General features: G+C 60.1%; 59 protein-coding genes (2 of these 59 cut by a window edge). 12 read left to right on the plus strand and 47 right to left on the minus strand.

All coding sequences use genetic code 11. The annotated features are described in order from the left end of the window. On the plus strand, positions 1–70 hold the 3' end of the coding sequence (gene dnaJ, locus AC07TV_RS12160; RefSeq protein WP_494648620.1) for a molecular chaperone DnaJ. Its footprint begins 1058 nt before the window's first position; the window shows 70 of its 1128 coding nt (coding positions 1059–1128); the start codon falls outside the window, past its left edge; its stop codon occupies positions 68–70. Between the two features lie 280 nt (positions 71–350). Continuing rightward, on the plus strand, positions 351–1490 hold the full coding sequence (locus tag AC07TV_RS12165) for an ABC transporter substrate-binding protein (protein ID WP_494648621.1): 1140 nt from the start codon (positions 351–353) through the stop codon (positions 1488–1490). Between the two features lie 71 nt (positions 1491–1561). On the opposite strand, the gene cysS is transcribed toward AC07TV_RS12165, so the two are convergent. Continuing rightward, positions 1562–2932 (minus strand): cysteine--tRNA ligase, encoded by a 1371-nt coding sequence (cysS, locus tag AC07TV_RS12170; RefSeq protein ID WP_494648622.1) that lies wholly within the window; start codon positions 2930–2932, stop codon positions 1562–1564. 104 nt (positions 2933–3036) lie between these two features. On the opposite strand from cysS, the gene AC07TV_RS12175 reads away from it, so the two are divergent. Genes AC07TV_RS12175 through AC07TV_RS12205 form a run of 7 tightly spaced genes read left to right on the plus strand, consistent with a single transcriptional unit; the run spans position 3037 to position 9752 of the window. Continuing rightward, on the plus strand, positions 3037–4179 hold the full coding sequence (locus AC07TV_RS12175) for a nuclear transport factor 2 family protein (RefSeq protein ID WP_494648623.1): 1143 nt from the start codon (positions 3037–3039) through the stop codon (positions 4177–4179). Next, positions 4176–5471 carry a L,D-transpeptidase family protein gene (locus tag AC07TV_RS12180; protein WP_494648624.1) on the plus strand — a complete coding sequence of 432 codons (1296 nt, stop codon included), beginning with the start codon at positions 4176–4178 and terminating at the stop codon, positions 5469–5471. Before AC07TV_RS12175 ends, AC07TV_RS12180 begins: the two co-directional genes overlap by 4 nt. After that, positions 5471–6043 carry a peptidylprolyl isomerase gene (locus AC07TV_RS12185; protein WP_494648739.1) on the plus strand — a complete coding sequence of 191 codons (573 nt, stop codon included), beginning with the start codon at positions 5471–5473 and terminating at the stop codon, positions 6041–6043. The genes AC07TV_RS12180 and AC07TV_RS12185 overlap by 1 nt, the downstream gene beginning before the upstream one ends. A 9-nt stretch (positions 6044–6052) precedes the next feature. After that, the gene (locus AC07TV_RS12190; protein WP_226404141.1) at positions 6053–6550 is read left to right on the plus strand and encodes a peptidylprolyl isomerase; all 498 of its coding nucleotides are present in this window, start codon (positions 6053–6055) and stop codon (positions 6548–6550) included. Then, the gene (locus tag AC07TV_RS12195) at positions 6547–7266 is read left to right on the plus strand and encodes a UDP-2,3-diacylglucosamine diphosphatase (protein ID WP_494648625.1); all 720 of its coding nucleotides are present in this window, start codon (positions 6547–6549) and stop codon (positions 7264–7266) included. Before AC07TV_RS12190 ends, AC07TV_RS12195 begins: the two co-directional genes overlap by 4 nt. A gap of 34 nt (positions 7267–7300) precedes the next feature. Further along, a complete protein-coding gene (gene recQ, locus AC07TV_RS12200) occupies positions 7301–9118 on the plus strand; it encodes a DNA helicase RecQ (RefSeq protein ID WP_494648626.1) in 1818 nt (605 codons plus the stop codon). Between the two features lies 1 nt (position 9119). Then, positions 9120–9752 (plus strand): DUF2238 domain-containing protein, encoded by a 633-nt coding sequence (locus AC07TV_RS12205; RefSeq protein WP_494648627.1) that lies wholly within the window; start codon positions 9120–9122, stop codon positions 9750–9752. Between the two features lie 33 nt (positions 9753–9785). Here AC07TV_RS12205 and AC07TV_RS12210 read toward each other — a convergent pair whose 3' ends face one another. From AC07TV_RS12210 to AC07TV_RS12410, 41 genes are all read right to left on the minus strand, one after another. After that, positions 9786–10472: a DUF3334 family protein gene (locus tag AC07TV_RS12210; protein WP_494648628.1), complete on the minus strand. Its 687-nt coding sequence runs from the start codon at positions 10470–10472 to the stop codon at positions 9786–9788. Between the two features lie 73 nt (positions 10473–10545). Further along, the gene (locus AC07TV_RS12215; RefSeq protein WP_494648629.1) at positions 10546–10704 is read right to left on the minus strand and encodes a hypothetical protein; all 159 of its coding nucleotides are present in this window, start codon (positions 10702–10704) and stop codon (positions 10546–10548) included. Positions 10705–10778: 74 nt separating this feature from the next. Beyond that, on the minus strand, positions 10779–11873 hold the full coding sequence (locus AC07TV_RS12220; RefSeq protein ID WP_494648630.1) for a tetratricopeptide repeat protein: 1095 nt from the start codon (positions 11871–11873) through the stop codon (positions 10779–10781). A gap of 1 nt (position 11874) precedes the next feature. After that, positions 11875–12702, minus strand: coding sequence for an ExeA family protein (locus tag AC07TV_RS12225; protein ID WP_494648631.1), 828 nt, complete (start codon positions 12700–12702; stop codon positions 11875–11877). Between the two features lie 22 nt (positions 12703–12724). Beyond that, entirely contained in the window at positions 12725–14461 is a 1737-nt protein-coding gene (gene mshL / locus AC07TV_RS12230) for a pilus (MSHA type) biogenesis protein MshL (protein ID WP_494648632.1), read from the minus strand. Further along, a complete protein-coding gene (locus AC07TV_RS12235; protein ID WP_494648634.1) occupies positions 14458–14853 on the minus strand; it encodes a hypothetical protein in 396 nt (131 codons plus the stop codon). The genes mshL and AC07TV_RS12235 overlap by 4 nt, the downstream gene beginning before the upstream one ends. Next, on the minus strand, positions 14838–15524 hold the full coding sequence (locus AC07TV_RS12240; RefSeq protein WP_494648635.1) for a hypothetical protein: 687 nt from the start codon (positions 15522–15524) through the stop codon (positions 14838–14840). Before AC07TV_RS12240 ends, AC07TV_RS12235 begins: the two co-directional genes overlap by 16 nt. Then, positions 15521–16180, minus strand: a complete 660-nt coding sequence (locus tag AC07TV_RS12245) for a hypothetical protein (RefSeq protein ID WP_494648636.1) — start codon at positions 16178–16180, stop codon at positions 15521–15523. Before AC07TV_RS12245 ends, AC07TV_RS12240 begins: the two co-directional genes overlap by 4 nt. Continuing rightward, on the minus strand, positions 16177–17103 hold the full coding sequence (locus tag AC07TV_RS12250) for a hypothetical protein (protein ID WP_494648637.1): 927 nt from the start codon (positions 17101–17103) through the stop codon (positions 16177–16179). The genes AC07TV_RS12245 and AC07TV_RS12250 overlap by 4 nt, the downstream gene beginning before the upstream one ends. 68 nt (positions 17104–17171) lie before the next feature. Continuing rightward, entirely contained in the window at positions 17172–21230 is a 4059-nt protein-coding gene (locus tag AC07TV_RS12255) for a hypothetical protein (RefSeq protein ID WP_494648638.1), read from the minus strand. Between the two features lie 156 nt (positions 21231–21386). Then, entirely contained in the window at positions 21387–21875 is a 489-nt protein-coding gene (locus tag AC07TV_RS12260) for a hypothetical protein (RefSeq protein WP_494648639.1), read from the minus strand. Next, the gene (locus AC07TV_RS12265; protein WP_494648640.1) at positions 21872–22693 is read right to left on the minus strand and encodes a prepilin-type N-terminal cleavage/methylation domain-containing protein; all 822 of its coding nucleotides are present in this window, start codon (positions 22691–22693) and stop codon (positions 21872–21874) included. The genes AC07TV_RS12260 and AC07TV_RS12265 overlap by 4 nt, the downstream gene beginning before the upstream one ends. Continuing rightward, positions 22677–23237, minus strand: a complete 561-nt coding sequence (locus AC07TV_RS12270; protein WP_494648641.1) for a type IV pilus modification PilV family protein — start codon at positions 23235–23237, stop codon at positions 22677–22679. The genes AC07TV_RS12265 and AC07TV_RS12270 overlap by 17 nt, the downstream gene beginning before the upstream one ends. Continuing rightward, positions 23227–23694 (minus strand): pilus assembly FimT family protein, encoded by a 468-nt coding sequence (locus AC07TV_RS12275; protein ID WP_494648642.1) that lies wholly within the window; start codon positions 23692–23694, stop codon positions 23227–23229. Before AC07TV_RS12275 ends, AC07TV_RS12270 begins: the two co-directional genes overlap by 11 nt. A gap of 124 nt (positions 23695–23818) precedes the next feature. Continuing rightward, the gene (locus tag AC07TV_RS12280) at positions 23819–24220 is read right to left on the minus strand and encodes a pilin (RefSeq protein ID WP_494648643.1); all 402 of its coding nucleotides are present in this window, start codon (positions 24218–24220) and stop codon (positions 23819–23821) included. A gap of 24 nt (positions 24221–24244) precedes the next feature. Next, complete coding sequence (locus tag AC07TV_RS12285) at positions 24245–24811, minus strand: prepilin-type N-terminal cleavage/methylation domain-containing protein (protein ID WP_494648644.1); 567 nt, start codon at positions 24809–24811, stop codon at positions 24245–24247. 60 nt (positions 24812–24871) lie between these two features. Further along, entirely contained in the window at positions 24872–25300 is a 429-nt protein-coding gene (locus AC07TV_RS12290) for a type II secretion system protein (RefSeq protein ID WP_494648645.1), read from the minus strand. 7 nt (positions 25301–25307) lie between these two features. Next, complete coding sequence (locus AC07TV_RS12295) at positions 25308–26534, minus strand: type II secretion system F family protein (RefSeq protein ID WP_494648646.1); 1227 nt, start codon at positions 26532–26534, stop codon at positions 25308–25310. Between the two features lie 6 nt (positions 26535–26540). Then, a complete protein-coding gene (locus AC07TV_RS12300) occupies positions 26541–28250 on the minus strand; it encodes a GspE/PulE family protein (protein ID WP_494648647.1) in 1710 nt (569 codons plus the stop codon). 126 nt (positions 28251–28376) lie between these two features. Further along, entirely contained in the window at positions 28377–29654 is a 1278-nt protein-coding gene (locus tag AC07TV_RS12305) for a DEAD/DEAH box helicase (RefSeq protein WP_494648648.1), read from the minus strand. 186 nt (positions 29655–29840) lie between these two features. Next, a complete protein-coding gene (locus AC07TV_RS12310; RefSeq protein ID WP_494648649.1) occupies positions 29841–31022 on the minus strand; it encodes an O-succinylhomoserine sulfhydrylase in 1182 nt (393 codons plus the stop codon). 2 nt (positions 31023–31024) lie between these two features. Further along, a complete protein-coding gene (gene purF, locus AC07TV_RS12315) occupies positions 31025–32566 on the minus strand; it encodes an amidophosphoribosyltransferase (protein ID WP_494648650.1) in 1542 nt (513 codons plus the stop codon). Between the two features lie 12 nt (positions 32567–32578). Next, positions 32579–33070, minus strand: a complete 492-nt coding sequence (locus AC07TV_RS12320) for a CvpA family protein (RefSeq protein WP_494648651.1) — start codon at positions 33068–33070, stop codon at positions 32579–32581. Then, a complete protein-coding gene (locus AC07TV_RS12325) occupies positions 33067–33798 on the minus strand; it encodes an SPOR domain-containing protein (protein ID WP_494648652.1) in 732 nt (243 codons plus the stop codon). Before AC07TV_RS12325 ends, AC07TV_RS12320 begins: the two co-directional genes overlap by 4 nt. Before the next feature lie 2 nt (positions 33799–33800). Beyond that, positions 33801–35111: a bifunctional tetrahydrofolate synthase/dihydrofolate synthase gene (gene folC, locus AC07TV_RS12330; protein ID WP_494648653.1), complete on the minus strand. Its 1311-nt coding sequence runs from the start codon at positions 35109–35111 to the stop codon at positions 33801–33803. A 100-nt stretch (positions 35112–35211) separates the two neighbouring features. After that, the gene (gene accD, locus AC07TV_RS12335) at positions 35212–36081 is read right to left on the minus strand and encodes an acetyl-CoA carboxylase, carboxyltransferase subunit beta (RefSeq protein WP_226404115.1); all 870 of its coding nucleotides are present in this window, start codon (positions 36079–36081) and stop codon (positions 35212–35214) included. After that, positions 36078–36884 (minus strand): tryptophan synthase subunit alpha, encoded by an 807-nt coding sequence (trpA, locus tag AC07TV_RS12340; RefSeq protein ID WP_494648654.1) that lies wholly within the window; start codon positions 36882–36884, stop codon positions 36078–36080. The genes accD and trpA overlap by 4 nt, the downstream gene beginning before the upstream one ends. Next, positions 36884–38083: a tryptophan synthase subunit beta gene (gene trpB / locus AC07TV_RS12345; RefSeq protein WP_494648655.1), complete on the minus strand. Its 1200-nt coding sequence runs from the start codon at positions 38081–38083 to the stop codon at positions 36884–36886. The genes trpA and trpB overlap by 1 nt, the downstream gene beginning before the upstream one ends. Continuing rightward, complete coding sequence (locus AC07TV_RS12350) at positions 38070–38696, minus strand: phosphoribosylanthranilate isomerase (protein WP_494648656.1); 627 nt, start codon at positions 38694–38696, stop codon at positions 38070–38072. Before AC07TV_RS12350 ends, trpB begins: the two co-directional genes overlap by 14 nt. Before the next feature lie 81 nt (positions 38697–38777). After that, positions 38778–39566, minus strand: a complete 789-nt coding sequence (truA, locus tag AC07TV_RS12355; protein WP_494648657.1) for a tRNA pseudouridine(38-40) synthase TruA — start codon at positions 39564–39566, stop codon at positions 38778–38780. Beyond that, positions 39563–40156, minus strand: a complete 594-nt coding sequence (locus AC07TV_RS12360) for a hypothetical protein (RefSeq protein WP_494648658.1) — start codon at positions 40154–40156, stop codon at positions 39563–39565. The genes truA and AC07TV_RS12360 overlap by 4 nt, the downstream gene beginning before the upstream one ends. Positions 40157–40219: 63 nt before the next feature. After that, positions 40220–43390 (minus strand): motility hub landmark protein FimV, encoded by a 3171-nt coding sequence (locus AC07TV_RS12365; RefSeq protein ID WP_494648659.1) that lies wholly within the window; start codon positions 43388–43390, stop codon positions 40220–40222. A 160-nt stretch (positions 43391–43550) separates the two neighbouring features. After that, the gene (gene asd, locus AC07TV_RS12370) at positions 43551–44684 is read right to left on the minus strand and encodes an aspartate-semialdehyde dehydrogenase (protein WP_494648660.1); all 1134 of its coding nucleotides are present in this window, start codon (positions 44682–44684) and stop codon (positions 43551–43553) included. 27 nt (positions 44685–44711) lie between these two features. Then, the gene (gene leuB, locus AC07TV_RS12375) at positions 44712–45764 is read right to left on the minus strand and encodes a 3-isopropylmalate dehydrogenase (RefSeq protein WP_494648661.1); all 1053 of its coding nucleotides are present in this window, start codon (positions 45762–45764) and stop codon (positions 44712–44714) included. 12 nt (positions 45765–45776) lie between these two features. Then, a complete protein-coding gene (leuD, locus tag AC07TV_RS12380) occupies positions 45777–46415 on the minus strand; it encodes a 3-isopropylmalate dehydratase small subunit (RefSeq protein ID WP_494648662.1) in 639 nt (212 codons plus the stop codon). Beyond that, positions 46415–46630 carry an entericidin EcnAB gene (locus tag AC07TV_RS12385; protein ID WP_494648663.1) on the minus strand — a complete coding sequence of 72 codons (216 nt, stop codon included), beginning with the start codon at positions 46628–46630 and terminating at the stop codon, positions 46415–46417. Before AC07TV_RS12385 ends, leuD begins: the two co-directional genes overlap by 1 nt. A 15-nt stretch (positions 46631–46645) precedes the next feature. Then, positions 46646–48052 (minus strand): 3-isopropylmalate dehydratase large subunit, encoded by a 1407-nt coding sequence (gene leuC / locus AC07TV_RS12390; RefSeq protein WP_494648664.1) that lies wholly within the window; start codon positions 48050–48052, stop codon positions 46646–46648. Between the two features lie 30 nt (positions 48053–48082). Continuing rightward, positions 48083–49270: an MFS transporter gene (locus AC07TV_RS12395; RefSeq protein WP_494648665.1), complete on the minus strand. Its 1188-nt coding sequence runs from the start codon at positions 49268–49270 to the stop codon at positions 48083–48085. A 41-nt stretch (positions 49271–49311) separates the two neighbouring features. Beyond that, positions 49312–49578 (minus strand): HP1242/YdcH family protein, encoded by a 267-nt coding sequence (locus AC07TV_RS12400; RefSeq protein WP_494648666.1) that lies wholly within the window; start codon positions 49576–49578, stop codon positions 49312–49314. A 53-nt stretch (positions 49579–49631) separates the two neighbouring features. Next, a complete protein-coding gene (aroC, locus tag AC07TV_RS12405; RefSeq protein ID WP_494648667.1) occupies positions 49632–50732 on the minus strand; it encodes a chorismate synthase in 1101 nt (366 codons plus the stop codon). Between the two features lie 246 nt (positions 50733–50978). After that, positions 50979–51428 carry a CBS domain-containing protein gene (locus AC07TV_RS12410; RefSeq protein WP_494648668.1) on the minus strand — a complete coding sequence of 150 codons (450 nt, stop codon included), beginning with the start codon at positions 51426–51428 and terminating at the stop codon, positions 50979–50981. Between the two features lie 273 nt (positions 51429–51701). On the opposite strand from AC07TV_RS12410, the gene AC07TV_RS12415 reads away from it, so the two are divergent. Then, positions 51702–52007, plus strand: a complete 306-nt coding sequence (locus tag AC07TV_RS12415; RefSeq protein ID WP_226405690.1) for a helix-turn-helix domain-containing protein — start codon at positions 51702–51704, stop codon at positions 52005–52007. 39 nt (positions 52008–52046) lie between these two features. Here the strand turns inward: AC07TV_RS12415 and AC07TV_RS12420 are convergent, their stop codons facing one another. Further along, complete coding sequence (locus AC07TV_RS12420) at positions 52047–52883, minus strand: radical SAM protein (RefSeq protein WP_494648669.1); 837 nt, start codon at positions 52881–52883, stop codon at positions 52047–52049. A 44-nt stretch (positions 52884–52927) separates the two neighbouring features. Between AC07TV_RS12420 and queD the strand changes: the two genes are divergently transcribed. Further along, positions 52928–53380 carry a 6-carboxytetrahydropterin synthase QueD gene (gene queD / locus AC07TV_RS12425; RefSeq protein WP_494648670.1) on the plus strand — a complete coding sequence of 151 codons (453 nt, stop codon included), beginning with the start codon at positions 52928–52930 and terminating at the stop codon, positions 53378–53380. A 121-nt stretch (positions 53381–53501) separates the two neighbouring features. Beyond that, the gene (locus tag AC07TV_RS12430) at positions 53502–54650 is read left to right on the plus strand and encodes a patatin-like phospholipase family protein (RefSeq protein ID WP_494648671.1); all 1149 of its coding nucleotides are present in this window, start codon (positions 53502–53504) and stop codon (positions 54648–54650) included. 16 nt (positions 54651–54666) lie between these two features. On the opposite strand, the gene AC07TV_RS12435 is transcribed toward AC07TV_RS12430, so the two are convergent. The 4 genes from AC07TV_RS12435 to AC07TV_RS12450 all read right to left on the minus strand — a co-directional run. After that, positions 54667–55146: a nitrous oxide reductase accessory protein NosL gene (locus AC07TV_RS12435; RefSeq protein ID WP_494648672.1), complete on the minus strand. Its 480-nt coding sequence runs from the start codon at positions 55144–55146 to the stop codon at positions 54667–54669. Further along, the gene (locus tag AC07TV_RS12440; RefSeq protein ID WP_494648673.1) at positions 55146–55751 is read right to left on the minus strand and encodes a nitrous oxide reductase accessory protein NosL; all 606 of its coding nucleotides are present in this window, start codon (positions 55749–55751) and stop codon (positions 55146–55148) included. The genes AC07TV_RS12435 and AC07TV_RS12440 overlap by 1 nt, the downstream gene beginning before the upstream one ends. Positions 55752–55832: 81 nt before the next feature. After that, entirely contained in the window at positions 55833–56534 is a 702-nt protein-coding gene (locus AC07TV_RS12445; RefSeq protein WP_494648674.1) for a sulfite exporter TauE/SafE family protein, read from the minus strand. Positions 56535–56582: 48 nt separating this feature from the next. Further along, positions 56583–57013 carry the 3' end of a heavy metal translocating P-type ATPase gene (locus AC07TV_RS12450; RefSeq protein ID WP_494648675.1) on the minus strand. 2002 nt of this gene lie beyond the right edge of the window, so the window shows 431 of its 2433 coding nt (coding positions 2003–2433); its start codon lies beyond the right edge, outside the window; the stop codon is at positions 56583–56585.

Below are 57013 nucleotides of genomic sequence, written 5' to 3' on the forward strand. Positions count from 1 at the left end.
CAACAGCGGCAAACACAATCCACGCTCCAAGTCGTGGATGGATAAAGTTAAGGACTTTTTTGCTGAGTAACGCCTTAACTTTGCAGCGCAGGCTGACCTGCCTTGCAGGTTAAGGCACGAAGTGCCGGTCGAAGCTACAAGGTCAAGGATTTCTTCGCCGAATAACGCCAGACAGTGCACCACAGCCCCGGTGTTCCCGAATTTTCGGGACCCCGGGGCTGTTTCATTTTTGGCCTTTTTTCCCGGTTGACCGTGGCATCGAACAAATTGCCGAAAGTCCAGCCAACCCTGTTCCCGGTAATATCCCCGACTGTTAGAATCGATTGATCAATCAAGGGGGAGATAAAACAATGCGAGTCCTCAAACGACTGGCCGCTGTTGGTGCAATTGCCTTTTCCACGATGTGCTGGGCCGACCCCGGCGTCACCGACACGACGATCACGCTCGGCATGTCAGCTCCCTTGTCCGGACCGAATGGCGCCTATGGGCTGGACATGCGGCAAACGATCAGTGCCTATTTCGAGCAGGTCAACAAGGCCGGCGGCATCAATGGTCGCAAACTCGAATTGATCGCCCTCGACGACGGTTACGAAACCGAACGCGCGGTCGCCAACACCAAGACGCTGATCAAGGAAAAAAATGTCTTCGCGCTGCTCGCCTACTACGGCTCGAGCCCGACGACCGAAACCATGAACACCGTCTTCGGTCCGGCCAAGGTGCCGCTGGTCGGCACCATTTCCGGCGCCGCCACCCTGCGTGAGTCGCTCGCCACCAATCCCAATGCGCGCTACATGTTCAACGTCCGCGCCAGCTACGCCGACGAAGCCGAGGTCATCGTCAACCAGATGGTCTCGCTCGGCCTCAAGAATATCGCCGTCTTCTACCAGAACGATGGTTTCGGCAAATCCGGTCTGGATGGCGTCACCGCTGCCCTCAAAAAACATAACCTGGCTCCGTCTTCCGTCGGCACCGTCGAACGCAACTCGGTAGACGTTACCAAGGCCGTCGAAGCGATCGCCAAGACGACGCCGCAAGCGGTGGTCATGGTCACCCTGTACAAGCCGACCGCCGCCTTCGTCAAGGCCATGAAAAAACTTGGCCAGCACCCGATGCTGATGACCTTGTCGCCGGTTGGCGCCGAACTGCTCGTCCAGGAACTCGGCCCCGACTCCCGCGGCATCGGTGTTTCGCAGGTTGTTCCCTATCCGTGGAACGACGTCGTACCGGTCGTCCGCGACTATCACAAGCTGTCCAGCAAGGGCGCCTATTCCTATTACGGCATGGAAGGCTACCTGATGGCGAAGACCATGATCGAAGGCCTCAAGCGGGCCGGCAAGGATCTCAGCCGCGAAAAGCTGGTGGCCTCGCTGGAAAGCATGAGCGGAGCCGACCTCGGCGGCTACCGCATCAACTACGGCCCGAACACCCGTCTGGGCTCGCGCTTTGTCGAACTGACGGTCATTGGGCAAGGTGGCAAGATCCTGAAATAAGACCTTGCAGTAGCCCAAATGAAAACGGCCCGATTCAGGGCCGTTTTCATTTGGGCTACTGCTCGGACAAGTCAGGCCCGACGCCAGGTCGTTCCCTGCGGACTATCATCCAGCGCGATACCCGCCGCCTTCAGTTCATCGCGAATACGATCCGACTCGGCAAAATTCCTGGCCTTCTTGGCCGCCGCCCGATCGGCAATCATCTGCTCGATAGCCGCCTCATCGAGGCCGCCAGCCGCCCCACCGCCCTGCAGATAAGCCATCGGCTCGCGCTCGAGCAGGCCGATTACGGCGCCCAGCGCCTTGAGCAAGCCGGACAATTCGCCACTCTTCTGGCGATTGGCCTCAGCAGCCAATTCGAAGAGCACTGAAATGGCGCCATGCGAATCGAAATCCTCGTTGAGCGCAGCGGCAAAACGGGCTGCAAAATCGTTGTTCCAGTCGATGTCGACCGCCACCGCCGGCACGTCGCGCAAGGTGAAATACAGGCTGTCCAGACTGCGCTTGGCATCGTCGAGATGAGCATCGGAATAATTCAGCGGACTGCGGTAGTGAGCGCGCAGGATGAAGAAGCGGACGACTTCGGCATCGAACTGCTCAAGCACGGTACGAATCGTGAAGAAATTGCCAAGCGACTTCGACATTTTTTCGTTGTCGACGCGAACGAAGCCGTTGTGCATCCAGTAATTGACGAAGGAACACTGGTGCGCACCTTCGGACTGGGCGATCTCGTTTTCATGATGCGGGAACTGCAAATCCTGCCCACCGCCGTGGATGTCGAAATGGTTGCCGAGCAGTTTCGAACTCATGGCCGAACACTCGATGTGCCAACCCGGACGACCTTCGCCCCACGGCGACTCCCAAGCCGGCTCACCGGGTTTGGCATGCTTCCAGAGCACGAAATCGAGCGGATCCTGCTTGGCCGAATCGACCTCAACACGCTCGCCGGCCCGCAGATCGTCAAGCGACTTGCCGGACAGCTTGCCGTAGCCCGGGAACTTGCGCACCGCGTAATTCACGTCGCCATCCGTTGCCTGGTAAGCGAGGCCGGTCGCCTCGAGCTTGCCGATCAAATCAAGCATTTCCGGCACGTACTCGGTCGCCCGCGGCTCGAAGTCAGGACGCTGAACACCCAGCGCATCGGCATCTTCGTGCATGAAGGCGATGAAACGGTTGGTCAGTTGCTGGATCGTCTCGCCATTCTCGATGGCCCGCTTGATGATCTTGTCGTCGATGTCGGTAATGTTGCGGACATAGGTCACGTCGTAACCGCTTGCCTTGAGCCAGCGATAAACCATGTCGAAGACAACCATGACCCGGGCATGGCCAAGGTGGCAATAATCATAGACCGTCATGCCACAGACATACATGCGAACCTTGTTCGCTTCGATCGGGGTAAAAACCTGTTTTTCGCGCTTGAGTGAGTTGTATATCTTGAGCATGCGGGGAGGGAACCGGGCTTGGCCGGCTTGCTAATCCCTATGGAATCACCGGCATTTTTGGTAGAATCGGAAGATTGTATAACCTCGAAAAGTATAGCATAGCGATGACCTCTATTTCCCTGCTCCAGCCCCGTTTTCAGAAGCTCAAGACGTTGCGTGCAATGGCGATTGGCCTGGCCATCAGCTTCGCCGTACCCGCTTTCGCCGACAACCTGCCGGAAGTCCAGCGCCTGATCAAGCAGGGCCAGTACCCGCAAGCCCTCGAGAAAGTCGATGCCTACCTGAGCAGCCGCCCGAAAGACGCCCAGGGTCGGTTCCTGAAAGGCCTGATCTATACCGAGATGAACAAGCCGGCCGACGCCATCAGCGTCTTCACCAAGCTTTCCGAGGATTACCCGGAACTGCCGGAACCCTATAACAACCTGGCCGTGCTCTACGCCCAGCAAAAGCAGTACGACAAGGCCCGCACGGCGCTCGAAATGGCCATAAGGACTCACCCGTCCTACGCCATCGCCTACGAAAACCTCGGCGACGTTTACGCCAAGCTGGCCAGCCAGGCCTATGACAAAGCCCTGCAACTGGATAACTCCAATTCGACAACGCAGAACAAGCTGGCCCTGATCCGCGACCTGATCACCACCTCCGGCAAGGGCAACGTCAAGCCACAACCGGCTCCCGTTGCCGCCGCTCCGGTTGTTCCTGCCGCACCGGTTGCCGCCGCTGTCGCCAAGCCTGCCGTTGCAGCAGTGGCACCTACCGCAACCATCGTCACGTCGACGCCGGGTGCTGCCTCAGCCTCACCAGCCAGCAAGCCGACAGCGATCGCCGCAGCGCCCGCTCCGGCCGCAGCCGTAGCAACGCCGGCACCAGCTGCTGCGCCGACCCCGGCCCCCGCCAAGGCCATCGCCGGCAGCGAAGATGTCGTCAAGGCCATGAACGCCTGGGCCGATGCCTGGTCACGCAAGGACATGCGCGCCTACCTCGGCGCCTATGCGCATGAGTTCAACACGCCAAAGGGCATGAGCCGCAAGGCCTGGGAACAGGAACGCGAACAGCGCATCGCCGGCAAGGGCGGCAAGATCTCGGTTTCCTTCGATACGCCGCAAGTCACGATCAATGGCGACAAGGCCACCGCCAAGTTCCGCCAGCACTACAAGGCAACCGGTCTGAGCAGCTCGACGACCAAGACGCTGGTCTTCGTCCGGGCCGGTAGCAAGTGGTTGATCAAGGAAGAAAACGCACGGTGAAATTAGGCCGTAAATTAGTTCTGTCCGGACTGGCGGTCGCCCTGGCCGCCGGTGCAGCAGCCCGGCTTAAAGACAAGCCGGCGACCACCCCTGTCACCATCAATGAACTCTCGGCGATTGCCTTGGCGCGCACAACGCCGGACGCATCCAGCCAGAGATCGTCCCTGCCCCTGATCGTTTCCGACTCCGGTCCGGAAGAAGCATTGACGCGCATTTTTGCCGAAATCGAGGGCAATCGCCTGAGCAACGCGCTCCAGCTAACCGAAAACCTGCTACGTCAGCACCCGAACTACCGGCTGGCCCACCTGATCAAGGGCGACCTGTTGCTGGCCCGCAAGCAACCGATCAACACATTTGGCGCCCTGAACGACGCCCCGGCCGACAAGGTCGCCGACCTGCGCGCCGAAGCCATCGCCCGCCTCGCCGCCTATCGCGAAAAACCACCGGCTGATTTCGTGCCGCGCTACCTGCTGCAGATGCAGCCGGACCAACGCTTCGCCATCGTCGTCGACACCAAGCGCTCGCGCCTCTACCTCTACGAAAACGATCTCAAGAACGGTGGTCAGCCGCGCTTCGTCGCCGACTACTACGTCACCCAGGGCAAGCTGGGCGCCGAAAAACTCGCCGAGGGCGACAAGAAAACCCCGGTCGGCGTTTATCACGTCACAGCCAACCTGCCCCGCCAGAAGCTGGCCGACCTCTACGGCAACGGGGCTTTCCCGCTCAATTACCCCAACGAATGGGACAAGCGCCAGGGCCGCGGCGGTAGCGGCATCTGGCTGCACGGTACACCGTCCGACACCTTCGCCCGGCCGCCACGCGCTTCCGACGGTTGTGTCGTACTGACCAACCAGGATCTCGACGTCGTCGCCAAGAACCTGCAGGTCGGCCTGACGCCGGTGATCATCAGCAACTCGGTCGAGTGGCTGTCGCTCGACGACTGGGCAAAAGAGCGCAGCGAGTTGAACAACTCGATAGACAGCTGGCGCGCTGACTGGGAAAGCCGCGATACCGAGCGCTACCTGACGCATTATTCAAAGCGTTTCAAAGCCGGCGAGCAGGATTTCGCCGAGTTTTCCGCCCAGAAAAAGCAGGTCAATGCCGGCAAGGAATGGATCAAGCTCAAGATCGACAATCTCTCCGTATTCCGCAATCCGGGCAAGGAAGAAGTCGTCGTCGTGACTTTCGACCAGGATTACCGCAGCAACAACCTCAACAACCAGATGAAGAAGCGCCAATACTGGCTGCGTGAAGGCGACCAGTGGAAAATCATTTACGAAGGAAGTGCATGATGTTGAAAAAAGTTTCCGCCCTCGCCGCCGGCCTGTTTGTCTCTCTCGCCGTTTGGGCCGCCCCGGCCGTCGAAATAACGACCAATCTGGGTAAATTCACGCTTGAACTGTTCCCCGACAAAGCCCCGAAAACGGTCGAAATGTTCCTCTACAACGCCAAGCACGGCTTCTACGAGGCAACTATTTTCCACCGCGTCATCGATGGTTTCATGATCCAGGGCGGCGGTTTCAGCATGGCCATGGAAGAGAAGAAGGTGCTGACCCCGGCTTTGAAGAACGAAGCGACCAATGGCCTGGCCAATGAGCGCGGCACGGTGGCCATGGCCCGCACCGGAGACCCGCATTCGGCGCGCGTCCAGTTCTTCGTCAATCTCAAGAACAACGATTTCCTCAATCACAAGACCACCGGCGACCCGCGCGGCTGGGGCTATGCCGTCTTCGGCAAGGTCACCCAGGGCATGGATGTCGTCGACAAGATTGCCAAGGTGCCAACCGGCAACGCTGGCTATTACGAAAACGTTCCGACGACCCCGGTTGTCATCCAGAACGTCAAAATCATCTCCGACAAATAAGGATCCCCAATGTCCAAAATCAAGCTCACCACCAACCACGGCGACATCACGCTCGAACTCAACGCCGAGAAGGCCCCGAAGACCGTTGCCAACTTCATCGCCTACGTTGAAGCCGGCCACTACAACGGCACCATCTTCCACCGCGTCATCAAGAATTTCATGATCCAGGGTGGTGGCATGGAGCCGGGCATGGGCCAGAAGGCCTGCCAGGCCCCGATTGAGAACGAGGCCGCCAATGGCCTCAAGAACAAGCGCGGTACCGTCGCCATGGCGCGCACCAACGACCCGCATTCGGCCACCGCCCAGTTCTTCATCAACACCGTCGACAACGATTTCCTCGATTTCAAGTCGCCGTCCGGCCAGGGCTGGGGCTACTGCGTGTTTGGCGAAGTCGTCGAAGGCCTTGATGTCGTCGACAAGATCCGCGCCGTCAAGACCGGCAACAAGGGCTTCCATCAGGACGTCCCGGCAGAAGACGTGATCATCGAGAAGGCCGAGATCGTTTGATCTTCTTCATCTCTGATCTGCACCTGTCGCCCCGGTCACCCGGGGCGACTCGTTTGTTCCTGAGCTTTCTGGCCGGCCGCGCCCGCCAGGCCGAAGCGCTGTACATCCTCGGCGACCTGTTCGAAGTCTGGGTCGGCGACGATATCGACGACCCCTACGCCGCACAGATCACGGCCGCCCTGCGCGCCGCCAGCGATGCCGGGCTGAAAATCTGCTTCATGCACGGCAACCGCGATTTCGCCATCGGCGAGCAATTCACCGCGGCCGCCGGCATGACCCTGCTGCCCGACCCTTATTTGCTGGTCCTGCCCGAGTGGTCCTTCGTGCTCTCGCACGGCGACGCCCTGTGCCTCGACGACCACGCCTACATGGCCTATCGGGCCAAGGTGCGCGACCCGGAATGGCAGCGGAAGATGCGCGCCAAGCCACGTTTCCTGCGCAGCCTGCTCGGCCGCTACATCCGCTGGCGCAGCGCCCGCCGCAAACGCGACCACGCCTACGTCTACGCCGACCTCAACGGTCCGGCTACCGACGACTTCCTGCGCGACCACGGCTATTGCACCTTCATCCACGGCCACACGCACCGGCCGGAAAAGCACGACCACATCGTCGATGGCATCCATGTCGAGCGCTGGGTGCTTTCCGACTGGCACGAAGAGCGTGCCGAAGCACTGGTCTGGGATGGCGAGCAATTGAGCCGCGAAACCATCCAGTGAGCATTTCGATTTTGACCCAAATTTCCGGTTGACCGTGGGAACCACTTCCGCCCTCGCCATCCTGCGCGACGTCTTCGGCTATCCGGCCTTTCGCGGTGCCCAGGCCGAGATCATCGACCACATCGGCAACGGCGGCGACGCGCTCGTCCTCATGCCGACCGGCGGCGGCAAGAGCCTGTGCTACCAGATTCCCGCCCTGCTCCGTCCCGGCTGCGCCATTGTCGTTTCGCCGCTCATCGCGCTCATGCAGGACCAGGTCGATGCCCTGACCCAGCTTGGCGTCAAGGCCGCCTGCCTCAATTCGACGCTGGACTGGCGCGAGGCCCAGGCCATCGAGCAGCAGATGTTCGCCGGCCAGATCGACCTCGTGTACATCGCCCCGGAACGCCTGCTCATCGACCGCACGCTGTCAATGATCGACGCCCTCTACGAAGCTGGCAAGCTCGCCCTGTTCGCCATCGACGAGGCGCACTGCGTCTCGCAATGGGGCCACGATTTCCGGCCGGAATACCTGCAGCTGTCGACGCTGCACGAACGCTATCCAAACGTCCCGCGCATCGCCCTGACCGCCACCGCCGACAAGGCAACGCAGAACGAAATGCTGGTCCGCCTCGGCCTGACCGAAGCGCGTGTTTTCCTGTCCAGCTTCGACCGCCCGAATATCCGCTACACCGTCGTCGAGAAGGACAACGCCAAGAAGCAGTTGCTCGGTTTCCTGGCCGGGCGCAAGGGCCAGGCCGGCATCGTCTATTGCCTGTCGCGCAAGAAGGTTGAGGAGACGGCCGAATGGCTGTCGGCCCAAGGCTACCCGGCGCTGCCCTACCACGCCGGCCTGCCCGCCCCGACACGCGCCGCCAACCAGCGCCGCTTCCTGCGCGAAGAAGGCCTGGTCATGTGCGCCACCATCGCCTTCGGCATGGGCATCGACAAGCCGGACGTCCGTTTCGTCGCTCACCTCGACCTGCCGAAAAGCATCGAAGCCTATTATCAGGAAACCGGCCGCGCCGGCCGCGATGGCGAACCAGCCGAAGCGTGGATGGCCTACGGCATGCAGGACGTCGCCTTGCAGCATGCGCGCATTGCCGAATCGGGCGCCGGCGAAGGCCAGAAGATTCTCGAATCGCAACGCCTGACTGCCCTGCTCTCCTACTGCGAAGCACCGCGTTGCCGGCGTCAGGTCCTGCTCAATTATTTCGCCGAAGAACGCGAGCCCTGCGGCAACTGCGACGTCTGCATCGAGCCTCCGGAACTATGGGACGGCACGCTGGCGGCGCAAAAGGCGTTATCGGCCATCTTCCGCACCGGCATGCGTTTCGGCGTCACGCACCTGACCGACGTGCTGCGCGGCAAGGCGACCGAAAAGATCAAGCAGTGGCACCACGACCAGCTGCCGACTTTCGGCGTTGGCGCCGACCTCGACGACCACGGCTGGAAGAGCGTCTTCCGGCAGTTGGCGGCGGCCGGACTGGTTCATGTCGACATGGCCGAACACGGCGCGCTGCAACTGACCGACGCCGCCCGCGAAGTACTCAAGGGCCAGCGCCAGGTGCAACTGCGCCGGCCGGCCAAGCGCAAGGCCAGCTTATCGTCTTCGCGCAGCAGCACGGTCGTCCATAGCGAACTGTCGTCGGCCGACGAGCTACTGTTCCAGCTGCTTCGCAGCTGGCGCAGCGATACGGCGAAGGAGCAAGCCGTGCCGGCCTACGTCATCCTGCACGACAAGACCCTGCGCGAACTGGCCGAAGTCCGCCCGACCAGCCACGGCATGCTGGCCGGCATCACCGGCATGGGCAGCGCCAAGATCGAGCACTACGGCGCCGAGTTGCTCGACCTGATCCGCAACGAGGGCTGATATGGACAACCGCGACCGGTTCAACGCCACGCTGGCCGCAATCGTCATCGCGGCGCTGATCGTTTCCGGCATCGCCCCCTTCGACCGGGCGACCTGGGTCATGGAAGTGGCGCCGGTGCTGATCGCCCTGCCGCTCATGATCGCCACGCGCCAAAGCTATCCGCTGACGATGCTGCTCACCGTCCTGATCGGCATCCATGCGCTGGTTCTGATCGGCGGCGGAGCCTACACCTACGCCCGCGTACCGCTCGGTTTCTGGCTGCAGGACCTGCTCGGCACGGTGCGCAACCCCTACGACAAAATCGGCCATTTGCTGCAAGGCTTCGTGCCGGCGATGGTCGCCCGTGAAGTCCTGATCCGCGGCGGTTACGTCGTCGGCCGCCGGATGACCGGCTTTGTGTGCATCTGCATCGCCATGGCGATCAGCGCCAGCTACGAACTCATCGAATGGGCCGCGGCGCTGGCCATGGGTCAGGGCGCTGATGAATTCCTCGGCACCCAGGGCGACCAGTGGGACACCCAATCGGACATGTTCATGGCACTGATCGGCTCAAGCATGGCGATTGCCCTGCTTTCCGGCTGGCATGACCGGCAGCTGGCAAAGCTTTCAAAATTGGGCAAAATTTCCGGTTGACCGTGGAAGTCCACGGCCAGCCATCGCCAGCAACTACATCCCGAGCGATTTGAGGAAATCGGCCTGATCGCTGGCCTCGGTACTCGCCGGCGGCACGGCGGCGGGGCTCGCCGCGTTGGCCTGCTCGATCAGCGCATCCGGATCGGTCTCTTCGCTCTCGAAGTCGTTGAGCTTGATGAACTCGGTACGGTCGATGGCCAGTTCGAGATAAAAGATGTTGTTGCGGCCGGTAAAGAAGGTCACGCGGCGCGCTTCCGGCTTGTCGAGATTGGTATCGACGCTGAGCATGACCTGCTTGGTCAGGGCCAGCATTTTCGGCTGGTTCTGCGTGATGTGCGTCTGCAGCTCGCGCGCCACCTTGCCGGTGAAATCGCCGACGATCTGGTTCATCAGTTCGCCCATGACGTTCGCCACCTCGTCCGAGGTATGCGAACTGGCCAGCTCGTCCTTGGCCATGCCCATGCTCAGCATGTAGCTCTCGTAGAGCTCCATCGCCGCCGCGGCCGAGAAGTTGGTGACGACCAGCCCGGAAAAGCCGCCATCGAACAGCACGAAGCAGCCAATGTCCGGCTTCAGGCAGGTCTTGGTGATGCGCTGGACCATGCCGGAATAGTGAATCTGGCTCTGGGTGGCGATGGTCAACACCTTGGTCACCGAATTGCACAAGCTGCGCAGGATGTCTTCGGTACCGTAAACGACGGGGCTTTCGTGCAGGGTCATGGTTCTTGGTTTTCTGGATAAATGAACAGGGAATGTATATCACGAGCGCGGCCGGACCGCACTCGCCAGAGAGTTAGTTGCACAAAACGGATGGATCGGCTCGCATCAGTCGCTTGTTCATCTTGCCGACACTGGTCTTGACCAATATCTTGACGAAACTGACCTGAAGCAGCACGCCGCTGAGGATTCCAAGACCACCGAAATTGGTAGCATTGGCCGCCAGTGAGGGCATCCCACGGTCAACCGGGAAAAAGCACAAAATTCGAAATCGCTGAATCAGGCCGAAACCCGTCACTCCGTCGATCCTCAGCGCAGATGCTGCTCGGCGACAGCCGACAACTCGACGGACAGCGTCGCCGTGGCGATGCTGCGGCGCATGGCCTCCTTGGCCTCGGTGATACGCCCGTCGGCTTCCAGAGCCAGACCCAGACCTAGCCACCAACGACCTTCGTTGGGCGCCAAACGGGTGGCCCGCTGGTAATGCGTTACAGCCTGGCGATTGACGCCAAGGCGGGATTTGACGTGGCCCTGAAAGCCGGCATAGTCGGCGCTGGCTTCGGCATAAACCTGCGATTTGGCCAGCGTCCGATCAGCCGCCGCAACGTCATGCTGCTCAAGTTGCAGGCGGGCCAGTGACATTGCCCAACCGATCTGCGCCGGCTGGAGTTCGAGACCATCCTGCAGGACCGTCATCGCCTCCTCGATCTTGCGCATTTCGAGCAACTGGCGCAGCAACATCTGGCGCACCTGGACATAGCCGGGGTCCTGCTTGAGCGCGGCTTTCAGACCATCGACAGCCTCGGCGCTGCGCCCTGCCGCCAAGGCATTTTCCGCCTTGCGATATTCGGCATCGGCGCGGTCGCGCGGCGTCGCCAGCACGGGACTTTTCTCGATCTTGACCGGTCCGACAGGTGCCGCCGGCGAAGCGGCAACAGGTGCGGAAACCGGCGCCGGAGCAGTCACCGCCTCGGCTTTGGCCAACGGGGTCGGCGCCAGCGGGACAATGGGGTCTGGCACGGCCAGCACCGGCTCAGCCGGCAAGGGGAGTATGGCCAGATTCGATGCCAGACGCAGATCACTTTCCGCAACGGGCGCCGCGTCAACCGCCGGGCTGGCCACTGCAGTTGGCGCCAGCGCAGGAGGCGGCGGAGGCACGACGGCCGGGACCGGTGCCACGTACTGCACCGTGTCGAGACCAAGCAAGGGCAGCAACTGCCCGTTGGCGTGCAGCACGGCAGCGCCGAGCACCGGCACACCGATCAGCAGCAAGAGCTTCAGCCAGCGCCCGGCACCTGAGGGAGCAGCCGGCAGGGAACGGATTTCACGCTGCAGGTTTTGCCGGGCCGGATCATCGGGGCGCTTGGCCTCGATGTTGCGCAGCATGTCGTTGATCAGGCTCATATCACCACCATCCGGCCGAGGCCGCGCCTTCGGTATCGGCCGCCGCGCGGCGCACATGGCCAGCGCGCACGGCATGTTTTCCCTCGCCGAAAACGGCGAGCAACGACTTGTGGGCGAGAATATTCAGCAAGCGCGGCGTGCCCCGGCTGGCCTTGTGCAGGCAGCGCACGGCGCGTGGCCCGAAAACATCCTCGCCACGGTAACCGGCAACGCGCAGACGATGCGCCAGATAATTGGCCACCTCTTCGCGAGCCAGCCCGCCGATCCGGTAATGAAAGGCAATGCGTTGGAGCAGTTGGCGAACCGACGGTTCGGCCAGCTTGCGATCAAGCTCGGGCTGGCCGAAAAGGACAATCTGCAACAACTTGCGTTTCTCGGTTTCCAGATTCGACAGCAGGCGCAAGGACTCGAGCGTTTCGAGCGGCATCGCCTGCGCCTCGTCGATGCAGACAACAACCTGACGATCCGCTGCCGCGTGTTCAAGCAGCGCCCGATTGACGCTCTGCAACAGGTGATAGTCGTCGCTGTCAGCGCTCACTTCCAGCCCCAACTCCTCGGCCAAAGCCAGTTGCAGGGTGCGCGGTGCCAGATAGGGATTGGGCAGGTAGGCTGAAACGCTGCCCTCGGGCAACGCCTGCAGCAGGCGGCGGCAGAGCAAGGTCTTGCCGGTGCCGACTTCGCCAGTAATCTTGATGAAGCCTTCGCCACTGCTGAGCGCGACGAGCAGCGTATTGAGCGCCTCCTGGTGGCTGCGCGTAATGACGGTGTAACTGGTGTCCGGCGTGATACCGAAGGGCAGTTCGCTCAGGCCGAAATGGTCGAGATACAACGCTGCCTTCCTCCGCTACCGATTATTGCCATTCGAGTTTGCGCTGCTGGCGCGGGTCCAACCCCTGCAGCCGCTCCTGTGTTTCAGCCGAAGCATTGCGCCACGAATTTTCATCACGAATGACCGTCGACCGCATCAGGATGACCAGTTCTCGCTTCTTGTTCGACACGCTCTTCTGGCCGAACAAGGCGCCCAGGCCCGGCACACCACTGATGCCGGGCAGGCCGTAGCGGCTGGTGTTCTGTTCCTGGCTCATCAAGCCGCCAATGGCGACGATGCTGCCATCCTGGACGCGGACGATGCTGTCGGTTTCGTTGAGACTGCTCGAGGCCAGCGGTAGCGTGAAGGTGCCAAGGCTACCAAGATTGACATTCTTCACCTTTTCCTCAACAACGCTGACCGATGGATGAACGTGCAGGATGATGTTGCCCTCCTCGTCAATCTGTGGCGTCACATCGAGCGCAATCCCGGAGAAGAACGGTTGCAATGTGATGTTCGGCGTCACGACATTGCCGGCGGCGCTGGTCGTCGTGTTGGTGCTGATACCGGTCACAAAAAAGTCGTCGGTACCGACCTTGAGTACGGCCTTCTGGTTGTTGGTCGTCGCGATGCGTGGGCTGGACAGCACCTGCACGTCACCCTGCCCTTCGAGGAAGGAAAGCAGCGCAGCAAAATTCTGCGACTGGAAAGCCAGGCCAAAGAACCCTCGGCCGGCGTTAGTCGTACCAATAGAACCGTTGGCCCCGGGCACTGCGCTAACCACCGTCCCTGCTGTAACCCCCGTGGCCGCGCCGCCCAGGGTCGCCGAACCACTCAGTAACGCCCCCGGCGCCAAAGTACCGAAGGCAACCTGGCCACCAAGCAGACCGCCAAACTTGCTCCAGTTGATACCGGTCTGATACGAATCATTCAGCGAGACTTCGATGATCTTCGCCTCAAGCATGACCTGGCGTTCAACCACCAGTTGCGTTGCTTTCAGGTACTCGTCGACCGAACGCAATTCGACTGGCGAAGCCTTGACGAGTACGACGCCCGACCCGGCATTGACGATGACGTTGCGCCCTTCCTGGGAACCAACGATCGAATTGAGTGCCGAGCCGAGATCCTTCCAGAAATCGTAGTCCGAGGTGGTCTGCACGCGCGCGCTGTCGTTGCTCCGCTGCGGCTGGCCACCCGTGGTTCCGGCCGGAATGCTGCCCGCCCCGCTCGAGGCGCCGCTGGTCGTCGACGGCGTGGAGGTAGTCGGCGAACTGCCGGTTACCCGCATGTCGCTCATGCCCTGACGCCGATTGGCCAGATAATTGATCTTGAAAATACGCGTCTGGATGGTGTTCGGCTGAACATAGATCCGGGTGCCCTGGACCCGGTAGTCATAGCCATAGACTTCACGCAGCGTCTCGAGCGCCTCGCGCACCGTCGTACTCTTCAGATTTAGGCTGACCGTGCCCGACAAGTCCGGCGGGAACAGCATGCTGTACTGGGTACCGGAAACCAGGGCATTCAGTACCTGGGCCACCGGAGCATTATTCACAGCCAGATTGAAGCGCGGCTCCGGCTTGGCTGCCACCGGCTGATCAAGCTGCAACGGCGGCACCATGGCCTGGCCGACGACATCGCCCTGTGACCGGGTCGCCTTGCTCGCCGCGGCAGCCCCCAGCTCCTTGTCGACACGTTCGAATGCATCACCCCGACGCGCATGCTGGTTGCTGCATGCACTCAGCACGAGCGCCGACAATCCGATCATCAAAATCTTGCTCATGGCAGACCCTTCACTGGCCCGGATTTCCCCGTCTTGCGGAGCTTGGGCGTTTCAATCATCTGTTTTTCAACGTCGGGAGTCAGGTAAAGATGCGTCACCCCATCTGCCCCCTGCAATACCGCTTCGCGCTCGTTGAGGCGGACCAGCGTCGCCCCGCCGACCCGATCACCCAAGGTAACGGTCTTGCCGCCGATCACGGCAACCGGTCGGCCACCTTGGCGCATCAGCACCGACTGCAAGCGCAAACCGCCGGAACTCTCGCCAGCAGATCGGGCATCATCGACCGGCGCCAGCCAGGCCGCTGGCGGACGGGTCGGATCGGCCGACTGGGCCTGAGCCGAGGTCGTTACAACAAGCAGGACGAGTGCAATCAGCCTCATAGGGTCAACCATGTCTTGTCCGGACTCAGGGTATAAACGGTCAGGGTCATTTCGGACCGCGGGTAATCAATCACGCGATAGCTCAACTGTCCCCAGAGCAGGCGCTGCGGCAATTTTTCGAGCTGGGCCAGATAAGCCTGAAGCTCGCCGTAGCTGCCTTCGAGGCGAATTTCCACACCATGCCGATAAAGGTCAAAGGAGCGCTCGACCGGTTTGCCATCGGTTTCCTTGGCGCCCTCTTTTTCCCGCAGTACGCTTTGCGGCGCCAGCGTTTTCAGGCTGACCAGACGCAAGCCGGAGTGCCGGGCCAGCAGGCGTTCGAGCAGACCATTCATGTCTTCGGGCCGAACCAGCGTCGAGCCTTGTTGGCGTAGTTGTTCATCCAGCTGGCTGCGCTGGGCAATCAGGGCCGCCAGTTCGGCTTTTCTGCCGGCATCCGGATCAACTTTCAATTCCTGTTGCAGGCTGGCCGCCTGCGTCTGCATGGCCGCCAGCGAAGCGCTCTCAGTGGCGATGGTATTCTGCATTGCCTTGCTGCGGCTCCATTGCGGGTCGACAAACAACGCATTGCCGATCAGCAGCGGGCCAAGCACCAGAGCCAGTGCGACAAACAAACGTTCGCGCTGCGACAATGCCGCATATCGGCGGCACAAGCGATTCCATTGCTGGCACAGTGCTTTCATCGCGCCCTCTCCTGCCCGGCGACCAGTTCAGTGCGCAGAGTGAATTCGGTATAACGCGCCGGCACCTTGGGCTTTACGGCGGAGGCAGCTGCCTCGGGCTTTTCGTCGGCCGGATCGACGCCCTTCATGTCGAGCGCGGCAAATCGACGGCCGGCAAAGGCCGGCTCGTCATTGAGCCGATTGATATAGGTCGGCAGCAAGGCCGGATCGAGCAATCGGCCGCGAATCTCGATTTCCTTGTCGGCAAAACCGAAACCGAGCAACCAGACACCTTCAAGGGTCTGTCGGGAAAATCCCTGCAGCAGGCCGGAATACGCGCTTCCCTGCGCCACATCACCTTGAGCGATAACGGCAAGCACTTCCTGGCGCTGGGTAACGGCCAAGCGCGCCGCCGTTATCTGGCGATCCAGCGAGGTGTCTCCCTGGCGAGCGGCAAGAGACTGACCAAGCGACTGAACCTGCTGCTGCGCAGCCAGCAACTGGTTCTTTATTTCGGCTTCATGAGACCTAAGATTCATCGCCTGATTCACACCCAAGGCCGCCAGAATACAGACCAACACAAGGCCAACCAGGGCCGCCCCGGCCACCACCGGCAAGGCCAGCCAGTCAAAACGCGGCCGCAAGGCCGGCAGAATCAGGTTGATCTGCTGGCTCATGCCTTGCTCCTGAGCGCTGCGCCAATAGCGAGCAGACTTTGCGCCTGACGCTCGGCCGAACGCAATTCAGGCAATCCCGCAAAATCGGCCACCGTAGCAAGATCCGCAGCCTGCACCGGCAAATAGAGATTCTCGACAAGCCCGGCAACCGTTCCCGCGCAGTCGAACTCGGAAGCTACCAAGAGGCGCGAAACGGAGATGAAACCGTACTGTCGATCAAAATTATCCAGCGTGCGTTGAAGTTCCAGCGCCAGACGCTCAAGAATTTGTCGGCGCCGCTCTTCATCTGCCGTGGCCAAGGCATTCGAATCGATTTCAATACGCCGCGACAGGAAAAGTTCACCGCCGCAGGTGATGGTCAGCAAGCTGTCGCCCTGGGTCAAGGCAAGGAAAGCCAAGCCACGATTGGGCTCCTCGAAAAGCACGGCAACATTACGTACCGCCATTTCGGGAATATCGATGGCTTCGAGGGGAATCTTTTTTTCGTGAAATAGGGCCATCCGCTCACCGACCACCGAGGCCGGTGCGACGACAGCGAAGACGCTAGCCTGGCGCCCGCCTTCGGTAGGAATGTCGGCGACGGCAATTGCAGCGTCATCAACCGGGAAATCGACTACATCCTTGAGGCGCCAGCGCAAGGCCTGCACCCGCTCTTCGGCCGGCACGGCGGGGGCGTCAATTTGCACCAGCCGGTAATCGTTCTCGCCAAGCAGGACAGCGCAACGGTAACGCTTCAGGCCACGACTCTGGCCAAGACGGGACAAGGCGTCGGTTTCGCTCTTCTCGATGCGAAACGAGTCGCAGAGCTTGATCTCAGGGCGTTTACCAACCGGGCAAATGACATGAGCAAGGTCAATGCGATCGCCATGCCGGACAACCGACATCCACCCCGCCTCGAACTTCACCCCAATATTCGGCCACATTGTCCCGACACCTTAAGTTTTTTCAGAAGGATATCCAGTAACGCGTTATTTTTCAATGGTTTTTTCAATCAATACCGTTCGCGAAAATAGATCACCGGAGAACGTGGACCGCAGACACCAAAACAGGCGCGAGCGGAGGGCGCCGACAAGGTCAGCCAGCTATTCGCGCCGCGCAAAATGGCGCCCGAAATATCGACCAGTCCGGCATTTCCGGCTCCGGGCGCGGTCAAGCGAAACTTCGTATCGCCGGACTGCACTGGCGCGTTGAGCAATGCTGTGGTTTTCGTCGCCACGGTGTTGGTCAATCCGCTGTTGCCGTTGGTCGGCACAGTCAGAAATGTGCAGCTGTCAGCCGAATTCATCGTCCAGCCGGCGGATGTCCAATATTGAAGCTTGATCGGCACACTGAGCGGCAACAATTCGCTGCCGTAGGCATTGGACAGTTGCAAACGACCATCAAGCACGCCTGTCGTACCCAGCTTTCTGGCAGAACACCCAGTCCCACTGCACAGCCCTGCGCTAGCCGCATCCATATCGGCCGCAGCGAGCACAGCCCCAGCATCGGTATCGTTCATGGCTACGCCGATATCGAGCAGCCAGAATGGTCCGCCAGCATTGTTTCTTGTCGCAGCACAGGTCGCAGCCGTCAGCGCAACGGGAGTAGCAGCAGGCATGGAGAATGTGGCCGAGGCGGAATCAGGAACACTGTTGGCGTCAGCGTCATTCAACACAAAAAGACCATTCGACCATTGCCCACTAGCCAAACCACTAATTCGGCTCGCCAGATCGCAGCCTTGGTGCGTAACAGCCTGATCCTCCGCGACCAGCGCAGGATTTACCACCGGGTAGCCGAGTGACTGCGAATAATTGCTGGTCACCGCGCCGCTACCGTTGGTCGCCTGCAAACGATAGGCGATGCCGATGGCGGGCTGGCCCATGTAAGTAAACGGGGTGGGCGCACTGCAAAACTGCAAAATGCTGCCGCCCAAATAGACAAAGCGATCGGGCACGAAGCGCCCGAACCACGCAGAATTAGGAGCCGATGCGCCGGTCTCATTAAGTCCGAAAGAACAGCCGTACTTGCCGCTTGCATCCTTGGCGTTGCTGTAACTTCCAGCCACGCAATCGTTCTTGGTGGCTGCGCTATCGACACTAACCCAATCATCATCGTAAATGCCGCGTTGCGAGGTGGTGTCGGTTGCCGGATCGTAGCCAAGAAAACGGAAATTTCCGACTTCGGAATAAAGAAAGCTTCCGCTCGCCGTCGAACTCGATCCTCCCGATACGGCGTTCGGAAAAGTGCTTGGCGAGATCGCGCCGAGTACCCAAGCTGCTGTATTGGCAGCCATCCCGGTCGTATTGATTTTGGGCTGACCGGTATAACCGCTGGCATTGGCGCTGACCGACAAGGTAAAGCTATCGGTATTTGCCTTGAGTTTCGGGCTACCGGCCAGCGTTGCGTTCGATGCCGACGAGGCGACGCCCGACAACAGGGTCGGACGCACCGCGAAGCCATCAATTGAACAGGCCGTCGTCGTCCCATCGCTGATTACCGCTACCAGCCGGGAATGGGCCGAATTGATGGTGAAGTTGCCGGAGGTCTTGACCCCCTTGTCGCTCGAACTGAAAGTCAGTGACTGGCTGCCGCCGCTGATCGCCGACTTGCCATTGCAGGCATTGGTCGCGCAGGCGCTTGCCCGGCTCGAGTCATCTCCGCACAGGCCATCGCTGTTGTCGACCAACTTGACAGTCACCGTCTTCGTACCGCTCGCCGCATATGTCGTCTGGATTTGGCTGTTGGATAGCGCTGCCAGCTTCAACTTGAAAGGCGTGCCAGCCAGTTTCGTGTATATGTGGCCAGTCAGAAAATTCTGCACCGAACTGGAATAGGCCTCATCGATCGCACTGAATCCCCCTGCCGTCCCACCATCAGGCGGAACGTAATATTGAGCGCATATCCGTACTTCCCCCAATTCGTGGATATTGGTCGAGCCACCGGTAGACCCGGTAAAGGAGAGTTGCCAGTTGGCCGGCACGGGTGCTTGGGTATAGCCGGCAGCACTTGCCGCAGCATAGGCATTGAACGTTGGGACAACCGATGAATAGCTAGCCCCCGACCCTGAGGTATCCCGATTGACTGCGACCCAGGTTTGGCCCAACGCCGAATTTCTGGCATCGACGATGATTTGGTAGTAATGCCCGTAAGCCGGGGAACTTGAACCGGCGTTGTCGACGCCGGGCGTCAAGCTGCCGCTGGTCCCACCGAGGTAGGGATAACCGGTAGTTCCCGAGCCAGAACCACGCACGGCAACACCGTCCCGGATAAAGCCGATTCCACCGACCCGCCCTTCGTTCGGATTGGAAAAATTGCCATACTCGTCCACCGCTACGCCGATCCACCCCCCGGCAAAGCCACTTGCCACGCCGCCGGAGGTCTTCTGGGCGTAACCCAGGGAGCCACCAAATGCGCCAGGAACAGCCGGAACCGTGTAGTCGGAAAGGGCCATCGCGATCCCGTCGGCCCCGCTTCCGTTATAGGCGTAGTGCTTGAACTCAACCGAAATGTAGTTGCCAGCCGCCGGGAAAAAACCGGGGGCCGTCGCTGCCTTGGCATTGTTGCCCGTCCTTTCAGTCAGCCGCAGAATGCCGGTCGAACTATTGATATAAGGCACGATCCCTGTGCTGTCGCTGGTCGACACGATCCAGTTACTGCTGGTGAACATCGGCGAGGGGTTCAGGGAAGTTCGCCCGAAACTATCGCACTGGCAGGTCAGAGTCAGGCCAGCCGGGGTATTGGTCGGCTGCGGGCAACTGTTCGGCACGGTCGCACCGGCTTGACCAATTGCGAAGGCCCCAAACGTCGTCGCCCCGCTCACCATTCGACTGCTTGCCGATGGCGCCGTCGGCGTCAGAACCGACCAGGTTCCTGATGCCTTTTCGCCAACGACAAAGTTGCCCGGCGTCGCCGCGGCATCGACGTCATTCACCCCGCAGTTAGCACTGCCGGAGGCATTGCAATATTGAAATGTGGCGTCGTAGGTATAGAAGGTGGAACTGCCACCGGCGGCCAAAACCCAATAACGGTTGACACTCTTCGCGCTATCTACGCCTGACGTCCCAGCCGTCGTATCTGGATGATCGCCGCCGGTCGTCCCACCGGTGACGGTGCCGCCGAGCGGGCTACTGTGCCAGGGATAGGCAAAGGTGATCGGCGCATAGTTGCTGCTGTCGCCGACATCGAAGATACAGGTGGCGTTATACGACGGCATGGTCAGCCGCTGGTTGCCGTTGATCCACGTCCCGGCAACCCGGCTGATCATGCTGCCACTACAGTTCTTCGGAATAATTACTGCGTTGCTGCCCGTGGTCAGTTTGCCCGCGCTCAGTGTCAAGGTTCCCCAACTACTGTCGCCAACGGTCAGGTCACCGTCGATTACCAGGCCATTGCTGTTGTTGAGGGTTACGTTGCGGAAGGCGGCCGCTGCCGAAATATGCTGCGTTGCGCTGCCATTGAAGGTCCATGTCGTCGAGCCACCACTGAATGACGATAGTGTGCCGTTGATCGTCAAGTCGCCGCCCAGTGTGACCGTGCTCACCGCATCCGTACCCAGCGTTGCACCGCTGTTGATCGTCAGATTGCCGAGAACGACGAAGCTGCTCGACGAAACCGTCTTGGTTCCACCGCTTACGACCAGATTGGGCATCTGGATGTTGTAGTCGTTATAGGACTGGCCACCGCCATCCAGGTATACGGTAGCAACACGGTTCGGCGACCCGCTATTGTTGAAACCGCCGACATTCTGGAACGGATCGCTATCGGTCAGATGGATGACAGCGGCTGATGCGGAATCAAGCGTTAGCGCGTTCCAATTGATATCGAGATAATCGAGAAGTACCGTTCCATTGCCACTCCAAGTCGATGCGCCCTGCAAAACGATTCGACTACTGCTCCCGCCCTGGATGCTGATGGTGCCGCTATTGCTCAAGTTACCGGCCAGGTAGATCGTTCGGCTGTTGCTATCGCCGGAAATTGATCCACCCGAATTCACAGTAAGGCTGCTCAGCGAATTGCTGTTGGTGTTGAGCGTAACGCTATCGCTGCCGCGTACTACTACGGCATCACCCACTGCCGGTGGACCATTGCTACTCCCCGACCCGCAATTCCAGGTATTGCTCGAGCTCCAATTTCCATCGCGACGACTGGTACAAGTTGCACCCGAGGCAGCTGCGGTAGACACCGCCAACAGAAGAAACACCAATAACCGAATCATTCTTCCCCCCGTTCAGCAGTCATATGGCGCGATCACTCTCGCCGGATCCCGGCATTTTTCCAGCGTCACCTCGACCTGCCGCTCGATACCCGGCGCCTTGACGCCGGCAGCAATCGCCAGCGAAACAATGCGGTAGAAACGAAGCTGCCGAGTGCCTTCGGTGGTATCCCAGCTCTGGCAAGTGACCGTCACCGCATGCCCCGGGATGGCCGGCGTGCCATTGACACAGGCCGGCAGCCCGGCGCTCTGGGCATTCGGATCAAGTTGGAACATGCCCCACTCCACACCAGCCCGCGCCGCCTGATAGGCCCTCGCGCCGCCGATATCGGCCGCCTGGTTTACATGTGCTGTTGAAACAACATTGGCGATGACGGCGGCCAGAACTGACATCAGCAGCAGCAGGAAGACCCCGGTGATGATCGAGACACCGCGCTGGTGCCCTGGAAGCGAAGTTCCAGACTTCCACGGTCGACCGGAAAAAACGGGCAAAATTGAAATCATGGCGTATTCAGCACATCGACCTGATGCAGCAGTTCGACCGACTCGCCGTTGCGCGTCAGCGTCAGGCGCAGGACAACCAAGCCGTTGCGCTGGAGAATCGCCGGTGTGTAATTGAAGGCACAGCCGGTAACGTTGTCGGCCAGGAGCGCAGTCACGCCGCCCAGCGCGCCAAAGGCCACGGGCTGCGCGGCGAGAAAACCGTAACCGGAATGCCGGACCAGCGCCGCCCCGGTACATTCATAGGTCACCGGGCCACCAACGATCTGGAAGCGGTTTTGCGGTGAGGTCAGCGGAAACTGCGTGCCAGCCGGGGCAAAAGTGATGTTGTTGAGGCCAACACCGGCGGTCGCCGCCCGCCGGCTGGTGCCTTCATACACATCCGAACCGGGCTGACCCAGGTTGAAAACGACCAGTTGGTCACCAGCCAGAATGGTCACCGGCGGCCCGAGGACATCGAAAGTCGCGTCGGTATTGCTGGCGAAATTCAGAAGGTCGCCGCCCCCCGTGGAATCCAGCTCGACACGGTAACGCCCGGCATCGTGAATCGGCACAAACTCGAGAAAGTTGCTGCCGGAAAGCCGCACGCTGTTGGGTAGTGCCGATTGCAATTCGCGGGCGACCCGGCGCAAGGTGGTATCGGCCGCATCCGACAATTCGGCCCGGTTGCCGGCATCGATGTAGGCATCAACCTGCCCGCGCCCGAACATCGCCACCATCGAAACGATGATGCCGGTGATGACAATCGAAATGATCATCTCGACCAGTGTGAATCCACGGTCAACCCGAAAAAACGGCCGAAAATCAAATGCGCGGCGCATAACGAAAACGATAGCCGGTCAAAGAAAAGGTTTCGGCGCCGCGGGAAACGGTCACCGTCACGCTAAGGGCCGCCGTGTCATCGGCCAGGCCCAGAGCAGTTCCGGCCCGCGCGACGGCAACACTGGCGGTATAGCCTGCCATGGCGTTGCTGCCGGAGGGATCGTCGATATTGGCCCACGAATGAACGCCGTAGTCGGACACGTTGTCGAAAGGCGAAGCAGGCGAAATGCCAAAACGAGTCTCGACACCACTGAATGACGCTGTGGTATTTGTATTTTGAGGACTGACGCAATCGCCGTAAGACTGCGCCGTCGACGCTGCTGGATCATCCGGATCGCACCATGTGAACGGTTGGTGCATGACCTCGTTGAGCAGTGACTCGGTAATGGCGACAAGTTGCTTCGTCAGCATTGGATCGGCGCTGGCCCGGATGGCCGGATTCATCACCGAAACAAGACCGATCACGCCAACACTGACGATGACGATGAACACGATCTGCTCGACCAGCGTGATGCCGCGCTGCAGGGAGGTGCTAATGGACATAGCCCGTTTCCGCCTCAACGGTGATCGTCAGCGCAGCGGGAAGCCCGGAAACATTGATCGACGCAGCCCCACCTGGTCGCCCACCGGCATCAAAGACTACATCGGCTGGCAAGGCGGCGAAGGTAACGCTACCGGTTGCCGTAACGACCAGTGGATTGCCTTCCGGCCCGGATAGCGCGTTGCCAGTCGCACAATTCACAGCTCCATTGGCAGTCGAGATGGCAAAAGTGACACTGGCCGGCGGCGAGGAAAAGCTGGCACAAACCGTCCGCCGACTGGCGATTGCGGATTTCTGGGCGTAGCGCAAACTGGCCACAACGCGGTCACGAAAACCACGTTCGTCAAAACCCGAGTTGCCGTTCCATTTTGGCAATAAAACCGCGGCCAGAATGCCAATGATCACAATGGTCATGACAAGTTCGACCAACGTAAACCCGCGCTGTGACACATTCACCATTTGGGCACTGGCTGCATGTAAGCGTCACAGAAAAGTTGTCGACAATAGAAAAAGACCACGACTATATACAGCCGTGGTCTTCTCACAACCATCGCCTTGCGTAGATTGCCCGAAAAAGCGTGGATCAGTTGCCGGCGCCTATGCCCGTAAATGTATCGGTGCCAACTGGCGGGGTATAGCCAGTAAGCGCCAAGGTACAGGTGCCGGAGGTGCCATTCGGTGTCAGCGCGACTGAAGCAACACTATAGTTAGCCGGCAAGCCACCTTGCATGACGCCACCTACCTCATTGCAATTGCTGACTTTTACGCACTTGTTGGTTGTCACGGCATTATTTGTCGCGGCACATCCCGCATAATTGATTGACATTGCAGATGCAGCGGCGCCTTTTACACCCTGAAAGGCGGCATCTTGTGCATCAGAGCGTAAGTCAATGAACTTCGGAAGCGCCGTTGCCGCCAGAATGCCAAGAATGACAATTACAACTACCAGTTCGATCAGGGTAAAACCTTTTTGCATAGCTTTCATCACCAACTCCTAAAAATTAAAAAATTAACATCCGGTCGTGGTCAGCCCGCTGATCGTTGCCGCAGTATTCGGCGCCGTCGGTTGGGTATAGGTAAAGAAACAGGTCGCTGCTGTTGTTGCGCCGAGGACGCCAAAGGTGGCGACACCGCCGGCGACATCATAGGTATAGCCCTCGGCCTGCAGTTGCGCCGCGGTCGGGTTGAAAACGCCGGTCAGACCGGCCATGGACAGGATGCCGGCGGTGCCGATTGCCGTCACCGCCGGGTAGGCGTAGACCATGTTGATGAGGCCACTTTCAGTACAAATGGTGCCGCTCGCCCCGGTCGCGTTATCCGCCGTGCCGCCACCGGCGCAAGGTGCCGTATCGGCAATGCCGGCCCGCGAAAACGCGGTGGCATGGACCAGCGCCGAGGCGGCCGAAACGCTGCCGCGAGCTGCCTGCAACTTAGCTATGCGGGCGTCACGCTGCAAATTGACGAAACGCGGCAAGGCAACTGCCGCCAGAATGCCGAGAATGATGACAACAACAATCAGCTCGATCAGCGTAAAGCCAAACTGGCCTTGCCTGCGATGGGCGGGTTTATGGTTCATGTCAGGCTTAACGGGTATAAGTTTTATTACTTTAGACATATTCACATTCCTTCTCAACATTTATTCTCGTTGATCTTCAAGTCGCAACAATCCGACGCCAGCCACAACAGCTCTCGGGCTGTCCACATTGCCGTCGCGGCTGAGCCTGAATCTGGCCCGATGCCCATCGCGAAAGCGGTAAACAAGCTCCTTTGCCCTGCGGTCGTAATACCAGACTGCCTTGCTGTCCGGCACAACCTCCACTTCCCCCACATAGTTTGCCGGCCGAGCAGCCACCCACTCGAGCGGGTTGTCGCTCTTCGGCAAACTGCCGCCAAAGGTTTCCCGGTGCGCCACCACCTCCATCAAGCCAATTCGTATCGCCGACACTTCAGACTGCACGCTGGCTTCTTCCATTTCATTGCTCATTCGCCCCAACGCCTTCAAAAGCACCAAAGCGAGAATGCCGATCAGGACGACGACGACCGCGAACTCGTAATAGCGCCGCATGTATGCATCAACGCTTGATGGCGACCTTGCCGAGGTCCCACATCGGCAGGAAGATACCAAGCGCCAGTACCAGCACCAGCGCGCCCAAACAAACGATAAGAATTGGCTCGATCTGCTGGCCGAGCGTTTTCAGTTCATATTCGACTTCGCGCTGGTACATCTGGCCAACTTCTTCGAGCATGTCATCGAGCGCCCCGGATTCCTCGCCAACCGAAATCATCTGGAGCACGACAGGTGAGAAAAACCCCGAGGCAATGGCCGAACGGACGACGCTTTCGCCACGTTCGACGGTATCGCGCATGCCTTCGATCTTGGCCGCGATGTAGCTGTTATCGACGGTCTGCGATGAATTGGTCAGTGCCTGCATGACCGGCACGCCACTGCGCATGCCAAGGGCAAAACTGCGGGCAAAGCGGGCCATCGCCGCCTTGCGGACGATTTTTCCGGCAATCGGAAAACGCAACAGCAATGACTCCCACTGCATGCGCCCCGCCGCGGTGCCTATCCAGGCCTTGAAAAGGAACACGGCCGCAATGGTGCCGACGAGCATGGCCGGCCACCAGGCGACCATGAAATTGGAGAAACCGAGCAAAATTTGCGTCATCAGCGGCAATTCGGCACCGAAGCCCTGGAATACCTTGGCAAAAGCCGGGATGACGAAAATATTGACGACAATGATGGCTGCTGCCATGGCCATCACGACGAACATCGGGTAGCGCAGCGCCGACTTGACCTGTTCGCGCATGAAACGCTCGAACTCAAGGTGATCGAACAGGCGCAGGAAAATTTCGTCGAGCAGGCCGGTCGCCTCGCCCACCCGCACCATGGAAATATAGAAGGGGTTGAACACCTTGGGATGACGCGCCAGCGATACCGATAGTTCGCGGCCCGCCTCCAGGCTTTCGCGCACATCGCGAATCACTTCCTTCATCGCCGGGTTGGTTGCCGACTCCTGCAAACCGCTCAGTGCACGCATGATCGGCACGCCAGACTTGAGCAGCGTGTGAATCTGCCGCGAGAAAAGCAGGATATCAACGTGTTCGACCTTGGGCTTGAACAAATCGAAGCCACCATCACCGGCGCTCTTTGCCGCGGCGCGGGTCTCCTGAATCGAAACCGGTGTGATGCCGCGCCCAAGCAGTACGTCAGCCACGCCGCCCGAGCTGGCGCCTTCCAGCACGCCTTCGATCAGCTTGCCACCGCCATCCCGTCCCTTGTAGGCAAAGTTGGCCACGCCGGCTTATTCCTCGAACTGGTTGCTGACACGCATGGCCTCAGCCACCGTGGTCCGGCCGGACAGAACCAGGCGGACGGCATCGCGGCGCAGCGTCTCGCCACCCATCTGCTGGCGGGCGACACGCATGAACTCACCCGGGTCTTCGTGGTTGATCGCTTCGACCACGGTATCGCTCATTTCGAGGAATTCGTAGACCCCGCTCCGCCCCTGATAGCCTGTATTGGCGCAATGGGCGCAGCCACGACCATGATGATAGGCGTGGTCATCAATGCCATTCCCCAGCTCGTAGCGCAGCCATTCATGCTCGCTCGGCGTCGGCGCATAGGCTTCACGGCAGTTGCTGCAGATCAGCCGGACCAGACGCTGGGCGATGACCATATGAACCGACAGTGCGACCATGTAGCGCGGCACGCCCATGTCGAGCAGGCGGATCGGCGTCGATACGGCGTCGTTGGTGTGCAGGGTGGACAGCACAAGGTGGCCGGTCATGGCGGCGCGCATGCCGATTTCGGCCGTTTCCTGGTCGCGCATTTCGCCGATCAGCACGATGTCCGGGTCCTGGCGCAGCACGGTACGCAGCACGCGCGAGAAGGAGAGATCGATCTTTTCGTGCACCTGCACCTGATTCAGGCCACCCAGCCGGTATTCGACCGGGTCTTCGACGGTAATGACCTTCTTTTCCGGGCTGTTCAGTTCATTCAGCGCGGCGTAGAGCGTCGTCGTCTTGCCTGATCCGGTCGGGCCGGTAACCAGCACCATGCCGCTCGGGCGTTTCAACGCATGGCGGAGACGCTCGAGGACGCGAGGCGGCATGCCGATCTTGTCGAGTTCGAGCAGGCCGGTGTTCTGGGCGAGCAGCCGCATGACAACCGATTCGCCGTACTGGGTGGGCAAGGTCGAGATACGGACGTCGACCGGATTGGCGCGCACCTTGATATTGAAACGGCCATCCTGCGGCAGGCGTTTTTCGGAAATATCGAGCCCGGACATCAGCTTGAGGCGCAATGCGACGGCCGATGAAACCTTGGCATCGGCTTCGGTCTGGATGTGCAGCACGCCGTCGATACGAAAACGGATGCGCAGTGATTTTTCCTGCGGCTCGAAATGGATGTCGGAAGCGCGCAGACGCATGGCTTCCTCGAACACTGTTTGCAGCAGCTTGACGACCGGCGCATCTTCGGCGCCCGGATTGAGGCCGAGCAGGTCGCCGAACTCGATCGGCATGTCGCCGAGTTCGGCGGTCAGCTCCTTGGCCAGGCCGGTAATCTGCTCGCCACGGTGATAGACGCGGTCGACCATGGCCAGCAACTGGCTTTCGGTAACGACGGCGAGGTCGATCTCGCGTTTGACCAGACGGGTGATTTCGTCATAGGCCTGCAAGTCGGTCGGATCGGCCAGGCCGATCTGCAAACGGCCGTCCGGCAACTGTTCGAGCACCATTGCCCGAAAACGCCGGGCCGGCGCTTCCGGTAACAGTTTGATCAGATCCGGCTTGGGCGTGAAATTCTTGAGGTCAATGAAGGGAATCCGCAACTGTCGGGCCAGCGCCTGCGAGATGCCTTCCTCGGTGACGTAGCCGCTCTCGACGAAGACGCGCCCAAGCTTGCGCCCGGTGCGTTTCTGCTCGTCGAGCGCGATTTTCAGTTGTTCTTCGGTCAGCAGGCCTTGCTGGATCAGCAGGTCACCAAGCCGGACTTTTTGCGGGGGGGGCATCCCGACCTCCAAAACACCTTAAGAAACTGCGTTAACAATATGAAGTTACGGCTTAAGTTTCCACAGTAGACGTTTTTTCACCCCCCGACAAGTCAGCTACGCCAATAGTTCCCGGGCGGCTGACGATCAGCGATGCCGGTTGCCGCTGTGATGTTGCTGCGGCCGTGCCGGTTTTTGTGCTGTTTTTTGTGCCTGTGGCCGGCCGGGTTGCGGCTTACGTGCGCCGCGCGGCGGCTGCACCGGCTTTGGCGGCGCGATAGCCGATGCCTCAAAGCCCGGAATGACGAGGCGCTCGAGATCGCGCTTGATCAGTCGCTCAATGTCGCGCAGGTTGCCGCGCTCGTCGTGGCTGACCAGAGAGATCGCCTTGCCTTCCATGCCGGCACGGCCGGTACGACCGATGCGATGGACGTAGTCTTCGGCGACATCGGGCAGTTCATAATTGATGACGTAGGGCAGCGCATCGATATCGATGCCGCGCGCCGCAATATCGGTCGCCACCAGCGCCACCAGCTTGCCATCCTTAAAATCGGTCAGTGCCCGCGTCCGCGCTCCCTGCGATTTGTTGCCGTGGATGGCGGCTGAACTGATGCCGGCTTTTTCCAGCGTCTTGGACAGCGCATCGGCACCATGCTTGGTCCGGGCAAAAACGAGCACCTGATGCCAGCCGCGGGTTTCGAACAGATGGCAGAGCAATGCCTTCTTCTGGTCGCGGTTGGTTTCGATGACGCACTGAGCCACCGTTTCGGCCGCGGTATTGCGCGCGGCGACATCGACCGAGGCCGGATTGTGGAGCAGGCCTGCGGCCAGTTCGCGGATGTCCGGCGAAAAGGTGGCCGAGAACATCAGGTTCTGGCGTTGTTTCGGCAGCAGGGCAATGATCTTGCGGATATCGCGGATGAAGCCCATGTCGAGCATGCGGTCAGCTTCGTCGAGAACCAGAATCTCGACCGCAGAGAGATCGACCGTGCGTTGCTGAATGTGATCGAGCAGGCGGCCCGGTGTCGCCACCAGGATATCGACGCCACGGCGCAGGCCGGCGATCTGCGGATTGATGCCGACGCCACCAAAGACGGCCAGCGAGACGACCGGCAGATGCTTGCCGTAGGTGCGCACGCTTTCCTCGACCTGAATGGCCAGTTCACGCGTCGGCACGAGGACCAGCACGCGCGGCTTCTTGGTGACGCGGGCGAGATGTCCGGCTGGGCCGCTGAACAGGCGGTGCAGGATGGGCAGCGTGAAGCCGGCCGTCTTGCCGGTGCCGGTCTGGGCCGTGGCCATCAGGTCGCGACCAGTCATGACGGCCGGAATGGCCTGCTGCTGGATGGGGGTCGGCGTGTCGTAACCTTGGTCGGCAACGGCACGCAGGAGTTCGGCCTTGAGGCCGAGATCGGAAAAATGCATGGGAATCCTTGGATAAAGCCTGACCGGAGGGGCCAGGGAGCAACGATGCAGCGAGGGTCAGGAGAAACCGGATTTCAAATTTGGGCATTTTTTCCGGTTGACCGTGGAAAGGTCGGTTAACCCCAAAAAAGCCCTGCTCCGGTTGTTTGCGCCCCCTCGCTGTCGGCGCGTGAAAAATTCAGACGATCAGATAAGGGCCAAACCCCGTTCGAGGTCGGCCTGCAGGTCCTCCACCGCTTCGAGGCCGACAGCAATGCGCAGCAACCCTTCGCTGATGCCGGCCGCGGCCCGGGCTTCCGGGGAAATGCGGCCATGCGTGGTGGAGGCGGGATGGGTAATGGTGGTTTTGGTGTCGCCAAGATTGGCGGTAATCGACAGCAAGCGACAATTATCGACGACCTGCCAAGCTTGTTCTCGCGCGCCCTTGACTTCGAAGGCAACGATGGCGCCGCCCGATTTCTGCTGGGTTTTCGCCAGTTCGTGCTGCGGATGCGAGGGCAGACCGGGATAGAAAACGCGCGCCACTTTCGGATGCGCTTCGAGCCATTGGGCCAACTGCAGCGCATTGGCCGATTGCGCCTCAACCCGCAATTTCAGCGTTTCGAGGCCCTTGAGCAGCACCCAGGCATTGAACGCCGACAGCGTCGGACCCGCCGTGCGCAGGTACTTGAAGACTTCTTCGGTCAGTTTCTTCGGACCGCAGACGGCACCGCCCAGGACGCGGCCTTGCCCATCAAGGAACTTGGTCGCCGAATGAATGGCCAGATCGGCCCCCATGTCGAGCGGACGCTGCAGGATGGGCGTACAGAAACAGTTGTCGACGGCAACCAGAATACCCTTGGCGTGGGCGATCCCGGCCAGTGTCCGGATGTCGGCGATTTCAGTCAGCGGGTTGGACGGCGTCTCGAGGAAAAACAGTTTGGTTTCCGGACGGATCGCCGCTTCCCATGCCGCCGGATCGGTATGCGACACAAAGGTCGTCGTAATGCCGGTTCGCGACAGGATGTTGTTGAACAATTGCACCGTAGCGCCGAACAGGCTGTTCGAAGCGACGATGTGGTCGCCCTGCTTGAGGTGGGCCAGGACGGCAGCCATGATCGCCGACATGCCGCTCGCCGTGGCGACGCAATCCTCGGCGCCCTCCAGGGCAGCAAGACGCTCCTCGAACATGGTGACGGTCGGGTTCGAGAAGCGGGCGTAAACGTTGCCGTCTTCTTCGCCGGAAAAACGCTTGGCTGCCTGCGCCGCGCTTTTGAAGACGAAACTGGAGGTCAGGTAGAGCGCTTCGGAATGCTCGCCGAACTGGCTGCGCTGCTGGCCGGCACGAACGGCCAGCGTTTCCGGACGGTAATCGGGCAAATCAGACATGGTCAATCCCGTGCGTCCTCGGCCAGTTGCAGGACGAGTTGCTGCGAGGCGCGGCCATCGCCGTCATCGTCGCTACCCTTGCCACCCTTGCCACCACGCTTGCCTTCGACCGCGTCGAGGTAATAGTCGTCGATGTCGCCCGTGATGTAACAGCCATCGAAACAGGAAGCATCAAACAAGGTCAGATCGGAGCGCAACGAGGTAATCGACTCCTTGAGCGCCTCGATATCCTGATACACCAACGCATCGGCGCCGATTTCAGCGGCGATTTCCTCATCCGTACGGCCCGTGGCAATCAGTTCGGCCCGGGTTGGCATATCAATGCCATAGACGTTCGGAAAGCGCACCGGTGGTGCTGCCGAAGCGAAATAGACCTTGACCGCGCCAGCGGCGCGCGCCATGTCAACAATCTCACGACTCGTCGTGCCACGGACGATGGAGTCATCGACCAGCAAAACGCGCTTGCCCTTGAATTCCTGGCCGACGGTGTTGAGCTTCTGGCGCACCGATTTCCGGCGCATCGCCTGACCCGGCATGATGAAGGTGCGGCCGACGTAGCGGTTCTTGACGAAGCCCTCGCGGAACGGAATGCCGAGCACTTGCGCCAGTTGCATGGCGGACGGACGGCTCGAATCCGGAATCGGAATGACGACGTCGATCTCTTCGACCGGGATGTGCTTCTTGACCTTCTCGGCCAGCATTTCACCCATGGCCAAACGCGATTCGTAGACGGAAACACCGTCGATCACCGAATCCGGACGGGCCAGATAGACGTATTCGAAAATGCATGGCGCGTACATCGGCTGCTGCGCGCACTGGCGGCTATGGAACTGGAAATTAAAGTCGATGAAGACTGCCTCACCCGGCTCGATATCGCGCACCATCTTGAAACCCAGCGTATCGAGGGCGACGGACTCGGACGAAACGAGATACTCCATGCCTTCCGGCGTCTCATTCTGGCCATAGACCAGCGGCCGGATACCATGCGGGTCGCGGAAAGCGAGCAGCCCATAGCCGGCGATCAGGACAACGACCGCATAGGCGCCGCGGCAACGACGATGCACGCCACCGACGGCCTGGAAGATGGCATCGACGTCAAGCTCGTAGCCGTGCGCCGCCGACTGCAGTTCATGCGCCAGCACATTGAGCAGGACTTCAGAATCGGAATTGGTGTTGATGTGCCGGCGGTCGAGGCGGAACATTTCGCCCTTCAGTTGCTCGGCGTTGGTCAGGTTGCCGTTATGACCAAGACAGATGCCGAACGGCGAATTGACGTAGAACGGTTGCGCCTCGGCAAAGTTGTAGGCTGAACCGGCCGTCGGATAACGGACGTGGCCGATACCGCAGTTACCCGGTAGCGCCCGCATGTTGCGGGTACGGAAGACGTCGCGGACCAGGCCCGGCCCCTTGTGCAGGTGAAAAGTATTGTTCTCCGCCGTGGCGATCCCGGCTGCATCCTGGCCGCGATGCTGAAGCACCATAAGGCCGTCGTAAAGCAGCTGATTGACCGGCGTTGTCGCCATTACACCCAAAATCCCGCACATAGTATTTCCTGCTTAGCTAAATCGAATTCGTTTTGCCAAATCGTCGGGCAGCCAAGGCTTGACTGCCATAACGACGGTTTCCAAAGGCGCTGCCAGCGTCGCGTTCCGCCACCACGGCTGAGTCGGCGCCGAAGTCATGCCGCCCAGCCCAACCAGCACCATGCACACCAGCACCCCGCGCGTCAGCCCGAAGATCATGCCGAGGATGCGATCCGACACGGACAAGCCCAAAGCTTTGACCATGCTGCGCACCACCATGTTCAACACGGCCATCGAGACCAGAATGCCGACAAATATCACCACACAACCAGCCAGCGTCCGCAAGGCCGGATCGCTCAAGCCGGCAAAGACCGAGTGCCCGACCGCGGCGCCAAACTCTATCGCAGCAAAGATACCGACGCCCCAGGCCGCCAGCGCGATGATCTCGCCAACCACACCACGCCACAGACCAAACAGCAGCGAGACAGCAACAATCCCTATTACAAGGTAATCAAAACCGGTCATGGCTTGGCTGCAACAACTCCGCTGATACCGATCCGTTTCATTTTTTCCAGCGCCTTGTCGGCGGCTTCACGACTGGCAAACGGGCCGGCGCGAACACGGGTCTTTTTGCCCTGCGGCGTATCGAGCGGCTCGCTGAAGGTCTTGATGCCCTCCTCGCCCAGCTTGGCCCGCAGACTCTTGACGTTGGCCTCATTGGAAAAAGCACCGATCAGAACCAGATATTCGCCATTCTTCGCAGCAGGTTTGGCTTCTGCCGGCTGGCCGGCCAGAATCGCGGCGGCCCGCTTGGCATCGTCGGCCTTGGGCTTTTCAACTGTCTTTTCAGGCGTCTTCGCGGCAGGCTTTTCAGGTGACTTTTCCACCTTTGCGGCCGGTTTTTCTGCCGGCTTCTCGGCCGGCTTGGGATCCTTGGCGACCTCGACAACGCGTGCCGTCGGTTTCACCGCTGATTCAGCCACCATCGCCGCGGTGGCAGCCACTGGCGGCACAACGGGCGCCTCCGCCGGCTTTGGCGTAGTTTTCTCAACCGGAGCGATGGCAAATTTCGGGGCAAACGGCTTTTCGTCCTGCCCCGGAATGCGGATTTCGACATCCTGCACGGTCTGGCGCGGCTCGTGATCCATCACCATGGGCAGCACCACGGCGACCACGGATACGAAGAAAATCGCCCCGACCAGCCGGCGGCGGGCGCGTTTCTTGAGGTGTAACTGGGCGTCGTTGTCGTCCATGACTAGGGCTTTTTCCGAAGCGTTTCTAGCGCGCCGGCTACCGTGTAGAAGGATCCAAAGGCGAGGATTCTATCACTTTCAGCGGCCTGCCCCTTGGCGGCTTGCATGGCAGCCTGGGCCGAGGCATGGCAAATCACCTCGCCGCCAAGCCCGGTTTCGGCAATGATCCCGGCCAGGGTCTCGGCGCTCGTCCCGCGTGGCCCGCTCAGTGTCGCCAGATGCCAGATATCGACCTTGCCCTTCAAGGGGGCCAGCGCGCCAACGATATCCTTGTCGCTCAACATGCCGAGTACGGCAAAGGTCCGGTCGAAAAAACCCATGCTCGATAAATTGTCAGCCAACACCCTGATCGCCTGCGGATTGTGACCGACATCGAGGACGATGGCCGGCTTGCCGGGAACGACCTGAAAGCGCCCGGCCAGTTCGGTTTCGATCATCCCGGGACGGATCGCCTGCATGGTCACCGGCAATTTGTCGCCGAGTGCATCGAGCGCAGCCAGGGCAACGGCTGCGTTGTAGAGCTGGGTCGGGCCGCGCAAGCCGGGATAGGCTAGCGCGCGCTTGATCAACTGGCCGCCGGAACGGCACCACCAGCGCCATTGCAGACGGTTTTCGTTGGTTTCGGCAGCCGGCCGCTCGAAGCCGAAATCGCGACCGATCAGGCGCAGATCAGCGCCAATGGCTGCGGCGTGGGCCAGCAGGCTTTGTGGCGGATTCGGGTCGGCGCACAAGGCCGGCTTTCCGGCCCGGTAGATACCGGCCTTTTCGAAGCCGATGCTCTCGCGATCCGGCCCCAGCCAGTCGGTGTGATCAAGGGCCACGGTGGTGACGACGGAAACATCCGGTTCGTAGGCGTTGACCGCATCGAGGCGCCCACCGAGGCCGACCTCAAGGATCGCAGCTTCAACACCGGCCTCGGCAAAGACCTCCCAGGCGGCCAGCGTACCGAATTCGAAATAGGTCAGCGCGACATTGCCGGCCTGTTGGCGCGCCGTTTCAACGCGAGCAAAGGCGGCGCACAACGCCTCGTCGGTCACCGATTTGCCGTTCAGGCGCACCCGCTCGTTATAGGCCAGCAGGTGCGGAGAGGTATAGCAGCCGACCTTGTAGCCGGCGCGGTCGATGATGTTTTCCAGATAGGCGCAGGTCGAACCCTTGCCGTTGGTGCCACCGACCACGATGACCGGGCAGTGTTGCGCCTGTCCCAGGGCATCCTTGACCAGGCGAATGCGGTCCAGACCCAGCTCGATGCCGGCCTGACCCTTTGGGTGCAAGCCTTCGAGATGGGCCAGCCAGTCACCTAGAGTTTTCATTCGGTACACAGATCATTCATGGCGCGAAGACGAGCCGCAGGCAGTGCAAACTGCGCGACAAGGTGAAGGCGACAAAGCCAGGGATGGGCTGGGTGCCGAATCAAGCGGCAGCCGGCAGTTTTTGCAGTAGAGCCAGTACGCGGGCGACCTGGTCACGCAGCTCGCGACGGTCGACAATCATGTCGATGGCGCCCTTTTCCATGATGAACTCGGAGCGCTGGAAGCCTTCCGGCAGTGTTTCACGGACGGTTTGCTCAATGACGCGCGGGCCGGCAAAACCGATCAGCGCCTTGGGTTCGGCAATGACCACATCGCCAACAAAGGCGAAGGAGGCGGAAACACCACCCATGGTCGGGTCGGTCAGGATGGAGATAAAAGGCAGTCCGGCTTCGGACAGTTTGGTCAGCGATGCCGTCGTCTTGGCCATCTGCATCAGCGAAAACAGGCCTTCCTGCATGCGGGCGCCACCGGAAGCGGTGATGCAGATGAAGGGCATTTTGTGCTCGACGGCAGTCTGCACGCCGCGCACAAAGCGCTCACCAAGCACGGAGCCCATCGAGCCGCCCATGAAGTCGAATTCAAAGGCAGCAGCGACGACCGGCATGGTCTTGATGGCGCCTTGCAGGACGACCAAGGAATCGCTCTCGCCACTGGATTCATTGGCATCCATCAGACGATCGGGATAGCGTTTGGAGTCCTTGAATTTGAGGCTGTCGACCGGCAACACCTCGGCACCGATCTCGAAGCGGCCTTCGGCATCCAACAGGATATCGAGGCGCTGACGGGCGTTCAGGCGGTTGTGGTGGCCGCATTTGGGGCAGACCTGCAGGTTATTTTCGAGGTCAGTCGCGTAGAGCACAGCCTCGCAGGACGGACACTTGCTCCACAGGCCTTCCGGCAGGTTGCCGCGGCGCTGGGCGCCTTGCTCACGCTTGATCTTGGGGGGCAGCAGTTTGGTCAGCCAGCTCATTTTTTCACCTCATCCACACCGCGACGAATGTCTGCAACCAAGGCTTTCACATTGGCGCAGGCTGTTTCCGCCGTCGATTTTTCAATTTCTTCGATAATCCGGCTGCCGACGACAACGGCGTCGGCGATAGCGGCAATGCGTGCTGCGGTCGACGCGTCACGGATGCCAAAACCGACGCCGACCGGCAGACCAGTCTTTTCGCGGATCAGCGGCAGACGCTCAGCCACCGCCTCGACATTCAGAGCGCCGGAACCGGTAACGCCAGCCAGCGAAACGTAATAGACGTAACCACTGGCGATTTCGGCCACCTGGGCGATGCGCTCGGCGTTGGAAGTCGGGGCCAGCAGGAAGATCGGATCCATACCGTGCGCCTTCATCGCGGCGCCAAAGCTGGCCGCTTCTTCGGGCGGGTAATCGACGACGAGAACACCATCAACCCCGGACTGCGCGGCCTTCTCGGCAAATTTCTCGAGGCCCATGGCCTCGATTGGATTGGCGTAACCCATCAACACAACCGGCGTTTTATCATCGAGCGTGCGGAAGGCGCTGACCAATTGCAGCACCTTGCGCAGCGTCATGCCCTTGGCCAGGGCACGTTCGGAAGCGCGCTGGATGGTCGGGCCATCGGCCATCGGGTCAGAAAACGGGACGCCGAGTTCGATCACGTCGGCACCGGCCTCGACCAGCGCCTGCATGAGCGGCAGGGTCAGTGCGGCATCCGGATCACCGGCGGTGATGAAGGGAATCAGCGCCTTGCGGCCTTCGGCGTTGAGCCGGTCAAAAGCGGTTTTTATACGCGACATCAGAAGACAATTCCCGATTTTTCGGCCACGGTGTGCATGTCCTTATCACCCCGGCCGGAGAGATTGACCAGCAGAATCTTGTCCTTCGGCAACGTCGGCGCCAGCTTCGCGGCGTAGGCCAGCGCATGGCTGGATTCGAGCGCCGGGATGATGCCTTCGATGCGGCACAGGGTGTGGAAAGCGGCAAGCGCTTCGCTGTCCGTTACCGGCTGATATTCAGCGCGGCCAAGATCCTTGAGCCAAGCGTGTTCCGGGCCAACACCCGGGTAGTCGAGGCCGGCCGAGACCGAATGCGTTTCGATGATCTGGCCGTCTTCGTCCTGCAACAGGTAAGTCCGGTTGCCATGCAACACGCCGGGCACGCCAGCGGTCAGCGAAGCCGAATGGCGGCCGGTTTCCATGCCGTCACCGGCCGCTTCGACACCGATCAGGCGGACGCCTTCGACGTTGATGTAGGGATAGAAAATACCCATCGCGTTGGAACCGCCGCCGACACAGGCGATCACGGCATCCGGCTGACGCCCCGTCATTTCGGGCATCTGAACCAGACATTCCTCGCCGATGATTTTCTGGAAATCGCGGACCAGCATCGGGTACGGATGCGGACCGGCAACCGTGCCGATAATGTAGAAAGTGTTGTGGATGTTGGTGACCCAGTCGCGCATCGCTTCGTTGAGCGCATCCTTCAGTGTCTTCGAACCCGATTCAACCGGCACGACGGTGGCGCCAAGCAGCTTCATGCGATAAACGTTGGCGGCCTGCCGCTTGACGTCTTCGCTGCCCATGTACACCACGCACTCCATACCGTAGCGAGCAGCCACCGTGGCCGTCGCGACGCCGTGCTGGCCGGCGCCGGTTTCGGCGATGACGCGCGGCTTGCCCATGCGCTTGGCGAGCATGGCCTGACCGATGCAGTTGTTAACCTTGTGGGCGCCGGTGTGGTTGAGATCTTCACGCTTGAGATAGATCTGGGCGCCGCCGAGCATTTCGGACCAGCGCTTGGCGTGGTAGATCGGCGACGGGCGTCCAACAAAATGCTTCAACTCGTATTCGTATTCGGCGCGAAAAGCCGGATCGGCCTGCGCGGCGGCGTAGGCTTGCTTCAACTCATCGAGTGCGCCAAACAGCGTCTCGGCCACGAAGACGCCACCGTAGGGGCCGAAATGGCCCTTGGCGTCGGGGAAGTTATATTGACTCATCGGCTTTCCGTACAGCCGCCACGAAGGCAGCGATTTTCGAGTGATCCTTGGTTCCCTTGCTCGCTTCGACACCAGACGAGACATCGACCGCCACCGGGCGCACGCGCCGCACGGCGTCGCCGACGTTGTCTGCGGTCAGGCCGCCGGAAAGCACCAGATACGAGGGAAGATCCGGCGGGATCAGCGTCCAGTCAAAGACATGGCCGCCACCACCGTAGCCCTCGACAAAGGCATCCAGCAACAGACCCCGGGCATCGGGAAACGAGCCGGCGAATTCTACCAGATCAAGCCCCGGCCTCACCCTTGCCGCCCGTAGATAGGGCCGGGCGAACTGGCGGCAATAAGCCGCATCCTCGTCGCCGTGAAATTGCAGGATGTTGATGGGCAGGGCTTCGCAGGCGGCGCGGACGACTTCCGGCACCTCGTTCACGAACAGGCCGACGACATCGACAAAAGGCGGGATTCGCCGGGCCAGTTCGGCGGCGCGCTGCGGGGCAACGTAACGCGGGCTGGGCGGATAGAAGACGAAGCCGATCGCATCGGCACCGGCGGCAACGGCCGCGTCGACATCTTCTTCCCGAGTCAGGCCACAGATTTTGATCCGTGTTTTCATGAATTGTTGGTTCCTACGGTCAACCGGAAAAAACGGCCAAAATTGAAATCGCTGCTTGAATGAAAATCCGGCCGGAAAGGATTATTTCAACAGTCCATCGAGAAAATCGTCGTCCGGATCGGGCAACCCCCAATGTGGCTCGTAGATCGGGCCACGGAAATACAGGCCATCCGGCGAGAAGGTCGGTGCCGCCAGCGTTCGATCCTGCATCTGCAGCAGTTCACCGATCCAGTCTGGCGACTGCGTTCCCTTGCCGATATAGACCAGCGTACCGACCAGATTGCGCACCATGTGATGCAGGAAGGCACTGGCCTCGAAATCGAAAACGAACATGTTGCCGCACTGCCGCACCTCAGCCCGCGACAGCGTCTTGACCGGTGACTTGGCCTGACATCCCGCGGCACGAAAGGCCGAAAAATCGTGCTCGCCGAGCAGTCGACCGCAGGCATCCTGCATCGCTGCCAGTTCGAGCGTTCCATGAAACCAGCCGACCCGCCCCGCCCACAAACCCGGCCTCTGCGGTCGGTTGAGCAGCAGGTAACGGTAACGCCGGCCACGAGCACTAAAGCGTGCATGAAACTCGTCATTCACCGGCTGCGCCCAACGCACGGCAACGCCTTCCGGCAAATTCGAATTGACGCCGCGCACCCAGGCGGTCAACGGACGGTCAACCAAAGTTTCAAAATGGACGACCTGATGGCTCGCATGCACGCCGGCGTCGGTTCGCCCGGCACACATCACGCCGACCGGCATTCCGGCGATTTCACGCAGCGCGGACTCAAGCGCGTCCTGCACCGTGCCTCCCCCGGCCTGGCTTTGCCAGCCATGAAAGGCCGTACCGCAGTATTCGACACCCAGCGCAATTCTCACAACAATGCCGCTCCCATTAATCCGAGGCCGGACAGCGCCACCAGCATGGTATCGCGCAACAGCCACGGCACCAGGCTCAGATGCAGCACCTCCTGCCTCGAGGCAACCAGCGGCTGAGCCGCCAACATCTGCTTCCAGGCGCCTTTTTCCGGCGGCTCCTGAAGATTTTCGAGCACCAACGAAAGACGAACGACAACACGCTCGACGCTGAAACCGAGGGCACGAACCGGCTGCAGCAATCCCCACAGACCGGCGATCATTCCATCGTGCCCGAGGCGCAGGAACAACCAGGCCAGACAGGCCAGCATCGTCACCAGACGGGCGGCCTGCAGATCGGCTTCGGCCATGCCTTCAAAGGTTGGCGCCCAGGCCATGTCGTGTATTGCTTCACCCGGCGTGTTGTAGGCCAGAATCAACCAGAGGGTCAGCAACAACCAGCGAGCCCGCCAGACGTAAGCCGACCAGCGACCCGCCAGACCTGGCGTCAGCAGCAAGGCCGCGGCGACGAGCAGGAGCATGGTGGCATAGCCGACGAACTGAACGCCGATAACCGCTACCAGCCAGATGATCAATGCGCAAGAAGGATGCAAAACCGGGCTCCCGAAATGCACATGGCCCCTTGCGGGGCCATGTGCCGATCACAAGCCTGAATTCTACCCGCCAATACGGCCGAGTATCGTGCGAGCCTGCTCAACCAGATCGACTGAACCTTCGCCGACGACCTCCTGAAGCAGTTCGCGCGCCCCTTCCAAGTCGCCCATTTCTTCGTAAGCCTTGGCCAGATCGAGCTTGGTATTGACCTCTTCCCAATGCTCGTTGTGCACCGGCGCAGCTTCCGAAACTTCCTCGTCAGCCGACGGCGCGTCAAGCGTGGGCATGCCTGCCGGCTCGGCACTCACTTCGGCCGGCGCCGCTGGCGCAGCCTCCGGTGGTTCGGAAAGGTCAAGATTGATCGACCCGATGTCGAACTCCTGAGTTCCCATCGGCTGGCCAAGGAACATCGAATCAGTCAGCTTGACATCAAACTCCAGCGAGTCGCTATCAACAATGCCCGTGTTAACCACGGTGTCGGACAACTTGGCATTGTCATCATCGACACCAAAACTCAGGATATTGGAATCAATCAGCGTATCCGTATTGACCATCTGGTTGACCACGGTCTTGCTCATATCCTCATCCTGGCCAAACTGGATCACCGGCTGCTCTTCGGCTGGCAAGGCTTCTTCACGGAGCTCGTCTGGCAACTCTTCTCCACCCACCCAGGTGCCGAGACCAACATCCATATCCTCAGCCATCTCGGCAACTGCCGACGGCATCACCAGAGTACCGTCTGGTGAAAAATCAGGCGACGAGGCGGCTGGTTCTTCTATCAAGGCTTGCTCAGCAACGCTGAAATCAAGATTCAGACCTGCACTGTCCTCCTCAGAAGGGGCAGACTCCATCTCGACGATAGCTGGCACTACGTCACCGCCCAGGTCGAAATCGAGCGCATCGGAATGATCGACAGAAACCACCGTATCGGTATAAGGCTCGACATCGACGCCAATATCTGACTGGCTGGTCATATCGGGAGCGATGGTCTCGGCGCCAAGATCGAAGTCAAGGGTCATTGCATCCGCCCCGAGGTCCATGGTCTCGGCAGCAGCTTCCCCCTCGGCCTGTGACTCGGATTCCTTCGGCAGAACCAGCGTATCCAGCTCGAATCCGTCGGAAAGATCTAGAGCCGATGGAACGACTTCGACTTCCGGCTCCTGATCCGGCTCGGGCAAACTCACCACAGCCTCCGGCACTGCCGCCGGAACCTCTACAGGAATATCAACCAGCGCATCGGCGGTCAGCGCTTCGGGCACATCAGACTCTTCCGGTACCGACTGAGCATGCGATGCGGAATACAACGGGTTGTTCGGATCAAGGCCCAAGCCAAGTACAGCAACTTTCGCCCAATCCGGACCAACACCAGCCGTCTGCGCATACAACTCACCGGCCAGCGTTTCAAACTGCTTCACGCTATGACGATTCGCGTATATCTCAAGCAACTTGGCATGAATGGCCGTCCGCTGCGGATCCTTCTGCAACGCCTCGAGAAGAATTTCTTCGGCCTGGGTATCGCGGCCATAGGCCATGTACACATCCGCCTCGGCAACCGGATCTACCTCGTCGGTATCGATGGTGCCGGGACCGGTCTGACTAAAATCGCCGGTCAGCGGCGGAATATTGCCAGTATCAATACTCTGGCCACCCGTCATGCGGAATACAGAGTTGGGCCCAAGGCTCGATGGCATCGGAAGTGCGGTCGTTTCGATGGACGAATTCTTGGCACGCCGGCGGCTAAACACGAAGTAACCGCCCAGCAGTGCGAGAATTCCGCCGAGACCAGCCAAAGGCACCGGATCCTCAAGAATGGAATCGACAAAGCTCGGCTCCGTCGGAGCCTCGGGAGCTTCGACCTTTGGCACTTCTGGCTTCGGTGGCTCAACGGCTTTTGGCGGCTCGACCGGTTTTGCTGGCTCAACCGCCGCAACAGGCTCGGGCGCCTTTGGCGGCTCAACAACTTTGGGGGCTTCAACAGGCTTCGGCTCAACCGGCTTGGCCACCTCGACAGGCTTGGGTGGCTCAACCGGCTTTGCTACTTCAGCCACCTTCGGCTCATCCTTTTTGGCCGGCGCTTGCTGCAACTCAGCCAGCTTCTGGTTCTTCATCTCCAGAAGCTTCTGCAATTCATTGACATTCTTTTCCAACGACAGCAGGCGATCCTGCGCATCCTTCAGCGCCTTGTCCTTGGCGAGCTGATCTGCCACCTCGGCTGCCTTGGCAGCAGCAGCGCCCTTGGCTGCTGGGTCGGTACGCGCCACCTTGACCTGATCCTTGCCCTGCTCGGCCGGCACCGCTTTTTCCTCTACCTTGGCCGTGATCTTGCCGGCGCTGGTCTGACTTGCAGCACCATCTGCAGCAGGCATCCTGGCTGTCGATGCGGCCAGTTTTTGCCGATAGTCATTCCAGTCGCGAGCTTGTGCGACATAGATTTTTTTCGCTTCAGCTGGAGAAATCGACTCAACCGCCGACTGCTCGGGAATATTCAGGATTGCGCCAGCCTTGAGGCGATTAACATTCTGGGCGATGAAAGCGTCCGGATTGCCTTGGAACAAGCCAACCAGCATCTGCTCCAGGGAAACACCGTCGTACTTGTTCTCGGCTGCGATCTTGCGCAGTGTCTCACCCTGCTTGACGACACGCGTTCCTGCGCTCTCCGGCTTTGCTTTCGGCTCGGCAGCCACCTTCGGAGTCGCCGCCGGACGAGAAGCGGCCTTGACTGGCGCCGGTTTAACCTCTCCAGCGCTTCCACCACCGCGAACCGTCTCGACAATCCGTGCATCCGCTACCGGGCGCGACGACTGCGATGCAAGCATTTCGGGAGGATCAAGCAGGAACGTATATTCACGCACCAAACGCCCGGCCGGCCAGTTCAGCTCAACCAGAAAATCCAGGAACGGTTCATTGATCGGCTTGACCGAACTCACCTTGACGACAGACTGTCCGTTTGGTCGCTTCTCAACGGAGAACCGGAGATCCAGCAAGACGGAGGCGAAATCGACGCCAGCCTGCTTGAATACATCCTGCGGAGCGAGACGAGCAGTCATCCCCCCGAGTTCGTCCTTTGTCGCACCGATATCCAGCTCGGCCCGCAGGGGCTGCCCAATACCCGACAACACCGTGAGTTTACCCAGGCCAGCGGCCTCTGCAATCCACGGCGAAATTGAAAGACAAGAAGCAACGGCGAGCGCAGCTGCGCGTTTCTTGAACCTGGTTTGTACAGTTCCGTTCACGGCAAAACCCTGAGCGTCAAATTTGGGACTTTCAAATTAACATCATGTACTTAGCAATGCAAGCTAAACCCGCTTCTCAAACCTGCCCTTTTTGCATATCCCCAACAAATAAAAAGCCGGGGCTTTGACCCCGGCTTTTTTGTCAAAAGGATGGTACCGATCAGGCGTCGAGCAGAATCCGCAGCATGCGACGCAGCGGCTCGGCGGCGCCCCACAGCAACTGGTCGCCGCAGGTAAAGGCAGCCAGGTATTCGGGGCCCATCGCCATCTTGTGCAGACGGCCGACCGGGACGGTCAGGGTACCGGTTACTGCCGCCGGGGTCAGCTCGCGCTCCGATATCTCACGATCGTTCGGCACAACCTTGGCCCAGGGATTGGCCTTGGCCAGCATGTCGCTGATTTCGTCGAGCGGCACGTCCTTCTTGAGCTTGATGGTCAGCGCCTGACTGTGGCAACGCATGGCGCCGATGCGCACACACAGACCGTCGATGGGGATCGAACCCGCCGAGCGGAAAGCCGGCTTGCCGAGAATCTTGTTGCATTCAGCGCCGCCCTTCCACTCTTCCTTGGACTGGCCGTTCTCGTAAGGCACATCGATCCACGGGATCAGGGAACCAGCCAGCGGTGTGTTGCGGAAATTTTTCTTCGGGAAGGCATCCGAGCGAATGGTCTCGGCGACCTTGCGGTCGATGTCGAGAATGGCAGAAGCCGGATCAGCCAACAGGTCAGCCACCGAAGAATGGATGGCGCCCATCTGGGCAATCAGTTCGCGCATGTTCTGTGCGCCGGCACCGGAAGCGGCCTGATAGGTCATGGACGTTGCCCATTCGATCAGGTCGTTCTGGAACAGGCCGCCAAGACCCATGAGCATCAGCGAAACCGTGCAGTTGCCACCGATCCAGTTCTTGCCGCCCTTGGCCAGCGAGTCCTTGATCACATTCATGTTGACCGGGTCGAGGATGATCACCGCGTCGTCAGCCATCCGCAGTGAAGACGCGGCATCAATCCAGTGACCATTCCAGCCGGTAGCGCGCAGCTTGCCGAAGACTTCCTTGGTGTAATCGCCGCCCTGGCAAGTGATGATGATTTCGCAGGCCTTCAGGGCTTCGATATTGGATGCATCCTGCAACGGCAGCGAGGCTTCCTTGCCACCGAAAGCCGGGGCCTTGCCACCTGCCGCCGAGGTCGAGAAATACACCGGATCGATATGGGCGAAATCGCCCTCTTCCACCATGCGCTGCATGAGGACCGAACCGACCATACCGCGCCAACCAACCAGACCAACCTTCTTCATCTCATCACTCTCCGTGAAAAATCTTTATTACAGCGCCGCCAGCACGGCGTCGCCCATTTCCTTCGTGCCAACCTTGTTAGTGCCGCGTTCGTAAATATCGCCGGTCCGATAGCCTTGGGCCAAAACCTTTTTGACCGCATTTTCGACGCGCAGTGCCTGCTCTTCGAGGCCAAATGTGTAACGCAGCAACATCGCCACCGAGAGGATGGTAGCCAGCGGATTAGCCACGCCCTTGCCGGCGATGTCGGGCGCCGAACCATGTGACGGCTCGTACATCCCCTTGTTATTGGCATCGAGCGAGGCCGACGGCAGCATGCCGATGGAACCGGTCAGCATGGAAGCCTCATCGGACAGAATGTCGCCGAACATGTTGCCCGTGACCATCACGTCAAACTGCTTCGGCGCCTTGACCAGTTGCATGGCGGCGTTATCGACCAGCATGTGGCTGAGCTCGACATCCGGGTAATCATGCGCGATCTCGATCATCACATCGCGCCAAAGCTGGGTTGTTTCCAGCACATTCATCTTGTCGACCGAGCACAGCTTCTTGTTGCGTTTCTGCGCAGCCTGGAAGGCGACATGGCCGATGCGGCGAATTTCCGACTCGCTGTAGACCATGGTATTGAAGCCGACACGCTCACCGTTTTCTTCGCGAATGCCGCGCGGTTGGCCGAAATAAATATCACCGGTCAGCTCGCGAACGATCAGGATATCCAGACCGGAAACCACCTCCGGTTTCAGCGTCGAGGCATTGGCCAGTTCGGGGTAGAGAATCGCCGGGCGCAGATTGGCGAACAGTCCGAGATCCTTGCGAATACCTAGCAGGCCACGCTCCGGGCGCAACTCGCGAGCGAGCACGTCCCATTTCGGACCACCAACGGCGCCGAGCAGGATGGCATCGGCCTCTGCTGTCAGCTTCTTGGTTGCTTCAGGATACGGCGTTCCCGTCGCGTCAACGGCACCGCCACCGATCAGGCCTTCTTCGAGTTCCAGCTTGAGATCAAGTGACGTGAGCACACGCACGGCTTCAGCAACGATTTCCGGACCAATGCCGTCACCCGGCAGAACACAAATCTTCATGGTTTTTCCTTATTACGCAAACAGCCAAGGCTGGTTGATACGACGCTTCTCTTCAAATTCGCGAATTTTCTCGGCTTGACGCAAGGTCAAGCCAATGTCGTCCCAACCGTTGATCAGACATTCCTTGCGGAAGGCATCGATCTGGAATGGAATGGCATAGCCATCGGGGCGAATGACAGCTTGCGCCTGCAGGTCGACAACCAGCTTGTATCCGGGCGTCGCTTCGACCTGCTTGAACAAGGCTTCAACTTCAGCCGCCGGCAAGACGATGGGCACGATGCCATTCTTGTAGCAGTTGTTGAAGAAAATATCGGCAAACGATTCGGCGATGATGGCCTTGAAGCCAAAATCGAGCAGGGCCCACGGCGCATGTTCACGCGAACTGCCACAGCCAAAATTGGCACGAGTCAAAAGCACCTGCGCACCTTGATAACGTGGCTGGTTCAGCACGAAATTAGGATTCTTCGGCCGCCCGGAGGCATCCTGCCCCGGTTGACCGACATCCATGTAGCGCCATTCATCAAAGGCATTCGGCCCGAAGCCTGAACGCTTGATGGACTTGAGAAACTGCTTGGGGATGATCGCATCGGTATCGACGTTATTGCGGTCGAGGGGCGCCACCAAACCTTCCAGACGAACAAATTTATCCATTACTCCACCACTTTCTGCACGGCGTCGCCACCCTTCTTGAGTGCACCGCCAACCGCCTCGCCACTCTTGTGCAGGGCGCTCTCGACAGCTTCGCCGCCCTTCTGCAAAGCCTCACCGGTCTTTTCAGCGCCGATGGCGACATCCTTCTTGACGCCCTGCGCAGTATTGCAGGCGCCCAGACAAAGCACAGCAAACAAGACAAGCCAATTCTTCATGATCGTCGCTCCTTCTTACAGAACGTCTCGCACGTCGGCAAAGCGGCCGGCAATTGCTGCAGCAGCGGCCATGGCCGGGCTGACCAGATGGGTGCGTCCGCCCGGACCCTGACGGCCTTCGAAATTGCGGTTGGAGGTCGAGGCACAACGTTCGCCCGGCTCCAGACGGTCGGCATTCATCGCCAGACACATCGAACAACCCGGTTCGCGCCACTCGAAACCAGCCGCGATGAAAACCTTGTCCAGCCCTTCCGCTTCAGCCTGACGCTTGACCAGGCCGGAACCCGGCACAGCCAGCGCCAGCTTGACGGTCGCCGCGACATGACGCCCCTTGAGCACGGATGCCGCCTCGCGCAGGTCTTCAATGCGCGAGTTGGTGCAGGAGCCAATGAACACCTTGTCGATGGCGATATCCTGGATCGGCGTATTGGGATTTAGACCCATGTATTGCAGGGCGCGTTCCATGCCTTCGCGCTTGACCGGGTCGGTCTGCTTGGCCGGATCAGGAACGACGGCGTCGATGGCGACGACCATTTCGGGCGAAGTACCCCAGGTCACTTGCGGACGAATATCCTCGGCCTTCAGCGTGACAATGCGATCAAACTGTGCGCCAGCGTCGGAATGCAGCGTGCGCCAATAGGCGACCGCTTTTTCCCAGATATCCCCCTTCGGCGAGAACGGGCGACCTTTCAAATAATCGATGGTTTTGTCGTCGACCGCGACAAAGCCCATGCGCGCACCGCCTTCGATGGCCATATTGCACAGGGTCATGCGACCTTCCATGCTCAGGCCGCGAATAGCGCTGCCGCCGAATTCGATGGCGTAGCCGTTGCCGCCGGCCGTGCCGATGGTGCCGATGATGGCCAGCGCCACATCCTTGGCGGTGACGCCCTTGCCGAGCTTGCCGTCGACGGCGATCAGCATGGTCTTCGACTTCTTCTGCAGCAGGCATTGGGTAGCCAGCACGTGCTCGACTTCAGAGGTGCCGATACCGTGGGCCAGACAGGCGAAAGCACCATGCGTCGAAGTGTGCGAGTCGCCGCAAACAACCGTCATGCCGGGCAGCGTGGCGCCGTTTTCCGGACCAACGACGTGCACGATGCCCTGCCGCGCATCCTTGAACGGAAAATAGGCCAGCGCACCGACTTCGCGGATGTTGTCATCCAGCGTTTGCACTTGTTGACGCGACACGGGATCCTTGATGCCTTCATCCCAGTGATCGGTCGGCGTATTGTGGTCGGCCGTCGCGACGATGGACGAGATGCGCCAAGGCTTGCGGCCGGCCAGCTTGAGGCCTTCGAAAGCCTGCGGGCTGGTGACTTCATGCACGAGGTGACGATCGATATAGAGAAGGGCCGTGCCATCAGCTTCCTGATGGACGACATGGTTCTCCCAAAGCTTGTCGTAAAGGGTCTTCGACATGGTGCGTAATGTGGGCTGTAAAGCCTTGAATTATTGCACAGGATCTTTCGTTTTTGCCCTGTTTTCCCGGTTGACCGTAGCATTCGCACCGACCCAGCCCCAGACCAGCACCAAGCCGACCAGCGCGAACACGGCACCGAGCGTAAAGGTCCAGCCAGAGCCCAGCGAATCCCAGGTCCGGCCGCTGATCAGCGCGCCGAGCAAGCCGCCAGCGCCGAACGACAGACTTGAATACAGCGCCTGTCCCCGGCCCTGCGCCCGACCGGGAAACCACTGATTCACTGCCGCGATGGAAGCCGCGTGGTAGGCGCCGAACGTCAGGCCGTGGAGTAGCTGGACGACAATCATGATGGCCGCCGACTCGACGCCCCAGCCCATGAGCAGGAAGCGAACAACTGCTGCGCCAAAACAGGCGAGCAGGATGGCGCGTAGCGATAACCACCGCGACAGCCGCGCCATGAACATGAAAACGACGATTTCCGCGACCACGCCGAGCGACCAGAGCAAGCCGACTTCGGTCTTCGAATAGCCGTGGGCATCGAGATGGATCGAGTAAAAAACGTAGAAGGCGCCATGCGCCGCCGACATCGCGAAACAGGCCGTCATCAGCGCAATGACTTTCGGCTGGCGCAGAATTTCGCCAATCGGCTGAGCGTTGCTCTCATGCAGGACCGGCGGCGCTTCCGGCAGGGTCAGCGCGTAAAACAGAATGCCGGCCAGAATCGCCCAGCACACCCAGAGCACGCCGACCGGTGGCGCCATGTCGAGCAGCGCCCCGGTCCCCATCACGGCGACGATGAAGCCGATTGAACCCCACAGGCGGATACGGCTATAGCGGCCGCGCTCTTCACGCAGATGATCGAAAGTCAACGTCTCGACCAACGGCAGCGCAGCACTCCAGAAAAAGGCCAGGACCGCCATCGCGACCAGCATGCCGGGCAATTTGTCGAGCCAGAAAAAAGCGGTGAATCCGGCCAGACCAATCCCGGCAGCCAGTCGAATGATCGCCATGCGCCGACCAAAACGGTCAGCCAGCCAACCCCACAGATTGGGGCCAAAGAGGCGCATCAACTGCATCTGCGACATCAGCAGACCGATGTCCCAGGCAGAAAAATTCAGGGATTGGAGATAGAGCCCGAAATAGGGCGAGAAGGCGCCAATGAAGGCGAAATAGAAAAAGTAGTAGCCCGAGAGGCGCCAGTAAGGCAAAGCATGCATCCGGCGATTTTACCGGATGCAGGATCGGGAACAGGCTTCGATCAAGCCTTGACGGATTGCTGGCCGGCGCGGAAGGCGAGCAGCAGATGGTAGATTTCGTCCTTGAGCTTGACGCGCTGTTTCTTCATGTCTTCGATGGTGAAGTCGGCGACCGGCATGTCCTGCTCTTCGAGATCCTCGACCTTGCCGGTCAAGCGGTTATAGGAAGCGAACTGACGGGCAAAATAGGCATTGCTGGTCTTGAGCGCATCAATCCCGTCCTTGAACTCGGGAAACTCCTGGTACAGATCGTGATGATCAACTTGCATGGTTTTCTCTCCCTGTTGCGATGATCAGCCGCCTGGGCGGCAAAATGGAAATATTACGCGATTTCACCCGGTATGCGCGGCGTCGCACACACCACGTCACCGCACTGAGCGCGGTGACGCAAGGCATGATCGATGAGGACCAGCGCCAGCATGGCTTCGGCAATCGGCGTGGCGCGAATGCCGACACAAGGATCGTGCCGCCCCTCGGTCGCCACTTCGATGGCGTTGCCCTGACGATCGATTGAGCGACGCGGCTGGGCGATCGACGAGGTCGGCTTGATCGCCATATTGACGACAATATCCTGCCCCGTCGAAATGCCGCCCAGCACGCCGCCAGCATGATTGGTCACAAAGCCCTGCGGCGTCATTTCATCTCCATGCTCGCTTCCCTTCTGGGCCACCGACGCAAAACCAGCGCCGATTTCGACACCCTTCACGGCATTGATGCCCATCATGGCATAGGCAATTTCCGCATCGAGACGATCATAAACCGGCTCGCCCCAACCCGGGGGAACACCAGTCGCGGTCACGGTGATTTTGGCGCCGACCGAATCGAGCGATTTACGCAGGCTGTCCATATAGCTTTCAAGCTCTGGCACCAGCCCGGCATTCGGCGCAAAGAAAGCGTTCTCGCGAATGTCGTCAGCCGAAACAAAGGGAATCTCAATCGGACCGAGAGCACTCATCCAGCCACAAATACTGATGCCATAACGCTCGTTCAGCCACTTGCGGGCAATCGCCCCGGCCGCCACGCGCACGGCAGTCTCACGGGCCGACGAACGGCCGCCGCCACGGGGGTCGCGGAAACCATATTTCTGGGTGTAGGTGTAATCGGCGTGACCAGGACGGAAGGTGTCGGCAATATTGCCGTAATCCTTGCTGCGCTGGTCCTGATTGCGAATAAGCAGGCCGATTGGCGTGCCGGTGGTCTTGCCATCAAAGACGCCGGAAAGAATCTCGACGGTATCCGGCTCGCGACGCTGCGTCACATGACGCGACGTACCCGGCTTGCGGCGATCCAGTTCGGCCTGGATATCAGCCTCGCACAAGGCCAGTCCGGGTGGGCAGCCATCAACAACACAGCCGATTGCCGGGCCGTGCGACTCGCCAAAGGAGGTAACGGTAAACAGGGTGCCAAAAGTATTGCCGGACATGGAAGCTGCGTTCTAATATGGAATGAGGAGTTTACCATGCCGAGCAAGAAGCCCTCCCCCACACCGTCGACTGTAGCAAAACCATCGACCCGGCCCCCGCCCCGCAAGGGGGGCTCGAATGCGGCGCCAAATGCGCGCCAACAGCCCGATAACCGCTGGCAAAGAACAAAGCGTTACGGCAGGGACAGCCGCTAGCTGTAAACGAACAAAAGGCAGCCGAAGCTGCCTTTTGTATTCGCTTGAAGCTCAGGCCTCCTGCTGATCCGTTGGCCAGTTCTTGATGTAGCTCTTCAGCATCTTGTTCTCGAAACTCTGCTCTTCAAGAACCGCCTTGGCCACATCGAGGAACGAGATGACGCCCATCAGCGTGTCGTCTTCGATGACTGGCAGATAGCGCGAGCGCTTGTCGATCATCAAGCGACGCAAGTCGTTGGCTTCCATATCCGGAAAAGCAGTCACCGGATTGGTTACCATCACATCGCCGACAGTCAATTGTTCCGCAGTCGCCGCCTTGCCCTTGAGCGCCAGAAGGACTTCGCGGAATGTCAGCATGCCGACCATCTTGCCGCCATCCATGACAACCAGTGAGCCGACATCAAGATCGGCCATGCTGTCGATAGCGAAAGCCAAAGACTGTTGCGGCGCCGCTGTATACAGCGTGGCGCCCTTGACTCGAAGTATTTCCCGGACCTGCATTGCGCTCTCCCGCACTCGGTTTTAATTGGTCGGTTGATCTTAGAGCATCCTCCCTGATTCGGAAAGACCAACGGCACTTCTCGTCTCGCATAAGGTCGAAGGACAATAGCAAGAGCATCAATCGATACAAATCGTTACGCGGATTTGATAAATTTATTGGCATTGGCACTTGCGAAATGTCATAACCATCTATACACTTGGTTATATCACCTAAGGCATATATCGCTAGGATGCTTAGGTAATCCTATTCCACTAGCGTATGGAGATTGAATGATGTCTACTGTTAAAACCATCGAGAAAATCGACGCTCGTGAAATTCGTCGCAAACTTGGCCTGAATCAGCAACAGTTCTGGTCCACCCTCGGCGTGACGCAGAGTGGCGGTTCCCGCTACGAAAGCGGCCGCAACATGCCGAAGCCGGTGCGCGAATTGCTCCGTCTGGTTCATGTCGAACAAGTCGATATCAAAAACATCAAGCGTGACGACATCGAAGTCGTCGAGTATTTGAAGGCTCAGGAACCGGAGCTGTTCAAGTCGCTGAAGAAATCGGCTCGCGCTCACGCAAAAAAAGCGGCCTGATTTTTGCCCCGAAAGGGGCGTCGACCGTAACAACGGGCATCACGGGGAAACAATGACCCGGATGCCCGTTTCCTTTTCTATCTGTTCGGCGAAATCAGCCAAAACCTCGATGGAAAGAGGGTTTAAGCGGGATGCCGCAGCTTGCATAGACGGCCTGGCCAATCCGTAAAGGTGCACGCCAGCCAGCTTTCCAGCGAGCGGTCGAAGCAGATCACAATAGGCCAGTCGCGACGCCAGCGACGGCGCAAGGCCATCCAGCGCGAACCAGCAGGTTTGCACCCATGTTGGCGCGAGCTCAGCGCAAATTTCGAGATTTTTTGATGTTTTTGCCATTTGCCACGGAACGCCGTTAATTTCGGCGACCTCTTCGGCTGTAGCGCGGTCAATCTTGAACCAGACTTCGCCCCCCAGTTTGGCCAGATGACGGATCCCCGACTGAACTTCAGTGCGATGCATCAGGCTGCCGTTGGTGATCAGGCGCACGACCAGTTTGCCTTTTTGGCCAAAGCGCTCAAGCACCCTCCCGACCACGCCGACTGCATCGGCGAACTCGGCCGCGCTTGTCGGCTCACCGTTGCCGGAAAACGCCACATCCATCAACCGCCGCGCCTCGGGTGGCACTTGCCGAAGCATGAAATCGCCGTTCAGCGCGTCGTCGAGAAAGCCGGCCAGTTCGCGCTCCAGGCACTCCAGATCAATTGGCGGCGGTCCGCCCCGCGTCAGGTTTTCGACCTGGCAATAAAGGCAGGCCCAGTTGCAGGCATTATTGGGATTGAGATTAATCCCGATCGACACGCCGCCAGCCCGGCGCGAGATAACGGGATAAACGTAGCGCAAGCCGGCACTGTCGCGGCGGTGATCGTCTGTGGAGAGCATGGCGCATTGTATAATCCGCGACCGCCTTGTTGAGCAAAACGCCCATGTTGATTACCCGCCGTCTCGAATTCGATGCCGGGCACCGCATCCCCGACCACAAAAGCCAGTGCCGTCACTTGCACGGGCACCGTTACGCCATAGAAATCACCTTGTCCGGCAGCGTCATCGACAAGGCTGGCGATGCCGCCAACGGCATGGTGATGGACTTTTCACAGGTCAAGGATCTGGCCAACATCCATCTGGTCAACGAATGGGATCACGCTTTCCTCGCCTACGCGGGCGACACGGCGGTTGTCGATTTTCTCGCGTCGATGCCGGGCCACAAGACAGTCATCCTCGACCGCGTGCCTACCGCCGAGAATCTGGCCCGCATCGCTTTCGAGCGCCTCGACGCAGTATACCGCGACACCTACGGCAACCATCTTCGGCTAGAACAGGTCCGCCTTTACGAAACGCCCAACTGCTGGGCTGACGCACTTCGCACCAAGCTGGATTGAGCGGAAAAAATTCTCCCCCTATACTGCACGAATACAGCAAGCACATTGACTGCAAGCGCGCGGAGGGGGAGATGAAAAACAAGAAAGCCAGCCTGCTCGGGCGAACATCGCTCAGGCCGGCATGAGCCCGCCCCTGGCAAAGGCCCCCAAGACTGCGCTGGTCCTGACTGGCGGAGGCGCCCGGGCGGCCTATCAAGTCGGCGTCCTGCTCGCCGTTGCAAAACTGTCGACCAACCGCCGGAAAAACCCCTTCCCCATTCTGTGCGGCACCTCGGCTGGCGCCATCAACGCGGCCGGTATCGCCTGCCTGGCTGACAATTTCGGCAAGGCCGTTTCGGTCCTGGCCAGCTTCTGGCGCAACATGCACGCTGGCGACATCTACCGTGCTGACCCACTCGGCATTGGCATCTCGGGTGCGCACTGGATGACCATGCTGACGCTGGGCTGGCTGATTCGCAGCCGGCCGCGCTCGCTGCTCGACAATTCCCCTCTGCGCGAGTTGCTCAGTCGCCACCTCGATTTCCGTGGCATCGAGCGCTCGATCGCCAATGGCGCGCTGCACGCCCTGAGTATTTCGGCATCCGGCTACGAATCCGGCGACAACATCAATTTCTTTCAGGGCCACGCCGACGCCCAGCCCTGGCATCGCGTCCAGCGCATCGGCATCCGCTCGGAAATCGGTGTCGACCACCTGCTTGCCTCGAGCGCCATCCCCTTCATTTTTCCGGCTGCCAAGATACACCGGGAGTTTTTCGGCGATGGCTCAATGCGCCAACTGGCACCGATTTCGCCAGCCATCCACCTCGGTGCCGAGCGAGTACTGATCGTCGGTGCGGGACGCAAGAATGAACATCAGGAACGTCGCCGGGTCGACAGCCATCCGTCGCTGGCCCAAATCGCCGGCCACGCGCTATCGAGCATCTTTCTCGATAGCCTGGCAGTCGATATCGAGCGGATGCAGCGGATCAACCGAACCCTTGCCGCCATCCCGCCCGACATTCGGGAAACCAATACAATTCCCTTGCGGCCAATCAAGGCCTTGATCATTTCGCCCTCCGAACGTCTCGAGCGCATCGCCGCCGAACACGCTGGCGCCCTGCCCTGGGCGATGCGCATGATGCTCGGTGGCATTGGCGGCATGAACCGCCGCAACGGCACGCTGACCAGCTACCTGCTTTTCGAGAAACCCTATACGCGAGCCCTGATCGACCTTGGTTATGCCGACACGATGGCGCGCTCCGACGAAGTCGGAGAATTCCTCGACCTTTGAGCCTGATTCGTCGCGCTCAGAACTTCCCGGAATCAAGCGCCACAGGCAGATCCGGCGTCACTTGCTCGAAACGCAAGGTCCGCTTTCCCTTGTGATCCTTGCTGAAATCGGTGGCATCCACCTGACTGGCCAGCGGCACGAGCTCATGCCCCATCGGGCCAAGGACATCGGAGCCAGTAACAAAGATAGCCTTGCGCGCGTCGATCCGTTCCAGATTGTAGAAATCGGTGACGTAGATACCCGTGATGTCTTCCTTGCGATGATTCGGCGCGTATTTCGGCAGGTCATGCAGGAACTTGAACATGTCCTTGGCGCCGTCGAAGAAATGGGCATGGCCATCCTTCCACGTCACGACAGCCACCCAGTTCGGATACTTGGAAACCAGCATGCCGCAGACCGGGCAGAGATCCTTCGGCCCCGGCTTGGGCACATTCTGGGCTGCCGCCATGGGTGCCCAGAATGCGACCAGAAGGATCAATAAGGTACGGCGCAGCATCAGCCCTTCTTCATTTCAGCGGCGCGCTTGCGGCGCTCTTCGCGATTCTTGCGAATCATGCCCACATCGGAGGCCATGTCGAGGTAGGACTCGCGCAGCGCGTCATTGAAGTTGCCCAGTGTGCCACCATGCTTGGCCTGGAATTCCCTGGCGGTGCTCAATGAGGCGAAGGAATGCTTGCTGCGTTTGGTCATCGCGTGCTTGAGGTCGGCGCCGATCAGGTAAACCAGGTTGTCGACCGGTACCAGCGGACGCGGTTCGACGGTTGAGCCGTAGTCCGGCCCCCAGATGTTCTTCGGCTCGCGGTCGATATTGACGCCCAGACTGAGGGCCAGGCAGTGGATTGAGCAGACACCATCGCTCAGATCGTCGGCGTACTGGACGAGCATGCGGGCACGGTGATGCTCCTTGCGATCCATGCCGCAATACGGGCACTTCGGATATTTCTCGAATTCGTTTTCCAGCGGCTTGGCGTCGGCTGGTTTTTTGGGAATGAACTGGTTCGGCGTGCCGTCGGTGGCGCAGGCGGTGTTCGCACCGGCTTGCGTCGAAGCGGCGGCGAAGCCCGAAAGAACGGACATCTTGAGAAGGTCACGGCGTTTCATTTTTGCTCTCCCTGAAGCTGTTTGTTAGCCGTGAAATATTAGCGCCCGATGATGCGCCAACGCTGCGACATAGTGTCGCACTCAGCCGAGCAGCTTGTTCATCACCGTGTAGTAGCGAAGGCCCTGCCAGAGCGTCGATACGCCCAGGGCGATAACGAACAGCGCGGCGCCTTTGAGCAGCCAGCCGCGCAGTTTCGGCCCGAGCTTGCCGAACAGGAAGGAAGCCGACAGCATCGAGGGCAGCGTGCCGGCACCGAAGGCCAGCATCAGCAGACCGCCATCCAGCACTGAAGGCGCTGTGGTGGCCTTGACGGCCATCGCCATGGTCATCGCGCAGGGCATCAGGCCGTTGATCGCCCCGCCGATCAGCGCGCCAATCACCGGGCCTTTCTGCACAGCCAACCCGAACTGCTTGCGCAGCCAGGCGACGGGTGCGAAACCGAGGCGGTTGCGGAAGGGCGAAACGCCGAGCAGATCGAGGCCGAGCAGGATGACGACGATACCGGCAACGATCTGCAACACACCTTGCAGCTTGCCGAATTCACCGGTGGAAACGAGCACGGCGCCAATTGCCGCGGCAATCAGGCCAACGACCGTATAAATCCCGACCCGCGCACCGTGATAGGCCAGATAAGGCCAGACACCCTTAGCGCCGAGTTTCATGAAAAACCCGGACACCAGGCCGCCGCACATGCCCAGGCAATGGCCGCTGCCGAGCAGGCCGGTCATGAAGGCGAGCATGTAAGAAAATTCCGTGATGGCCTGATGGTGGGCGTGATCCATGAGTGCTTTGCTACGGTCAACCGGAAAAATTGGCCAAAATTGAAATATTCACCGCTGCAGACGCAGGGAGTTGGCGACGACCGAGGTTGAGCTCATGGCCATGGCGGCGGCTGCGATCATCGGGTTGAGCCGGCCGGCGGCGGCGACCGGGATGGCGACGACGTTGTAGCCGAGCGCCCAGAACAGGTTCTGGCGGATGATCGCCATGGTCCGGCGTGACAGGTCAATGCCGGCCGCGACGCGGGCGATGTCGCCGCCGACCAGCGTGATATCGGCCGACTCGACGGCGATGTCAGCGCCGCCGCCGATGGCGAAGCCGACGTTGGCGGCGGCCAGCGCCGGCGCATCGTTGATGCCGTCGCCGATCATGCCGACCTTTTCGCCGGCCTGCTGCAATGCGTGGATGACGGCCAGTTTGTCGGCCGGCGTGGCGCGGGCCACGACGCGGTCGATGCCGACCAACTGGGCAATGTGGCGAG

This window comes from Azonexus sp. GW821-FHT04F04, assembly GCF_059420025.1.

Coding starts and splice junctions, on each gene's coding strand:
- AC07TV_RS12165 (WP_494648621.1), top strand. CDS start 351: ATGCGAGTCCTCAAACGACTGGCCGCTGTTGGTGCAATTGCCTTTTCC.
- cysS (WP_494648622.1), bottom strand. CDS start 2,932: ATGCTCAAGATATACAACTCACTCAAGCGCGAAAAACAGGTTTTTACC.
- AC07TV_RS12175 (WP_494648623.1), top strand. CDS start 3,037: ATGACCTCTATTTCCCTGCTCCAGCCCCGTTTTCAGAAGCTCAAGACG.
- AC07TV_RS12185 (WP_494648739.1), top strand. CDS start 5,471: ATGTTGAAAAAAGTTTCCGCCCTCGCCGCCGGCCTGTTTGTCTCTCTC.
- AC07TV_RS12190 (WP_226404141.1), top strand. CDS start 6,053: ATGTCCAAAATCAAGCTCACCACCAACCACGGCGACATCACGCTCGAA.
- AC07TV_RS12205 (WP_494648627.1), top strand. CDS start 9,120: ATGGACAACCGCGACCGGTTCAACGCCACGCTGGCCGCAATCGTCATC.
- AC07TV_RS12210 (WP_494648628.1), bottom strand. CDS start 10,472: ATGACCCTGCACGAAAGCCCCGTCGTTTACGGTACCGAAGACATCCTG.
- AC07TV_RS12215 (WP_494648629.1), bottom strand. CDS start 10,704: ATGCCCTCACTGGCGGCCAATGCTACCAATTTCGGTGGTCTTGGAATC.
- AC07TV_RS12220 (WP_494648630.1), bottom strand. CDS start 11,873: ATGAGCCTGATCAACGACATGCTGCGCAACATCGAGGCCAAGCGCCCC.
- mshL (WP_494648632.1), bottom strand. CDS start 14,461: ATGAGCAAGATTTTGATGATCGGATTGTCGGCGCTCGTGCTGAGTGCA.
- AC07TV_RS12235 (WP_494648634.1), bottom strand. CDS start 14,853: ATGGTTGACCCTATGAGGCTGATTGCACTCGTCCTGCTTGTTGTAACG.
- AC07TV_RS12240 (WP_494648635.1), bottom strand. CDS start 15,524: ATGAAAGCACTGTGCCAGCAATGGAATCGCTTGTGCCGCCGATATGCG.
- AC07TV_RS12245 (WP_494648636.1), bottom strand. CDS start 16,180: ATGAGCCAGCAGATCAACCTGATTCTGCCGGCCTTGCGGCCGCGTTTT.
- AC07TV_RS12250 (WP_494648637.1), bottom strand. CDS start 17,103: ATGTGGCCGAATATTGGGGTGAAGTTCGAGGCGGGGTGGATGTCGGTT.
- AC07TV_RS12260 (WP_494648639.1), bottom strand. CDS start 21,875: ATGATTTCAATTTTGCCCGTTTTTTCCGGTCGACCGTGGAAGTCTGGA.
- AC07TV_RS12265 (WP_494648640.1), bottom strand. CDS start 22,693: ATGCGCCGCGCATTTGATTTTCGGCCGTTTTTTCGGGTTGACCGTGGA.
- AC07TV_RS12270 (WP_494648641.1), bottom strand. CDS start 23,237: ATGTCCATTAGCACCTCCCTGCAGCGCGGCATCACGCTGGTCGAGCAG.
- AC07TV_RS12275 (WP_494648642.1), bottom strand. CDS start 23,694: ATGGTGAATGTGTCACAGCGCGGGTTTACGTTGGTCGAACTTGTCATG.
- AC07TV_RS12280 (WP_494648643.1), bottom strand. CDS start 24,220: ATGAAAGCTATGCAAAAAGGTTTTACCCTGATCGAACTGGTAGTTGTA.
- AC07TV_RS12285 (WP_494648644.1), bottom strand. CDS start 24,811: ATGAACCATAAACCCGCCCATCGCAGGCAAGGCCAGTTTGGCTTTACG.
- AC07TV_RS12290 (WP_494648645.1), bottom strand. CDS start 25,300: ATGCGGCGCTATTACGAGTTCGCGGTCGTCGTCGTCCTGATCGGCATT.
- AC07TV_RS12300 (WP_494648647.1), bottom strand. CDS start 28,250: ATGCCCCCCCCGCAAAAAGTCCGGCTTGGTGACCTGCTGATCCAGCAA.
- AC07TV_RS12305 (WP_494648648.1), bottom strand. CDS start 29,654: ATGCATTTTTCCGATCTCGGCCTCAAGGCCGAACTCCTGCGTGCCGTT.
- AC07TV_RS12310 (WP_494648649.1), bottom strand. CDS start 31,022: ATGTCTGATTTGCCCGATTACCGTCCGGAAACGCTGGCCGTTCGTGCC.
- purF (WP_494648650.1), bottom strand. CDS start 32,566: ATGTGCGGGATTTTGGGTGTAATGGCGACAACGCCGGTCAATCAGCTG.
- AC07TV_RS12320 (WP_494648651.1), bottom strand. CDS start 33,070: ATGACCGGTTTTGATTACCTTGTAATAGGGATTGTTGCTGTCTCGCTG.
- AC07TV_RS12325 (WP_494648652.1), bottom strand. CDS start 33,798: ATGGACGACAACGACGCCCAGTTACACCTCAAGAAACGCGCCCGCCGC.
- folC (WP_494648653.1), bottom strand. CDS start 35,111: ATGAAAACTCTAGGTGACTGGCTGGCCCATCTCGAAGGCTTGCACCCA.
- accD (WP_226404115.1), bottom strand. CDS start 36,081: ATGAGCTGGCTGACCAAACTGCTGCCCCCCAAGATCAAGCGTGAGCAA.
- trpA (WP_494648654.1), bottom strand. CDS start 36,884: ATGTCGCGTATAAAAACCGCTTTTGACCGGCTCAACGCCGAAGGCCGC.
- trpB (WP_494648655.1), bottom strand. CDS start 38,083: ATGAGTCAATATAACTTCCCCGACGCCAAGGGCCATTTCGGCCCCTAC.
- AC07TV_RS12350 (WP_494648656.1), bottom strand. CDS start 38,696: ATGAAAACACGGATCAAAATCTGTGGCCTGACTCGGGAAGAAGATGTC.
- asd (WP_494648660.1), bottom strand. CDS start 44,684: ATGAAGAAGGTTGGTCTGGTTGGTTGGCGCGGTATGGTCGGTTCGGTC.
- leuB (WP_494648661.1), bottom strand. CDS start 45,764: ATGAAGATTTGTGTTCTGCCGGGTGACGGCATTGGTCCGGAAATCGTT.
- leuD (WP_494648662.1), bottom strand. CDS start 46,415: ATGGATAAATTTGTTCGTCTGGAAGGTTTGGTGGCGCCCCTCGACCGC.
- AC07TV_RS12385 (WP_494648663.1), bottom strand. CDS start 46,630: ATGAAGAATTGGCTTGTCTTGTTTGCTGTGCTTTGTCTGGGCGCCTGC.
- leuC (WP_494648664.1), bottom strand. CDS start 48,052: ATGTCGAAGACCCTTTACGACAAGCTTTGGGAGAACCATGTCGTCCAT.
- AC07TV_RS12395 (WP_494648665.1), bottom strand. CDS start 49,270: ATGCATGCTTTGCCTTACTGGCGCCTCTCGGGCTACTACTTTTTCTAT.
- AC07TV_RS12400 (WP_494648666.1), bottom strand. CDS start 49,578: ATGCAAGTTGATCATCACGATCTGTACCAGGAGTTTCCCGAGTTCAAG.
- aroC (WP_494648667.1), bottom strand. CDS start 50,732: ATGTCCGGCAATACTTTTGGCACCCTGTTTACCGTTACCTCCTTTGGC.
- AC07TV_RS12410 (WP_494648668.1), bottom strand. CDS start 51,428: ATGCAGGTCCGGGAAATACTTCGAGTCAAGGGCGCCACGCTGTATACA.
- AC07TV_RS12415 (WP_226405690.1), top strand. CDS start 51,702: ATGTCTACTGTTAAAACCATCGAGAAAATCGACGCTCGTGAAATTCGT.
- AC07TV_RS12420 (WP_494648669.1), bottom strand. CDS start 52,883: ATGCTCTCCACAGACGATCACCGCCGCGACAGTGCCGGCTTGCGCTAC.
- queD (WP_494648670.1), top strand. CDS start 52,928: ATGTTGATTACCCGCCGTCTCGAATTCGATGCCGGGCACCGCATCCCC.
- AC07TV_RS12430 (WP_494648671.1), top strand. CDS start 53,502: ATGAGCCCGCCCCTGGCAAAGGCCCCCAAGACTGCGCTGGTCCTGACT.
- AC07TV_RS12435 (WP_494648672.1), bottom strand. CDS start 55,146: ATGCTGCGCCGTACCTTATTGATCCTTCTGGTCGCATTCTGGGCACCC.
- AC07TV_RS12440 (WP_494648673.1), bottom strand. CDS start 55,751: ATGAAACGCCGTGACCTTCTCAAGATGTCCGTTCTTTCGGGCTTCGCC.
- AC07TV_RS12445 (WP_494648674.1), bottom strand. CDS start 56,534: ATGGATCACGCCCACCATCAGGCCATCACGGAATTTTCTTACATGCTC.